The organism is Rhodobacter sp. NTK016B (assembly GCF_017303295.1).
GTDB lineage: Bacteria > Pseudomonadota > Alphaproteobacteria > Rhodobacterales > Rhodobacteraceae > Pararhodobacter.
On sequence record NZ_JAFKOK010000001.1, the window covers coordinates 391,345 to 448,197 of the forward strand.

Below are 56,853 nucleotides of genomic sequence, written 5' to 3' on the forward strand. Positions count from 1 at the left end.
CCGTCAGCGGTCGATCCGCAGCGCGCGGTCGAGCGACACGACACCACCACCCCGCGACAGGACCAGCAACAGACAGGCCGCCCAGGTGCCGTGCAGGACCCAGGCTTCGGGGAAGACGAACAGCTGGATCACCGCCACCATCACCAGAAGCCCGGCGGCGGCAAAGCGGCTGGCCAGTCCAAGGATCAACAGCACCGACAGGGTATGCTCGCCGAGCGTCGCCGCCACCGCCGCCCAGTCCGACGGGATCAGCGGCAGGTCGTAGACGTTTTCGAACAGGAAATAGGTCTGCTCGCGGATCGAGAACCCCTCGACCTTGGTGCGCGCCGATTGCCAGAAGACGATGCCGACAGCCAGCCGTGCCGCAAGCTGGGCAAGATCCAGCGGCAGCAGACGGGCCGCGAGCGCGTTGAGCGCGCGCAGACGCGGGCGGAGACCGGTTTCGCGGCCTGTGCGGGAAGCGTTGCTTGCAGTGTCGGTCATGGCCGGTCTCCGATTCGGGAAATGAGCTGATGGCGCAAAAGCAGCACCAGCAGCGGCGCAGGGTCGCGGGTTGCCGCCATGCCGAGGGGCTTGCCCTGCAGAAGCGCGTTGAGGATCGCGTGCGAGCCCGCGTCGAGCGGTTCTGTGACGATGGCGAAGTCCGGCCTGCGCGCGATCAGCGCGTGGTCGGGGCCGGACCCGGGCGGTGCGGGCGCCCGGCCCGGCTGGTTGGCCTGCCAGATCCGCAAAGCCGGATGGGCCGAGGCGAAGGCATGGACCGAGGGCGCCAGCGTCAGCACCAGCCGCGCGGGATCGCCCGTGCTCAGCGCGGCAGTATCGGCGACCGGCGCATCGGCGGCGTGATAGGCCTGCCCGCGCAGGGCTTCGAGCCGGGCGACATCGGGCAGATAGGGCAGCCCCGCGACGGGCGGGAAGCCCGACAGGAAGGCCGGGAAATCGCCGCCCCATTCCGACAGAACCGGCGTGACGGGCGGATGCGCGGCAGCGAAGACGCCCGCCATCGCGCTGAAGAATTCAGGCCCGACCAGCCGTTCGACCACCGGGAACCGGGCGGCCAGCGCCCGCGTCAGCCCGTGGCGGACATTGTTGCGATAGACCGCGAAGCGGCGCTCCAGCGCGTCGGCCGGGGCCAGCCCTTCGGGCGTGTCGGGCGACCAGAGCGCGGCGTGGAAAGCGGCCTCGGTGGCGGCGTGGTCAGGCGACGGCGACATGGCGCGCGCCCTCCATCACCCGGTCGGCGCGGCGCGCCTCGTCCGCGAGCACGGCAAAGGCGGGGACGTCGTTGTCCCATTCGATCAGCGTCGGCAGCGGCCCCGTGCGCGCGATCACCTCGGCATAAAGGGCCCAGACCGGGTCGGCCACGGGCCGCGAATGGCTGTCGATCAGCAGGGGGCCATCGGGCAAATCCTCGGCCTCGTGCCCGGCAAGATGGATCTCACCCACCGCCGCCAGCGGGAACTCAGCCAGATAGCCGCGCGGATCGCTGCGGTGATTGGTGGCCGAGACGAAGACGTTGTTGATATCCAGAAGCAGCCCGCAGCCGGTGCGCCGGACGATCTCGCGCAGGAAATCGGTTTCGGACCACGTGCTGGCGGCGAAAGTGACATAGGTCGCGGGGTTCTCCAGCAGCATTGGGCGGCCCAGAGCCGACTGCACCGCGTCGATATGCGCGCAGATCCGCGCCAGCGTCTCGTCCGTGTAGGGCAAGGGCAGAAGGTCGTTGAGCCACGCCGCCCCGTGCGAGGACCACGCCAGATGTTCCGAGAAACTCTCGGGCTGATAGCGGTCGACCAGCGCCTTCACCCGCGCCAGATGCGCGCGGTCCAGAGGCCCGGCGCCGCCGATCGACAGGCCCACGCCGTGCACCGACAGCGCATGATCCGCGCGCAGCCGCGTCAGCATCGCATGCGGCGCGCCGCCGGCGCCGAGGTAATTCTCGGCATGGATTTCGTAAAAACCGACGGGCGCCGTCAGCGCATCGGCGAAATGCTCGGCCTTGAAGCCCAACCCTGCGCGCCGGGGCAAGGTGATGTCAGGCCTATGAAAATCGGGATCGGGATGCATGGCAAATCCTCCGTCAGGCAGTCGCGGCCCCGGTCAATGCGATAACCGGGGCCGCGACGAGGGGTCAGCCCTCGTCCATCATCGTGTCGTCGGACATGTCGTCATGCATCATGTCGTCGCCCATCATGGCGGGCATGTAGGTGGCGACGATGGCGGGATCGAGGCTGGCGGGCAGATCGCGCGCGATACCGGGACCGTAGCCGCCTTCTTCGAGCATTTCGGCGCTGACGCCCATCCGGGCATGGCCCATCCCGTCCTCGGGCAGCATCATCTCGGCGCAGGTGCCCGCCGGAACTAGGGTCCAGGCATTGCCCTGATAATCAAGCGTCGAGGTGCCCGCGCAGCTGGTGCCGGGACCGGCTGCGCAATCGTTCTCTCCCGCCATCGACACGCCGTAGCAGCGCTCTTGTTCCTGCGCCTGCGCGGCGCCCGCGGCCATGCCCAGCGCGGCGGCGATCGAAGCGGCAAGAAGGGGGGCGGCATTGTGTTTGGTCTTGGTCATCGGAACTCTCCCGTTGGAACGGCCCGCACCATGCGGTCCTGATCGCCAAGACGCTTGACCCACCGCAAGCGTTACGCCCGCTCACGCAGCCGTGACATCGACGGAATTTTCGTCGAAATTGGCCGGGGGCGGTGTAACAACAGCCCCGCCGCCTGCGTAATGGAGCCTGAGTGAGACCGTCCGAGAGCCTGTCATGGGAAGCCCTGATGCACGCCGCCAATCGCGGCGATCAACAGGCCTATGCCCGGCTGCTGGGCGAGATCGCGCCCGTCGTGCGCGGCATCGTGCGGGCACGCGGCGGGGCGCTGGGGGCTGAGGGCTGCGAGGACGTGGTGCAGGAGGTTCTGCTGACGATCCATCTGAAGCGTCAGACATGGCGCGAGGATGCGCCGTTGCGTCCGTGGCTTTACGCGGTGACGCGCCACAAGGTGATCGACGCGCTGCGGGCGCGCGGCACGCGGGTCGAGATCCCGGTCGAGGACATGGCCGAGATCCTGCCCGCGCCCGAAGGCGCCGATCCGTTCGAGGCGCGCGACATGGCGCGGGTGCTCGACCAGCTCGAGCCGCGCGCGGCGCAGATCCTGCGGGCGATCGGCATCGACGGCGACAGCACCGCCGAGACGGGTGAGAAACTGGGCATGACCGAGGGGGCGGTCAGAGTGGCTTTGCACCGGGCCCTGAAATCGGTGGCCCGGCTGCGGGAAAGGATGATCGAATGAAGACCGACGCGCTGATCGCGGCGCTTGCCGCCGACACCACGCCGCGCCCCTCGCCGGGCGCGCGGATGATGCGCGTGCTGCCGCTGGCGGTTGCCTTGTCGCTGGCGGCGCTGTTGGCGGGTTGGCATGTTCGCCCCGATCTGGCCGCGACGCTGAGCTCGGTCGCCGTGTACAAGACGGCGGTGCCGGTGGCGCTGGCGCTGAGCGCGCTGTGGCTTGCGCGCGGCCTTGCCCGTCCGGAAGCACGGGCGCGCCGGGAATGGGCGTTGATCGGCGTGTTGATAGCGGCGCTGGCGCTGGCGCTGGTCTGGGGGCTGGCGGTGACGCCCGCGGCGCGCATTGCCGAGATCCTCGATACGCCCGATTACACGAATTGCCTGATCTCGGTCCCCACGCTGGCGGCGCTGCCGCTCGCTGCATCGCTCTGGGCGTTGCGCGCAGGCGCGCCGTTGCACCCGGCACGCGCAGGGGCGGCGGCAGGGCTGATCGCGGGCGGGGCCGGGGCGGCGATCTATTCGCTGCATTGCCCGCATGACCACCTGATGTATTTCTTCCCGGCTTATGGTGTGGCGATGGCGGCGGTGACGCTGGCGGGCGCCCTGATTGGCGCGCTGCTGCTGCGCTGGTGAGGAGTGGTGCGTGCAGAGCACGCACCCTACAGCGTCGGACAAGGGATGTCGGGCAAGCGCTGCTCCGTGGGATGGCGCTGCGACGGCGGATAGGGGCACTTTATAGGGCCAGATCCTCAAGACAGCGGTCCCGCGCGCGCGCCGGGCACAGGGCTTTGGCACGGGGCTTTGTCCTACCGCCACATAAAGCAGAGCCCGGCTGTAGGGTGCGTGCTCTGCACGCACCATGCGCCAGACCTCAATCCGGCAGCGGGATGTATTCCTGATCGTCCCCCGGCGGCAGGTCAAACTGGCCCTTGCCCCAGCGGCCCTGACGCCATTGTTCCTTGGCCTCCTCGATCCGCTCTTTCGACGAACTCACGAAGTTCCACCACAGATAGCGCGGCCCGTTCAGCGTATCGCCGCCCAGCACAAGCAGCCGTGCGCCCGCCGCGCCCGCCTGCAGGGTAATCGCGTCGCCCGGACGGAACACCGCCATCTGCCCCGCGCTGATCTCCTGCCCGGCAACATGCACCGAGCCCGACAGGACGTGCAGCCCCCGATCCTCGTGCCCGTCGGGCATCGGCAGCTTGGCCTCGGCCTCGAGCCGGACATCGGCATAGAACACATCGCCAAAGGTCGATACCGGCGCCTGCGCGCCCCAGGCATGGCCCAGGATCACCCGTGCGCGCTTGCCCTCGGCATCGAGCAACGGCAGCACTTCCTTGCCGTGATGTTCGAAGGCCGGTTCCATTTCTTCCCGGTCCTCGGGCAGCGCCAGCCATGTCTGCACGCCGAACAGATCGTGGCGGCCCTGACGGCCCTGGGCATCGGTGCGCTCGGAATGGGTAATGCCGCGCCCCGCGATCATCCAGTTGACCTCGCCCGGATTGATCCGCTGATCCGTCCCGAGGCTGTCTTTATGGATGAAATGGCCGTCCAGCAGATAGGTCACCGTGCCCAGCCCGATATGCGGATGCGGGCGCACATCGATGCCCTCTCCGGTGATGAATTCGGCCGGTCCCATCTGATCGAAGAACACGAAAGGCCCCACCATGCGCCGGGCCGCCGCCGGAAGCGCGCGCCTGACCTCGAACCCGCCCAGATCGCGCGTTCGCGGGATGATCACGGTTTCAATCGCGTCGGGATCCGTGGTCAACGGACCGGGGTCGAAGGTGGGGTTCCAGCTCATCGTTGAGGCTCCTCTCTCGGGTCGTCTCCCTAAGATGGTGTTCCCGGCTTCGGCGGCAACAGATGCAGACAAGACCTGCGCCGTTGCACAGAGCGGTATCAGCGTCGGAACAGGCCGTTGGGCTGCGCGGGTGGCAAGGGCGCGGCGCCACGGCGGCGGACCACCGGGATCACCACCTGTGCGCTGGGATGAGGTGGCACGCCCCCGAAACGGCGCCAGAAGATCCGCCCGCCGCGCAGCCGCCAGGTGCGCGAGCACAGCGCGACGCCCGCAAGGAAGCCGCCGACATGCGCCCAGAAGGCCACGCCGCCATCGGCGGGCGTGGTCATGCCGCCCGCGACCTGTACGACGAACCATGCCCCCAGAAGCGCCCAGGCCGGCACCGCGACCACGCGCAGGCCGACCACATACCAGACCACCATTTCGACCCGTGCGCGGGGGAACATCAGCAGATACCCCCCCATCACGCCCGCCACCGCGCCCGAGGCCCCTGCGATGGCCACCATGCTGGACGGTTCGGCCAGCACCTGCAGCGCGAAGGCGATGAGCCCGCAGGCGAGATAAAACAACCCGAAGCGCAAAGACCCCAGCTCGGCTTCCAGATTGTCGCCGAAGACGCGCAGGAACAGCATGTTGAGCGCCAGATGAAACCAGCCGCCATGTACGAACATCGCCGTAAACGGGGTCACAAGCCCCCTGCCGCTGAGAAACCGGTCCGGGATCAGGCCCCAATCGTGATAGATCCGCGCGATCGAGGCGTCCGTGCCGAGTGGATAGAACGCCGCAAAGACCAGCACATTGGCGATAATCACCGCCCAGGTCACATAGGGCACACACCCCGACGGGTTACGGTCACGAAACGGCAGCATGGCAAAGGGGATGCGCGACGCGCGCGCATCCGTCAAGCCGCCGATGCGTCAACAAGCAGTTGCGCGTTTCCGCCCGATGCCGTCGTGTCGATGCACAGATGCCGCTCGGTCAGGGCATGGGCCGCGTCGGGCATCGCTGTGATCAGCGGCAGGATCGCCCCTTTGCGCCGGGCCAGGGCCTGCGTATAGCCGCGCGCGGTGTCGTCATCGCCCCACCAGACAACGCCCGAGAATCCCTGCGCCGTCTCAAGCCACGCGGCCGGAACCGAGCCGCCCGCCTCGACCGCCGCGCCGCCCGCCGCACGGATCGCCGTCGCCTGCGCCGCTTCGGCTTGCGCCCCCGGCCCGAGGCACAGGACGGCCGCGCGCGAATGCAGGCTCAGCCGGTTGGATTCGCCCGTCGGTCCAGGCATGTCATGCACGGCAACCGGCTCTTGCGGGACCGGCGCGGCCAGCGCGCGTTCCAGCGCCTTCAGATCCGCCGCGCCCGTATCCGTGCCCATACCCGTGACCGTAGCGCCCGCCGGGGCCGCCAGTCGCGGCACATAATCCGGACCGCCCGCTTTCGGGCCGGTACCCGACAGCCCCTCGCCGCCGAAGGGCTGGCTGCCAACCACCGCGCCGATCTGGTTGCGGTTGACGTAGAGATTGCCCACGCGCATGGCCTCGACCACCTCCTGCACGCGGTTGTCGATCCGCGTGTGAAGCCCGAAGGTCAGCCCGTAGCCGCGCGCATTGACCGCCGCCATCACCTTTGGCAGATCGCGGCCCCTGAAGCGCGCGACATGCAGGACCGGGCCAAAGATCTCGCGCGGCAGATCGTCGATGCCGTTCACCTCGATCACCACCGGCGCCACGAAATGCCCCGAACCCGGCGCACGCAGCTCGTACAGGACGCGACCCGCCTTGCGCGCCTCGGCGACATAGGCGCGGATCTCGCGCGCGGCATCGGCGTCGATCACCGGGCCCACATCGGTGGACAGGTGCCACGGATCGCCCATCACCAGCGCCTCCATCGCGCCGCCCAGCATTTCCAGCATATGACCCGCCACGTCCTCTTGCACATAGAGGCAGCGCAGGGCCGAGCAGCGCTGGCCCGCCGACTGGAAGGCCGAGGCGACGATATCGCGCACCGCCTGTTCGGGCAGCGCTGTCGAATCCACCACCATCGCGTTCAGCCCGCCGGTTTCCGCGATCAGCGGCGCGCCGGGGGCCAGATTGTCGGCCATCGCCCGGCGGATCGCCTGCGCGGTGTCGGTCGAGCCGGTGAACACCACCCCGTCGACGCGCGGGTCCGAGGTCAGCGCGGCGCCCACCTCGGCGCCTTCGCCCGGCAGGAATTGCAGCACCTCGCGCGGCACGCCCGCTTCATGCATCAGCGCCACGGCATGGGCGGCGATCAGCGGCGTCTGCTCGGCGGGTTTCGCCAGCACCGCGTTGCCCGCAGCCATCGCCCCGGCGATCTGGCCGGTGAAGATGGCCAGCGGGAAGTTCCACGGCGAGATGCAGACGACACGTCCGCGCGGTGCCATGTCCGAGGTGATGCAGGCGGCATAGTAATGCAGGAAATCGACCGCCTCGCGGACCTCGCCCACGCAATCGAGATGGGTCTTGCCCGCCTCGCGCGCGAGCAGCGCGAAGAACCGACCGAAATCGCGCTCGTACAGCGTGGCTATGCGCACCAGCACTGCCGCGCGCTCTTCGGGCGAAGCGTCCCAGACCTTGGCGGCCCCCAAAGCGGCCTCGACGTCAGCACGGCTGGCCTGCGTCACGCGGCCCACCCGCTCGCCGGGCCGCGCCGGGTTCAGCGCATCGACCGCTGCGCCGCCCTGTGCGGGCACGGCGAGCAGCGGCGCGGCTTCGAAATGCTCGATCCCGAAGGGCTGGCGCGCGGCCTCGATCGCAGCGAGATCCGGCGCGGCGGTCAGGTCCCAGCCGCGTGAATTGGCGCGCTCGGGGCGGAACAGGTCGGGCCCGGTGGTCAGCGCGAAGGGTTTGTGCGCGGCCAGCGGATCGGGGACCACATCCTCGGGCGGCACGCTGTCATCGACGATGCGGTTGACAAAGGAACTGTTCGCGCCGTTCTCAAGCAGGCGCCGCACCAGATAGGCCAGCAGGTCGCGATGCGCCCCCACGGGCGCATAGATCCGGCAGCGCGTGCGTTCGGCTTCCAGCACGATGTCATGCAGGCTTTCGCCCATGCCGTGCAGGCGCTGGAACTCGAACGCGTCGCGCGGCAGGCCGTCAGCCATTTCCAGCACGGTGGCGACCGAATGCGCGTTATGGGTGGCGAATTGCGGATAGATGCGATCAGTCATGCCCAGAAGCTTGCGCGCATTCGCCATGTAGGAAATGTCGGTCGCGGTCTTGGCGGTGAAAACCGGGAAACCGGGCAGGCCCATCACCTGTGCGCGCTTGACCTCGGTATCCCAGTACGCGCCCTTGACCAGCCGCAGCATCAGGCGACGGTCGAGCCGCGTGGCCTCGGCATAGAGCCAGTCGATCATTGCGCCGGCGCGCGGCCCGTAGGCCTGCACGACGACGCCGAACCCGTCCCAGCCTTCGAGCGCCGGATCGGCCAGCACGGCGGCGATCACGTCGCGCGACAGGACCAGACGATCCTGTTCCTCGGCATCGATATTGAAGCCCATGCCGCGCTTGGCAGCCATGCGCGCCAGTTTCGTCACGCGCGGCACGAGGTCTTCCATCACCTGCTCGCGCTGCGCTTCCTCGTAGCGCGGATGCAGCGCCGACAGCTTGACCGAGATGCCCGGATTGGCCTTGACGTTCTGCCCCTTGCAGCCCTTGCCGATTGCCTCGATCGCGCGGGCATAGGCGTCGAGATAGCGCAGCGCGTCGGCCTCGGTGCGCGCGGCCTCGCCCAGCATGTCGTAGGAATAGGCGTAGCCCCGCGCCTCCATCCCCTGCGCGCGGTTCATCGCCGACTGGATCGTCTCGCCCAGCACGAACTGACGGCCCATCTCCTTCATCGCCCGGCCCACCGCGGTGCGGATCACCGGCTCGCCCAGACGCTTCACGGCGCCCCGCAAATGCCCGGCAATGCCCGGCTCGCGTTCGTCGAGAACCCGGCCCGTCAGCATCAGCGCCCAGGTCGAGGCATTGACCAGCGACGAGGCCGAATGTCCCAGATGCTTGCCCCAGTCCGAGGGCGCGATCTTGTCTTCGATCAGCGCATCCATGGTGGCCGCATCGGGGACGCGCAGCAGCGCCTCGGCCAGACACATCAGCGCGATCCCCTCTTCCGTCGACAGGCCGTATTCGGCAAGGAAGACCTCCATCAGGCCGGGCTTCGCGCCCTCACGGATCTCGCGCACCAGCGCCACGGCGCGGTCGTGAACCCGCGCGCGCGCCGCGTCGTCGAGCGCCATATCGGCGGCAAGACGGCTGACCAGCGTTTCTTCGTTGGATGGAATGGGGTCGAGAAGGGGATCCATGCTCATGGGACAACCTGCGTGAAATAAGGAAAAGGGCCAAGAGACGTTGGCCCCATAATATCGCGATTGCGGCTCGCGTTCTTCCCGAATACGGTCGCGCCGCAGGCAAATACGCCGATTTTCGGCAGAAAGGCGGGAACATGAACCGCGACGATCTCGACAGTTTCGACCACGCAATCCTGCGGCTGATGCAGCAGCAGGGACGGATCAGCGTCACGGAACTGGCCAATCGAATCAGCCTGTCGAAATCGCCCACGCAGGCGCGGCTGCGGCGGCTTGAGCGCGAGGGATTCATTACCGGTTATCAGGCGCGGCTGGATCATCATCGGCTGGGACAGGCGCATGTGGCCTTCGTCGAGGTGAAACTGTCCGATACCCGCGAGGCGGCGTTGACGGCCTTTAACAAGGCGGTGCTGCAAACGCCCGAGATCGAGGAATGCCACATGATCGCAGGGGCGTTCGACTATCTGCTGAAGGTGCGCTCGCAGGATATCCTCGATTATCGCCGGACGCTGGCCGAACGGATCTCGGCGCTGCCGCATGTCTCGTCGACCTCGACGCATGTCGCGATGGAATCGGTCAAGGAAGGCGGGCGCTGAGGGGCATCGAGCCCCTCGGCGCCCGGAGGGGACTCACGCGCCCCCTCCGGACCTCCCCCTCTGGACCTCCTCGGCGGATATTTGCGGATTAAAGATGCCGCTCAGCGATCAAAGCGGGCCGCGAGACGGTTGCGCGCTTCGGGCAAAGGTTTCGAGCCCAGCGCAGGCGCCAGCACGTCCCGCAGGAAATGGCCGGTGGTGCGCAGGCCCTGCGCCATCTGCGCGCGGTCCTCGGGCGCGGTGGCGTCGAGCAAAAGCGGCGGAAGCGGAAGCAGGCGGTCGGCGTAGTCGCCCGCACCTTCGCGCGTGACGGCCCGGCCGGTGCGGGGCGAGACATGGGTCAGCCCGTCCACCGCCCCCGTCACTGCACAGGCCGAGAAGTCGAGCCCGTAGCCCGTTTCCTCGAGCAGCGAACGTTCCCACAGAAGATAGGCGCCGAACCAGCGATCCCCCCCGGCCAGCCGGTCGAGCAGATGAGTGGTGAGCGCGTGCAGGCGCGGATGCGGATCGCGTTCGGGCAGCGCGAAGACCAGAAGCGCGCAGAGGGCGTTGAGCGCGGCGAGACGCTCGGCATCGGTCAGGATCGCCGCCGCCCGTTCGCGCGCGGGTTCGACGGTGAAATTGCCCAGATGATCGTCGAGCCGCGCGCGCCAGCTCAGCGCCAGCGTGTTGCCCGGCTGCAGGATCGGCGTCAGCTTGCGCGAGACGCCACCGCGCACGACGCCGCGATGCAGCCCTTGTTCGGCGGTGAAGACCTCGATGATCGCCGCGCTCTCGCCATGCAGGCGCGTGCCGAGCATAAGCCCTTCACCCGCCCAGTCCATTCACAGCGCCCGCCAGCCGATATCGCGGCGGCAGAAGCCCTGCGGCCAGTCGATTGCATCGACCATCGCATAGGCCCGCTGATGCGCCTCGGCCAACGTCGCGCCGCGCGCGGTGACGTTGAGCACACGACCGCCATTGGCCACCACCCGCCCGTGATCGCCCCTCGTGCCCGCATGGAAGACCATGTTGAAGCTGTCCTCGGGCAGCGCGTCGAGGCCCTTGATCTCGGTGCCTTTCTCATAGCTGCCGGGATAGCCCCCGGCGGCCATGACCACGGTCATCGCGTGATCCCCGGCCCAGTTGACGCGGGCCTCGGACAGACGCCCCTCGGCGCAGGCGAGCAGCAGGTCGAGCGCCTGCGCGCCCAGCCGCATCATCAGCACCTGACATTCCGGGTCGCCGAAGCGGACATTGTATTCCACGAGCCGCGCGCGCCCGTCCTTGATCATCAGACCGGCATAGAGCACGCCCTGATAGGGCGCGCCGCGCCTGGCCATCTCGGCCATGGTCGGGCGCACGATCTCGTCGAGCGCCTGCTGCGCGATGGCGTCGGTCAGAACCGGTGCGGGCGAATAGGCGCCCATGCCGCCGGTATTGGGGCCGGTATCGCCCTCGCCCACGCGTTTGTGGTCCTGTGCGGTGCCGATGGGCAGACAGGTCTCGCCATCGACGAGGACGAAGAACGAGGCTTCCTCGCCCTCCATGAATTCCTCGATCACCACTTCGGCGCCTGCGTCTCCGAAGGCCCCGCCAAAGATCTCGTCCAGACCGGCCAGCGCTTCATCGAGTGTCATCGCCACGATCACGCCCTTGCCCGCAGCCAGACCGTCGGCCTTGACGACAATGGGCGCGCCTTGCTCGCGTACATAGGCTTTCGCGGCCTCACGCTCGGTGAACCGCGCATAGCCCGCCGTGGGGGCATTCGCCGCATCGCAGATTTCCTTGGTGAAGGCTTTCGAGGCTTCGAGCCGCGCCGCCGCGCCCGAGGGGCCGAAACACAGGATGCCCGCATCGCGCAGCGCGTCTGCGACACCGGCAGCCAGCGGGGCTTCGGGGCCGATCACCACGAAATCGATGGCGTTTTCCTCGCAGAAGGTCACCACGGCCGAGCCATCCTCGGCATCGAGCGTCGCGCATTCGGCAATCGCGGCGATACCCGCATTGCCCGGCGCGGCGATCAGCTTGTCGCATTTCGGGTTCTGCTTGATCGCCCAGGCCAGCGCGTGTTCGCGCCCGCCGCCGCCGAGGATGAGGATGTTCATGCCGCCCGCCTGTTCCTGTCGCGCCCGTAAAGACTGAAAGTCAGCGCGCTTGTAAGCGGGTTGCTTGCCTGTCTCAAGGCGTTTGCGCTTAAGCGGACGCGCGGCCCTCGCCCGTCCCGCCTTCCGCCCGCCGCTATGGCGCGCTAGATTGCCCGCATGGATCTGATCGACGACGAAGAACCGACCCCGGGCGGTGCCTCAAACGCGCATGATTTCACCGTGTCCGAGCTGTCGGGCAAGGTGAAGCGCACGCTGGAAGACGAATTCGGCCGCATCCGGGTGCGTGGCGAGGTCGGACGCGTGGTTCTGGCGCGCACGGGTCACATGTACTTCGACCTGAAAGACGACCGTGCGGTGATCGCCTCGGTTTCGTGGAAGGGGCAGGTCGCGCGCATGGCGGTGCGGCCCGAGGAAGGGATGGAGGTCATCGCCACCGGGCGGCTGACCACCTATGCGCCGCAATCCAAGTACCAGCTTCAGGTCGAGAATGTCGAACCGGCGGGCGCGGGCGCGCTGATGGCAATGCTGGAAGCGCGCCGCAAGAAGCTGGCCGCCGAGGGGCTGTTCGATACCGGCCGCAAGCGCCCGGTTCCCTTTCTGCCGCAGGTGATCGGTGTCATCACCTCGCCCTCGGGGGCGGTGATCCGCGACATCCTGCACCGGCTGGCCGACCGTTTCCCGCGCCGGGTCATCGTCTGGCCGGTCGCCGTTCAGGGCGAGCGTTGCCCGGCGGATGTGGTCCGCGCCATCGAGGGATTCAACGCGCTCAAGCCCGGCGGCCCCGTGCCGCGCCCCGATGTGCTGATCGTCGCGCGCGGTGGGGGCTCGATCGAGGATCTGTGGGGTTTCAACGACGAGGCCGTGGTGCGCGCCGCCGCCGCATCGGATATTCCGCTGATCTCGGCTGTGGGGCACGAGACGGATACCACGCTGATCGACCATGCCGCCGATCTGCGCGCGCCCACGCCCACCGCGGCGGCGGAACTGGCGGTGCCGGTGCGCGCCGACCTGATGGCGCATGTGGCCAATCTGGGCGCGCGGCTGCACCGCGCGGGCACCCATGCCACCCAGCAGCGCGCGCAGCGCCTGCGCGACCTTGCGCGCGCCCTGCCCCGCCCGGATGCGCTGATCGCTACGCCGGTGCAGCGGCTCGACCGGGCCTCGGACCGGTTCGCGGGCTCTTTGCGGGCGCTTGCGCAGCGCAAGGCGCTTGAGCTCAACCGCGCGGGCGCGGGCTTGCGCCCCGGCGCGCTGCGCGCCAAGCTTGACCAACGCGGCGAGCGGCTGGAGCAATCCGCAAGCCGCCTTGCCCCCGCGCTGACGCAAAGCGTCGCGCGCAAATCCGAGCGGCTGACGACCCCGCGCTTTGCCCAGCGCGCGCGGGCTGCCGTGACCCGCCACGCCCGCGATGCCGCCGAGGCGCTGAAAGCGCTCGACCGGATGCACCGGTCGCTCAGCTACGAACAGACGCTGGCGCGGGGCTTTGCGGTAATCCGGGGGGCCGAGGGTGCGCCGTTGACCAGCGCCGAAACCGCCCGCGCACTGCCGCAGATCACCGTCGAGATGCGCGATGGCCGGTTCGAAGCCCTGCCGGTGGGCGATGCACCGAAGCCGAAGAAACCGCGCGCGCGGACGGCCGAGGCCGAGGCGCAGACGGGACGCCCGAAACCGCCGAGCCAGGGCTCGCTGTTCTGAGGCTGCGCCGGCGCGATCCCCCTCGCGCGGGCGCCCCTGATCCGCAAAATGCCCGAACTCTCAGCGCGAATGCCCATCGAAGCGGCACCGGGCCCTGCCCCGGGCGCGCGCCCCTTTACCCTTGTCGTCAAGACGTTACACTCGTCCCAAGCCGTTCAGGACCGGGAGAGACCCCATTCCCAAAGCCGCCGCCACCAGCCTGCGCACGCGCGTGTACACCCTGCTCGCGCAGATCTATCCCGATCACGATGCCGGCGCGCTCACCCGTGACGTGATCGCCGCTTTCTGGCCCGAGGGGCATCCCCGTCGCCAGCGTCCGCGCCGCCCGTCGAACAACCTGTGGTCCGAAGCCGACGCCATGGTCATCACCTATGGCAACACGATCTCGGATGGCAGCCACAAGCCGCTGGACCTGCTGCACGATTTCCTCGAACGGAATCTGAGCGGCGCGGTCAACGGCGTGCATATCCTGCCGTTCTTTCCCTATACCTCCGATGACGGCTTCGCGGTCACGGACTATTACAAGGTCGATGCCTCGCTGGGCGACTGGAGTGACATCCGCCGGATCGGCAAGGATTTCCACCTGATGTCGGACATGGTGCTGAACCATGTCAGCAGTCAGGGCACGTGGTTCAACGACTACCTGCAGGGCAAGGCGCCCTATGACCGGTTCTTCAAGGAAGCCTCGCCCGAGGACGATCTGTCCGACGTCGTCCGCCCCCGCACCACGCCCCTGCTGCGCGAGGTCGAGACCGCGACCGGCCCGCGCCATGTCTGGTGCACCTTCAGCCACGATCAGGTCGATCTGGATTTCCACAACCCCGAGGTGCTGCTGGAGATCCTCCGCATCCTGCGCTTCCATATCGATCAGGGCGTGCGCACGATCCGGCTGGATGCGGTGGCCTTCGTGTGGAAGGAAATCGGTTCGCCCTCGATCCACCTGCCGCAGACCCATGCGATCGTCAAACTGATGCGGGTGCTGGCCGATTTTGCGCAGGAGAAGGTCATCCTGCTGACCGAAACCAACGTCCCCAAGACCGAGAACCTGTCCTATTTCGGGCGCCGGGACGAAGCGCATATGGTCTATAACTTCCCGCTGCCGCCTCTGGTGCTGCATGCGCTTCTGTCGGGCAATGTGCGCTACCTGCGGCGCTGGCTGCGCTCAATGCCGCCCGCGCCGCTGGGTTGTGCGTATTTCAACTTCACCGCCTCGCATGACGGGATCGGGATGCGCCCGGTCGAAGGCATCCTGCCCGCCGAAGAGATCGCGCAGATCATCGACACGGTGGAAGAGGTCGGCGGCCTTGTGTCGATGCGCGCCCTCGCGGGTGGTGGGCAATCGGTCTACGAGATCAACTGCGCCTATTACGATGCGATGACCAAGACCTTCGGCGGCGAGACGGCGCTCAGGATCGAACGGTTCCTGTGTTCGCAAAGCATCGTCATGTCGCTTGAGGGGATGCCCGCTTTTTACCTGCATTCGATGATCGGCACGCCCAACGACCACGAGGCCGTGACCCGGCGCGGCATGAACCGGGCGATCAACCGCCACCGCTGGCATTATCCCGCGCTGCAAGACCGGCTGGCCGATCCCGAAAGCGATCAGGCGCGGGTGCTGGGCGAATTGACGCGGCGGCTGAAGATCCGCGCGCGGCAGGCCGCGTTTCATCCCAATGCCACGCAGTTGACGCTGCAGCTTGATGACCAGCTTCTGGGCGTCTGGCGTCAGTCGCTGGATCGGCGGCAATCCATCTTCGCGCTGCACAACGTCTCGGCCGAAGCGGTCGAGCTGGACGCCTATGCGCTCAACCTCATCGACGACGAGGAATGGTACGACCTGCTCTCGGGCGAGCCCATCGACGCCGATGGCATGATCCCGATGGCCCCCTATCAGGTCCGCTGGATCACCAACGACGCCGGTTGAGCCCGCTCAGACCGCGCGGTCCGGCTCGCTGTCGGCCATGTCGGCAGCGACGGCGGTGCGGAAATCGCTCAGGAATGCCGGATCGGCGGCGTGGACGAGGTTCCAGTTCGGAATGAAGGGCAGTTCCTGCGGGTTCTCCAGAAAGATCTGCCCGGCCTGAACGATGTTCTCGGCAAAAAGCTGGATCGAACGTTCCTCGGCCGGACGGTCGAAATCCAGCCCGTTCATCTGCGCGTCGTGCGAATAGGTTTCCAGCAAATCCAGCGCGCGGCGGTAATAAGTGGCCTTGAGCGTCCGGAAGATGTTGGGCGACAGCACCTTCCCGTCCGCCGCCAGCTTGCGGAAGATCGCCTTGCAGATATCCAGCGACATGCGGTTCAGCCCGGTCACCGAATCCGCCGCCGACAGGTCCTGATGCTTGTGATCGTAGACATCGGCGATTTCCACCTGACAGACCGCGCGCGGCCCCAGATTGCGCCAGGCTTCCGACAGAACCCCGATCTCCAGCCCCCAGTCCGAGGGCATCCGCAGATCGGGCAGCGACGCGGTGCGCATCGCGAATTCGCCCGATAGCGGATAGCGGAAGGCGCGCAGGTAATCGATATATTCGCTGTCCCCCAGCACTTTCTTCAGGGAAATCAGCAGCGGGCTGACAAGGTTGCGCGTGACCCGCCCGCCCAGACGGTTATTGCCGATGCGCGGGTAGAAGCCCTTGGACATCTGATAGGGAAAGGCCGGATGCGCCACCGGGAAGACCAGCCGCGACAGCATCTCGCGCTTGTAGGTGACGATGTCGCAATCATGGATCGCCATCACGGCGCTGTCGGCGCAGGCGATCAGATAGCCGATGCAGGTCCAGACATTGCGCCCCTTCCCCGGCTCGATCGGGCCCAGCCCGTGCGGCTCAAGCCGCTCCATCAGCGCCTTCATGCGCGGCCCGTCATTCCAGATCACGACGTGGTTTTGCGGCAGGCGGGCGAAGAATTGACGCGCATGGCGAAACTGCTCTTCGCTGGCGGCATCGAGGCCGATGATGATGCGGTGCAGGTATTTCACCTTAGACAGCTCATCGAGGATGTTCTGCAGCGCCGGACCTTCGAGTTCCGTGAACAGCGAGGGCAGGATCAGGCTGATCTTGCGTGTCTGCGCGAAAGTCGCCAGCCGGTACTCCAGCTCGTCGAGCGAGCGCGTGCGCAGGTTGTGAAACTGGGCGATATTGCCGTTCTGGTGAAAGTCAGCCATCCGCCGCTCCTGATAGTTCCGGCCGCGCCAGAAGCCTGGCCATGCCTTCGGTCCATCCCGCCGGACCCTCGGCGCGCGTGCGCAGGATCCGGCCCTTTTCTTTCCCCGGCCCGTCTTCCGCCGCCCGGTCTTCCCCCGGCAAAGGCGGCAGCCCCGGCCCGTGATCGTTGCGCACGACGATGCCGTAATCGGCGCGCGCCAGCATCTCGGCATCGTTGGGCGCATCGCCCAGAGCCACCGTCACCTCGGGCGCATAGCGGTCGATCAGAGCCTCCATCTGTGCGGCCTTGGTGCCGCCGAAACTGAGCGTCAGGAACCGCCCGCCGCGCCGCGCCTGAATGCCGTGTTCGGCCAACGCCGACAGGAACCCGTCAAGTTGTGCTTCGGTTCCCTGCCACAACCCCGGCTCGGAATGCGCACGTGTCCGGGCCTTTCTGGCCGCCCCGGGCGACAATCCGGTGACATCGGCGACGCCCGCGTCGTCCATGTCGCCGAAGCCCAGAAAGGGGGCGTTCAGCGTCTGCAGCACCGCGCGGATGCGCCGGTAATCGCGGTCGTCGAAGCTGCCGTCATACAAGGCGGCCCCGTTTTCGACGATGGCGGGGCAATCGCCCAGTCCCAGCCGATCCTGCCATTCTGCGATTTCGGCCCCGGTCTTGGACGAGGCCAGAACCACCACCGCCCCCATCGCCCTGAGCCGCGCCAGCATCGGCAGTGCAGGCGTGTAATCGTAGGTCTGATGGTCCAGCAGCGTGCCGTCCAGATCGGTGAATATCAGGAATCTCAAAGGGTCCACCGTGATTGTGCAGGCCAGCCTATCGCCGGGCGGCGGGCGCGGGAAGCGCAGAACGGCAAAGGGGCGCCTGCGTCACCGTTCCTGCCCGCGCCGCAGGCAGCTGCGCGATTGCGCGGCAGGCTTCCTTCCCCCCGCCCCTTGGATTAGGGTCGCGCCATGACAAACGCCTCTCCTGCCTTGACTTTCTCCGACGATCAGGCCGCCGCCTGGGATGCGCTGGCCGAGCTTCTGTCCAAGGCCGGGGTCGATCTGGCCGACGAAACCCTGATGCCCCCCGATCCCGATGGCGACGGCGCGGTGATGGCGGTGCTGGGCAAGGCGGGGTCGGGCAAAACCATGCTGCTGGCCCAGTTGACCAAGGCGCTGTCTGCGGCGGGTGTGGAAACCGTCAGCGGCGATTACGAGGGCAAGCGGCGCAAGGAACGGCGCACGCTGGCCATCCTTGCCCCCACCAACAAGGCGGCGTCCGTCCTGCGCAATCGCGGCGTGCCCGCGACGACGATCCACCGCATTCTCTATACCCCGGTCTATGACCCGGAATACGAGAAGATCGCCGAATGGCTGGAAGGCAACGCGTCGAAGCCCGAGATCGAAGATCTGACCGAAACCGCCCTCGACCGCGCCAAGGCGTTCTACGAGACGGTCAAGTCGATCCCCGGCGCGCTGGCCGCAGCCGGTCTGCGCGGATCGGATTTCATCAAGGGCTGGAAACGGCGCGAAGATCCGCTGGATATCGGTTTCGTCGACGAAAGCTCGATGCTGGATGCGCGGCAGATGGCAGATCTGCAGGAGATCTTCCAAACCCTCGTCCTGTTCGGTGATCCCGCGCAGCTGGCGCCAGTGGGCCAGTCGGGCGAAATGGTCTTCGACACGCTGCCCGCAAAACAGAAGCTGGAACTGCACCGCGTTCACCGGCAGGCCGATGACAACCCGATTCTGGACCTCGCCCATGCGCTGGCCGATCCCGATCTGAGTTTCGAGCAATTCGAGCGCATGATCGAAGACGCCGCGCAGCGCGATGACCGCGTCGTCTGGGCCGGGCGGGTCGAAAGCGCGCTGATGGCGCGTTCGCCGGTGCTGGTCTGGCGCAATGCCACGCGGATCCGGCTGATCCACGCCTTTCGCGCCGCCCATGGCGCGCCCGAGACCGAGCTGTTGCCGGGCGAGCCGTTGATCTGCGATGGGCTGGAACTGCCGCTCAAGCACCGCAAGCGCCGGATCGATCTGGAAGCGCGCGGGCTGATCAAGGGCGCGCAGTGCATCTATCTTGGCCCCGGCTCGAAACCCGGCTTCTCGCGCTTGCATGTGATGGGGGCCGAGGAACCGCGCCTGTCGGCGGCGTCGATCGTGAAGATCGAGCGCGAGGGCGAGGAAGAACCCTTCATCCCCTTCGCCGCGACGATGGGGGCTGCGTTCCTGCACGGGGCGGCGGTGACGATCCACAAGGCGCAGGGCAGCCAGTGGCGCGACGTGCAGGTTTTCGCACCCGATCTTTATGCGGCCGCGCGCGCGGGCCGCAACGAAGCCGGCATTCCGCTGTGGAAGCGGCTGGCCTATGTCGCCATCACCCGCGCCGAGCACCGGCTTCACTGGGTCGTGCGCAACCGGCTGGCGCGGCCCGACGGGCCCCTGCGAATCGATGACCTGGCCCAACCGGCGGCGCCCCTTACCCTGCAGGTCCAGGAACCGTAACCCCCTAAAGCAGTGTTCTGAAACCGACTTTTTTGGGCATTCATGTCGCTTTTGGGTTTCGGTAAGGTTAACGGACTTGTTACCCATGGGAAGAGCCGGCTGTGACATTCGACCGCAGTTGGCCCCAACCATGGCAAAAAGGAGGGACAACATGTTTTCAAGGATCATGGTCCCCGTGGACCTGACGCACCTTGAGCAACTGGAAAAGGCCCTGACCGTCAGCGAGGAACTCGCCCGGACCTATGGCGCCGAGATCGTCTACGTTTCGGTCACCGCCGAAATGCCCACGAAGATCGCCCACAATCCCAAAGAGTTCGCCCAAAAGCTTGAAGCTTTCTCGGCGGGCCGCCCGGGTAACAGCTCGACCAAGAGCTACGCGGCGCACGATCCGGCGATCGACATGGACAAGACGCTGCTCAAGGCAATCGACGATACCGGCGCCGACCTTGTGGTTATGGCGTCGCACAAGCCCGGCATCGCCGATTTTTTCTGGGGATCGCATGGCGGCTCGCTGGCCGCGCATACCAGCGTGTCGGTCTTCGTCGTTCGCTGACTTCCCCCGTCCAGCGCGCGCCAAAAGGCCCGCGTAACGACCCAAACGACCCGTCTCACGGACCCGTCTTCAATACAGGACGTTCCCTTGCAACAGGCCGCATCCCGTATGCGGCGTATGATACAAAACAACAGGAGATCATGCATGTCAGACAGTACTGACAGCGAAGCGATCCCGGCTCCCGAGGGACCTTCGGATATCATCGACACCGATTACGAGATCGGTCAGAACAACATTCAACCTTTCGGTCTGGACATCCACAACCCGGTCTTCCTGATCTCGGGACTGACGGTTGTGGCCTTCGTGATCGTCACGCTGGCCTTCCAGACGCAGGTCGAACCGGCTTTCTCGGCGATGCGGGGCTTTCTGACCTCGAAGCTCGACTGGTTCTTCCTGATTGCGGGCAACATCTTCGTGCTCGTCTGCCTTGGCCTTCTGGTCTCGCCGCTGGGCAAGGTCCGCATCGGCGGCGTCGATGCCACCCCCGATTACGGCTATATCGGCTGGTTCGCGATGCTCTTCGCCGCAGGCATGGGCATCGGCCTGATGTTCTTCGGGGTGCTCGAGCCTGTTTACTACTTCGGCACGCCGTGGGGCGATCAGCCGCTGGGCAATGACCTTGGCATCGTGGACGGCGTGCTTGCCGATCCCGCGACCGTCGAGGCTGCGCGCTCGATGGCGATGGCGTCGACCATGTACCACTGGGGCCTGCACCCGTGGGCAATGTATGCCGTGGTCGCACTGGCGCTGGCGCTCTTTGCCTTCAACAAGGGCCTGCCGCTGACCATGCGCTCGATCTTCTACCCGATCTTCGGCGAGCGGATCTGGGGCTGGCCGGGCCATATCATCGACATCCTCGCGGTTCTGGCCACGCTGTTCGGTCTGGCCACGTCGCTGGGCTTCGGTGCGCAACAGGCCTCGGCCGGTATCGGCTTCGTGTTCGGTGTCGACGGCATCAACGACACGGTCACCGTTTCGGTCTTCCTGATAGCCGGCATCACCGCGATCGCGCTGATCTCGGTGCTGCGCGGGCTCGACGGCGGCGTGAAGCTGCTGTCCGAGATCAACATGGGCCTTGCTGCCGTGCTGCTGCTCTTCGTGATCTTCGTCGGTCCGACGATGACGCTGGTCAGCCAGTTCTTCAGCAATATCGGCGCCTATTTCGCCGACCTGATCCCGCTGTCGAACCCGATCGGGCGTGAAGACGACGGCTTCCGTCAGGGCTGGACCGCGTTCTACTGGGCGTGGTGGATCAGCTGGTCGCCGTTCGTCGGTATGTTCATTGCCCGCGTCAGCCGCGGCCGCACCGTGCGTGAGTTCATCACCTGCGTGCTGCTGATCCCGACGGCGGTGTCGATGATCTGGATGACCACGTTCGGCGGCACCGCCATCGAACAGATCATCGAGCATGCGACGGACAGCGCCGTCTACGGCTATGTCATCGAGAACTACGTGCCCGAACTGTCGCTGTTCGGCATGCTCTCGGAACTGCCGCTGGCGCAGGTCACGTCGGTCATCGGCATCGTGCTGGTCATCGTGTTCTTCGTCACCTCGTCGGATTCCGGTTCGCTGGTGATCGACACGATCACCGCCGGCGGCAAGGTCGACGCCCCGGTCGCGCAGCGCGTGTTCTGGTGCGTGTTCGAAGGGCTGGTCGCGGCGGCACTGCTGATCGGTGGCGGCCTTGTGGCGCTACAGGCGATGGCGGTTTCCACGGGCTTCCCGTTCGCCATCGTGCTGCTGCTCGGGTGTTGGGCGCTGGTCAAGGGCCTGATGGCCGAGCCGCGCGGCTAACGCGCCGACACTGGCACCATGAAAAGACGGGGCGGCAGGATCACCTGCCGCCCCGTTTGCGTTCACGCCCCCAGCGCGTGGGCCAGTTCGTCAAAGGCTGCGCGGTTGGCGCAGAAGGTCAGCGTCGCGGTATCGACCGGCTCGTCGTGATCCTCGCGCGCCATGAAGCGATGACAGGTTCCCAGATCCGTGCAGCCGTTGCAGCGGCCCAGAACCTCGTGCCAGACGCGGCGATCGGCCATCAGTTCGGACGAGGTCAGGCCGAACAGCCGCGCCATCTCGGTCACGCGGGCGGGCACGTCATCAGGCAGCGCAGCCAGTTGCAGAGCCTCGGTCCGGGTCACGCCCATATCCGCCAGATCGGCATCGCTCATCGCCTTGATGTCGTGCAGGTCGCGGCTCAGCCGGAACATGCGCAGGAAACCCTCGATCATCGTTCTTCCTCCTTGATGGCCCTCCTTGGCCGTGACGCGATGCCCCACAGGTCTTTTGCCTGCCTGTTCTGCCTCGCCCGCAGCCTGCCCCGATGCGCCGCGCGATACCTTGATCTGGCGCAAATCCGGGGATAGCCCTTGGCGATGATCCGTGCCTTTCTCGCCCTGCCGGTGCCCGACGACATCCGCCTGCGCCTGTCCGCGCTGCAACACCGGCTGCCCCTGCCCCGGCCCGTGCCGCTTGAGAACTTTCACATCACGCTGGTCTTTCTCGACAAACAGCCCGAGCCACTGCTCGAAGATCTGCATCACGCGATCGAAACCATGCGCCTTGCGGCACCACTTTTGCGGCTCGACGGGCTGGGCAGTTTCGGTGGCAACGAGCCGGACGCCGTCCATGCCTGCGTCGCGCCCGATGCACGGATGAGCGCGCTGCACACCAAGCTCAGCCGCGCCGCGCGCGAGGCCGGGATCCCGGTCAAGGCGCGCAAATTCGTGCCCCACATCACGCTGGGCCGCCTGCGCAAGCACGAGGTCGGCCCCGAAACGCTGGCCCGAGCGATAGGCGCGCTGGGCGAGGTCACGTCACAGCCGTGGCTGGCCGAGACGCTGGTGCTCTACCGCTCGACCCTGCGCGCCGACGGGCCGGTCTACGATCCGCTGGCGGAATACCGGCTTGGGGGCTGAGCCACCCGCTTGCGCCCACCCCGCCGCCCGGCCTAACCTGCGGCCAATCACAGGAGTCCCCCATGAATTGCGTCTTCGTCCAGTTCCGCTGCACGCCCGGCAAGACCTACGAGGTCGCCACCGCGATCTACGACCGCGAGATCGTATCCGAGCTGTTCTCGACCTCGGGCGACTGGGACCTGATCGCCAAGATCTACATCCCCGGCGACGCCGATGTCGGCCATTACCTGAGCGAGAAGCTGTTCGATGTCCCCGACATCGTGCGCACGCTCACCACCATGACCTTCAAGGCGTTCTGAGCGATGCCGGTCATCGCCATCACCGGCGCCAGCGCCGGGATCGGGCGCGCGACGGCTGAACTGTTCCTGTCCAAAGGCTGGGAGGTCGCGCTGCTCGCCCGTCGCGCCGATGCGCTGGCCGAGGTTGCGGACGAGCATCAGACCGCCCTTCCCCTGCCCTGCGACGTCACCGACGAAGACGCGGTCGCGTCGGCCTTTGACGCCATCGCCCGGCGTTTCGGGCGGCTCGATGTGCTGTTCAACAATGCGGGCCGCATGTTGCCCGGCCAGCTGATCGACGAGATGTCAGTGGCCGACTGGCGCGGCATGGTCGACGTCAACCTGACCGGCATGTTCCTGTGCGCCCGCGCCGCTTTCGGCCAGATGCGGCGGCAGGACCCAATGGGCGGGCGGATCATCAACAACGGCTCGGTCAGCGCCCATGCGCCGCGTCCGGGCTCAGTCGCCTATACCGCGACCAAGCACGCGGTGACGGGACTGACCAAGACGCTGGCGCTGGATGGCCGCCCCTTCGACATCGCGGCGGGACAGATCGATATCGGCAATGTGCGCACCGAACTGGCCGCGCAGATCGCCAAGGGCATGCCGCAGGCCGACGGTTCGGTCCGCGCCGAGCCGATGATGGACCTGCCGCAGGTGGCCGAGGCCGTGCTGCACATGGCCAGCCAGCCCAAGGGCGCCAACATCCCCTTCCTGTCGATCATGGCCACCAACATGCCGTGGCTGGGCCGGGGCTGACCTCAGCGCCGGAATAAAACGACGACGGGCGGCGACCAAATCCGCCCGCGCCGGGAACCGGACGGCCCCGAGACGGGTTATCCCTTCACACAATTCCCCGGAGTGACCGCCATGAAACCGCTAATCCCGCTTCTCATCGTCGCCGCAGCGCTTCTGTCGGCCTGCGAAACCGTTCAGGGCGCCGGCCGCGACCTGCAATCCGCGGGCCACGCCGTCAGCAGCGGCGCGCAACAGGTCCAGAACGATCTGTAACAGGCGTTCCCGCGCTTTAAGCGATAACCAACCGACCCGCGCCGGCCCCCTTCGGGCCGGTGCTTGTCGTTCGGCACAGCCGTCAGGTTTTAGGATTGCCGGATCAGCCGGAACACGGCCGAGGCGCCCCAGCCCGCGATCAGCGCGATGACCAGCGCCAGAACGCCGTAGACGAAGGGCTGTTCATAGGCCAGCTCATACAGCCAACGCTCCAGCCCGTCCTTGCGCACGAAAATCGCCGTGCGGTACTGGCTGACCACCTGTCCGCTTTGAACCAGATACATCCGTGTCGTATAGGCGCCCTCGGTCAGATTGGCCGGAAGCCGGACATTGGCGCGAAACAGGATGCCTTCATCGACATGGACGAAGCGGTCCAGCGTCATGAAATGCGCCGAGCGTTCGCGGATCCGCAGAAGCGCCTCGGCGAACAGCAGCGCTTCGGGCGAGCCATCGCCCGCCTGCTCGGCGCGGATCGCCTGCCGGGGCGAAATGCGATAGGTCTGGTCTTCTTCGGGCGTCAGGATCTCTTCAAGAGGCGCGCTGGTCGCCACCGCGTAGAAGGACGGCACCGAGGCCAGCAGCACCGAATCCACGTTCATCCAGATGCCTGCGACCCGGTCCTTGCGCCAGACCTCGGTCCGCTGGCGGGGGCCTTCGATCACCACAACGACGTCGAAATCCTCAAGCCCCGCCGCTTCGGCCTCGGCCTCGGCCAGAACCTCGTCGGCACTGCGGCGGATGGCGCCGAAGATCAGGATCTCGGACCCCGAGAAATTCGCCGTCAGCGAGACCCGGTTCTGGCTGAGCGCACCGATGATTTCGCTCGCGCCCAGCGGCAGTGTGCCCAGCATCAACAACAATCCGGCCAGCAGCGCGCGTGCCATCACAGGCCCCCCGCGATGGTGATCGAATACAGCTCGTCCGGGCGGATCAGCAGGTCGAGCGCGACCTTGATACAGACCATCAGCACCAGAAGCGCCAGCAGGATGCGCAATTGCTCGGCCTTCAGCCGCAGCCCGATCTGCGTGCCCAGCTGCGCGCCGATCACACCGCCCATGATCAGGAATGTGGCCAGCATGATATCGACGCTGTGCCCGGTCACGGCATGCATGATCGTCGTGTAGGCGGTGGTAAAGATGATCTGGAACAGCGACGTGCCGACGACCACCTTGGTGGGCATCCCCAGCAGGTAGATCATCGCCGGCACCATGATGAAGCCGCCGCCCACACCCATCACGGCCGACAGTACGCCCACCGCCGCACCGACCAGAATCGGGGGAATGACGCTGATATACAGGCCCGAGACGCGGAATTTCATCTTGAAGGGCAGCGCGTGCACCCATGTGTGCTGGTGCAGCTTTCGCCGCTTCGCGCCAGCCTTCTTGGTGCGGTACCACGCGCGCAGGCTTTCTTGCAGCATCAGCGCGCCGACCACGCCCAGAAACAGCACGTAGCTGAGCTGCACGGCCAGATCGACCTGCCCCAGAGCGCTGAGCCAGCGAAACAGGATGATCCCGAGCGACGATCCGATGAGACCGCCAGCCAGCAACACGCTTCCCATCTTCAGATCGACGGTCTTGCGCCGCAGATGCGCCAGCACGCCGGAGATGGACGAGGCCACGACCTGATTCGCTCCGGTTGCGACGGCCACGGCGGGCGGGATGCCGATGAAGAACAACAGGGGGGTGATCAGAAAGCCGCCGCCCACCCCGAACATGCCCGACAGCATGCCCACGCCCGCGCCAACCCCCAGAAGGGTAAAGAGGTTCGTCGAGACCTCGGCAATGGGCAGGTAGATCAACATGGCTTTGAATAGGATAAAGCCCCTGTCCTTAACAGGGGCTTTTCCATGAAATTTAGGTATCGCGAATACAAATCTGTTATACCCCCCGCCCGCTGCATGATGTGCGGGCGGGAGAAGGACGCTCAGCGCTCCTTGACGTAGGGTTCGCCGCCGGCGCGAGGCGGGATCGCCTTGCCGACGAAACCGGCCAGAATGATCACCGTCAGGATATAGGGCAGCGCCGTCATGAACTGGTTGGGAAGCGTGATGAAGCCCAGATCCAGGTTCGGCCAGCGGTTCGCGATCGCCTCGAGCGCGCCGAACAGCAGCACCGCGAACAGCGCCTGCCAGGGCCGCCACTTGGCGAAGATCAGCGCCGCCAGCGCGATATAGCCCCGGCCTGCCGACATCTCGCGCACGAAACCCGCCGCAAGCGAGGTCGACAGATAGGACCCGCCGATACCGCACAGAACGCCCGCGATCAGGATGGCGTAATAGCGCAGCCGCACGACCGAGATGCCCGCGGTATCGACCGCCGCCGGGTTTTCTCCGACCGCGCGCATCCGCAGCCCGAAGCGCGAGCGGTAAAGCACCCACCACGTCGCCGGCACCGCCAGCAGACCCACGAAGACGAGGATCGAGTTGCCCGACAGGATCTGGCTGTAGAGCGGCCCCAGCACCGGTACATCCGCCACCGCATCGGCGAAAGGCAGTTGCAGCGGCGGGAAGCGCCCCTCGCCCATCAGCGACGGCGTGCGCCCGCCCTGCCGGAACCAGCTTTGCGCGATGACGACGCTCATCCCCGAGGCAAGGAAGTTGATCGCCACGCCCGAGATCAGCTGATTGCCCCGGAAGGTGATCGACGCGATGCCGTGGATGAGCGAGAACACGACCGAGGCCGCGATCCCCGCCAACAGGCCCAGCCATGCCGAGCCGGTAACAAAAGCGATTGCAGCCGAGAAGAAGGCCGCGATCAGCAGTTTCCCTTCCAGACCGATATCGACGATGCCCGCGCGCTCGGAAAACAGCCCGGCGAGACAGGCGAACAGCAGGGGCGTCGCCAGCCGCAGCGTCGATTCAAGGATCTGGACGATGGTTGCAAGATCCATGTCAGCTCCTCCGCCGCATGCGCAGGAAGATCGCTTCCAGCGGTTGTCGGACCATGTTGTCCAAGGCCCCCGTGAACATGATGACCAGCGCCTGAATGACGATGATCATCTCGCGCGGAATGGTGGTCTCGATCGCCAGCTCGCCGCCGCCCTGATACAGGAAGCCGAACAACAGCGCCGGTGCGATGATACCGATCGGATGCGACCGGCCCATCAGCGCCACGGCGATGCCGATGAAGCCCGCGCCCTCGACCGCGTTCAGAACCAGCCGCTGCGGCCCGCCCATGACCGAGTTGACGGCCATCGTACCCGACAGCGCGCCCGAGATCAGCATCGCGACCATGATGATCTTGACGCCCGAGATCCCGGCGTAATGCGCCGCCGGTTCCGACTGCCCGAACGCCCGGATCTCGAAGCCAAGCCGGGTGCGCCACATCAGCATATAGGCCAGCCCGCAGAACACGAGCGCCACGAACAGCATGATATTCGCCGGGCCCGAGCGCGAGAATTCGATCCCCACAAGGCCAAGAATGTCATGCAGACGCGGCAGCCGCAGCACGTCGTCGAACCGCGCCGTGGCCGGGTCCATCGCGGTCGGCGGGCGCAGAACATGGCTGAGCATGTAGTTCATCACCGAGGCGGCGATGAAATTGAACATGATCGTGGTGATGACGATATGGCTGCCCCGCTTGGCCTGCAGAAAGGCCGGGATCGCCGCCCAGAGCGCGCCGAACGCGGCCGAGGCGAGGATCGCGGCGATCATCGCCGTCCACCAGTTGGGCCACGGGATGAACAGACAGACCAGAGCGACGCCAAGGCCGCCGATCAGCGCCTGCCCCTCGCCCCCGATATTGAACAGCCGCGCCTGAAAGGCGATCGCCACGGCAAGGCCGGTCAGCAGGAAATTCGTCGTATAGTAAAGCGTGTAGCCCCAGCCATAGGTTGAGCCCAGCGAGCCGCGCACCATGATGACCAGCGCCTCGACCGGGTCTTCGCCGATGGCAAGGATCACCAGCGCCGAGATCGCGAAAGCGATCAGCAGCGAGAACAGCGGGACGAGCAGGACGTCGGCCCATTTCGGCATCCGTGTCGAACTCATGCCGCATCTCCCGTCACGCCGGCCATCAACAGGCCAAGCTCTTGCCTGTCGGTATTCTCGGGCGCCCGCTCACCCATGATCCGGCCATCGAACATCACCGCGATGCGGTCGGACAGGCCGAAGATCTCGTCCAGCTCGACCGAAACGAGCAGGATCGCCTTGCCCTGATCGCGCAACGCAATGAGCTGTTTGTGGATGAACTCGATGGCGCCGATATCGACGCCGCGCGTGGGCTGGCCCACCAGAAGCAGATCTGGATTGCGCTCGATCTCGCGCGCCAGAACGATCTTCTGCTGGTTGCCGCCCGAAAAGCTCTCGGCGGTCAGCATAGGATTGGGCGGACGCACGTCGAAACGCTCGATCTTGCCCTTCGCGTCCTCAAGGATCGCGTGGTTGTCCATCAACAGCGCGTTCTTCTGGTATTCGGGCCGGTGGTGATGGCCAAAGGCGATGTTTTCCCACGCCATGAAATCCAGAATGAGCCCGCAGCGATGGCGGTCCTCATGCACATGACCAACCGAATCCTCGCGCCGCGTGCGCGCATCGTCGTGCCTGAGCGACAGGTCAAGCGACTTACCCAGAAGCGAGACCTCGCCCGTGCCGGGGATCATGCCCGCCAGCACTTCCAGAAGCTCGGACTGACCGTTCCCGGCGACCCCCGCAATGCCAAGGATCTCGCCACGGCGGATGTCCAGATCGATGCCGCGCAGCTTTTCGACGCCGTGCTTGTCCACGACTTTCAGGTTGCGCGCCGACAGGACGACCTCGCCGGGCTGCGCCGGGGCCTTTTTCACGTCGAGCAGAACCTTGCGCCCGACCATCAGCTCGGCCAGCTCGGTCGGGCTGGTTTCGGCGGTCTTGACCGTCGCCACCATTTCGCCGCGCCGCATCACGCTGACCTCGTCGGTCACATCCATGATCTCGCGCAGCTTGTGGGTGATCAGGATGATCGTCTTGCCCTGTTCCTTCAGGCCGTGAAGGATGCGGAACAGGTGATCGGCCTCGGCGGGCGTCAGCACACCCGTCGGCTCATCGAGGATCAGGATGTTGGCCTCGCGGTACAGCGCCTTGAGAATCTCGACACGCTGCTGGTTGCCCACCCCCAGATCCTCGATCACCGCATCGGGATCGACGCTGAGCTCGTAATCCTCGGCAAGCTGCGTCAGCAATTTGCGCGCGCGGGCCTTGGACGGCTTGAGCAGCGCATTGCCTTCGGCGCCGAGAATGACATTCTCGAGCACGGTAAAGGTCTCGACCAGCTTGAAATGCTGGAAGACCATGCCGATGCCGGCGCTGATCGCGTCCTGGCTGTCAGAAATCTGCGTCGGCTTGCCGTCGATCAGGATCTCGCCGGAATCAGCTTTGTAAAAGCCGTACAGGATCGACATCAGCGTCGATTTCCCGGCGCCGTTCTCACCGATGATGCCGTGAATGGTGCCCTTGCGCACCCGGATGTTGATGTCCTTATTCGCCTGGACCGGGCCGAAGGCCTTCGAGATCCCGCGAAGCTCGATGGCGGGGGCAGCATCCGCTACCCCCGCCATGCCGGTGCCGGTCACGTCAGCGACCATCCTGAATCAGCCTTACTCGACCGAGACAGGGCAGGTGTTGTCCGACATGTAGTCGTGCACAACCGTCTCGCCCGACGCGATCGCGGCGGTGGCCGCGTCCAGCGCTTCCTGCATGTCGGCGGTCACCAGATCGGCGTTGTTGTCGTCGAGCGCGTAACCCACGCCACCCGCAGCCAGATCCATCACCACCAGACCGGTTTCCAGATCTTCCCCGGCGGTGAACGCGTCATAGACGGCGTTGTCGACGCGCTTGACCATCGAGGTCAGAACCTGACCCGGATGCAGGTGGTTCTGGTTCGAGTCGACGCCGATCGACAGGATGCCCGCATCGGCGGCGGTCTGCAGCACGCCCACGCCGGTACCGCCAGCCGCGGCGAAGACCACGTCCGAGCCCTGGCTGATCTGCGACGAGGTGATCTCACCGCCGCGCACCGGATCGTTCCACGCGGCGGGGGTGGTGCCGGTGTAGTTGACGATCACGTTGGCTTCCGGGTTCGCCGCGACGACGCCCTGCGCATAGCCACAGGCAAAGCGGCGGATGAGCGGGATGTCCATACCGCCGACGAAGCTGACGGTGCCCGTTTCCGAGGCCATGGCGGCCATCATGCCGACCAGATACGAGCCTTCCTGCTCGGTGAAGATCACCGAGCGGACGTTGGGCAGATCAACCACGCCGTCGATGATGACGAAGTTGGTGTCGGGGTAATCGGCGGCCACGGTTTCCAGCGGCGTCGCCATCGAGAAGCCGGTCATCACGACCGGGTTGTAGCCGGCTTCGGCGAAACGGCGGATCGCCTGTTCGCGCTGCGCTTCCGACTGCATCTCGATGTCGCGATACTCGCCGCCGGTTTCGTCGGCCCAGCGCTGCGCACCACCGAAGGCGGCTTCGTTGAACGAGCGGTCGAACTTGCCGCCGAGATCGTAGATCAGCGCCGGATCGGCCCAGGCGACACCTGCCGTCAGCGCCAGGGTGGCAGTGGCGCCAAGAAATGTGCGGGTCAGTTTCATATGATTTGTTCTCCCAGTTGGGTCGTCATGCCGCGGTAGCGGTCCGTCTATCGGCTGATCCGTCCGATCGCGGCGGATCAATCCGGTCAGGGGTCAAGTTAGGTCCACGTCCTTGCAGCCCGTCAAGCGAATTTTACCAAACGGACAAGTCAGGGAATCGTCTGGTAAGCTCAAGGTTAAATCTCAGGCGAAGGACTTGCAAAGGATCAATGCCGCGACGCTCTGGCCAGTTGGCGCGACGTAATAGCCGGGCCTGCGCCCTTGCGCCGTCCAGCCACAGGCGCCGTAGAGAGCGCGCGCGGGGGCGTTGTCCTCGGCCACTTCGAGAAACGCGCTTTCGGCGCCGCGCGCACGGGCCTCGGCATCGAAGGTCTCGAGCCGGGCGCGCGCCAGTCCCTGCCGGCGCCGGTCGGGATCGGTGGCGAGGGTCAGCAGCTCGGCCTCGCCTGCAACGACGCGGCCCAACGCGAAGCTGTGGCCCCCGGGATCGGCGGTCAGGAAAACAAACGGGCTGTCGAGAAGCGCCGCGAAGCCGCTCGCGTGCCACGGCGCGGGTGTGGTGAAGGCGCGGGCATGAAGGGCGGCAAGCTGATCGGGTGTCATGGCGCCGGGCTTACCGCGTCGCGCGGGCGGCGCCTAGAGGGGCGCGCGGATAAAGGCAACGGGGGAGCGGTTTCACCCTCGTCCGGCACGCCTCCGGCGCGCAGCCCTCGTGCGACCGGGCGCGGCGCTGCGCGCCGCGCAAAGCGCCTGCGGGGATCGGCGCGCTCAGTCCAGAAGCGCCGGCGGTCGTTCCGAAGGCGGAGCCGCGTCGGGCGCGCGGAGATAGGCGGGTGCGGGCCGGGGCTGCGGCGTATCCATCCGCGCGGCCGCGATCCGGGCAATCGCCACGGCGAGCGGATGCGCGGGGGGCGTTCCACCCTCGCCGATGTAAAACGCGGGTGGGCTGTCCGATTGTACAGGTGTGGCCTCGGGCGTCTCGCGGATCCAGACGGCGCCGCGCATCGCCGGAAGCACGACCGGCAGGTCCGGCCCGTCGAGCGCCAGCGCGGTGAAGCGGTCGACGCCGATGGCCGGGATACCGAGCCCCAGCGCCAAGCCCCGGGCTGCCGACGTAGTGATGCGGATGCCGGTAAAGTTACCCGGCCCGGTGCCAGCGCCCAGCGCGTCGAGATCGGCCCAGCCAAGGCCCGCCTCATTCAGCAGCGTTTCGAGAAATCCTATCAGCGCCTCGCCCTGCCCCTTGGGCAGCGCCTGCTCGGCCTGAGCGCGCACTTGCCCGCCCTGCAGAACCGCGCCGCTCAGCCAGGGGCCGGACGTATCGAAGGCGATGATCGCAACCCCCGCCCGGTCTTTGTCAGACGGCAACCGGACGAACCTCGGTCACTTCGGGGATGTAGTGGCGCAGAAGGTTCTCGATACCCATCTTGAGCGTCATCGTCGACGAGGGGCAGCCCGCGCAGGCGCCCTTCATGTGCAGATAGACGATGCCCCGGTCGAAACCGTGGAAGGTGATATCGCCGCCATCCTGCGCCACGGCGGGACGCACGCGGGTATCGAGCAACTCTTTGATCTGGCCGACAACTTCGCCATCCGGGCCGTCTTGCGTGGCATGGGCGGCTTCGGTTTCACCTTCGATCGCCGGGCGGCCCGACTGGAAATGCTCAAGGATCGCGCCCAGCACCGAGGGCTTCACATGCGACCAGTCGGCGCCGGCATCCTTGGTGACGGTGACAAAATCGGCGCCCAGAAAGACGGCCGTCACGCCCGGCGCGGCGAAGATCGCCTGCGCCAGCGGCGAGGATGCGGCGCTGGCGGCATCGGGGAAATCGGCCGTGCCCTGACCGAGCACGTCTTGTCCGGGCAGGAATTTCAGCGTGGCGGGGTTCGGGGTGGATTCGGTCTGGATGAACATGGCGGGCCTCCGTTTCACCGGGGATATGCGTATGACCGAACTGCAAGTCAAGGAACAGCCCATGGCCGACACGATGGGACGAAGCATGCGCTGCCCCATGCCCAGGCCCCTCGCACAGGGTATCCTTGACGGCCAACCACAGGGCCAGCCGCAATTCCCCGCCTGGCGGCTGCCCGATACCGCCCTAATACAGCCCCCGCGCGGCCAGGATCAGCGAGATATGATAGTCGGTCAGCGGCTCTTCGAACATCACCCCGCAGGTATCGTCGAAATGCCAGCGCACTTCAGCGCTCAGGCTCAGGCCCGCCGCGTGGATGGCAACCCAGTCGCTGATCCGCAGCATCCGGTCGGGCACCCCCAGAAGCCGGGCACCGCCCGGCGAGACATTTCCCAACGTGGCATCGAACGCGCCCATGGGGGCCCGGACCTGGACGAAGGCCCGCGTCGACAGCCGCAGCGCGCGATTCGGCATCTTCGTTCTCCCGATGGCTTTTTCTTCAGTTTCCGATCAAGAGGTTGCCGTGCCGTTAACAGCGCTCTTGATTGGTCCGAACCGATCCCCATTTAGGATCTGAGGCCCGCAAGAGGAACGCGCCGCAAAGGGCGTTCCGCGACAGCCGGGCGCTTTGATATGGAGAGTGCGATGAACCTTGAAAAGTTCACGGAACGGGCGCGTGGATTCCTCCAGGCCGCCAACACGATAGCCGCGCGCGAACAGCATCAGCGGCTGACCCCCGAACATCTGCTGAAGGCCCTGATGGACGACGATCAGGGCATGGCGTCAAACCTCATCCGCCGCGCCGGGGGCAATCCCGAACGCGTCGTGCAGGCGACCGATCTCGCGGTCGGCAAGCATGCCAAAATTTCCGGCGATGCGGGTCAGGTCTACACCGACAGCGCGCTGGTGCGCGTCCTCGACGAGGCCGAGAAACTCGCGCACAAAGCGGGCGACAGCTATGTGCCCGTCGAACGCCTGCTGATGGCGCTGGCGATGGTGAAATCGCCCGCCAAGGAAGCGCTCGATACCGGTGCCGTGACCGCGCAGGCCCTGAATGCCGCGATCAACGATATCCGCAAGGGCCGCACCGCCGACAGCGCGAATGCCGAAGACAGTTTCGAGGCGCTGAAGAAATACGCCCGCGACCTGACCCAGGCCGCGCGAGACGGTAAGATCGACCCGATCATCGGCCGCGACGAAGAAATTCGCCGCGCCATGCAGGTGCTCAGCCGCCGCTCGAAGAACAACCCGGTTCTGATCGGGGAACCCGGCGTCGGTAAAACGGCGATTGCCGAGGGCTTGGCGCTGCGCATCGTCAACGGCGACGTGCCGGAATCTTTGCGCGACAAGACACTGATGGCGCTGGACATGGGCTCGCTGATTGCGGGTGCGAAGTATCGCGGCGAGTTCGAGGAACGTCTGAAGGGTGTCCTGAACGAGATCACCGCCGCGGCGGGCGAAATCGTGCTGTTCATCGACGAGATGCACACGCTTGTGGGCGCGGGCAAATCCGAAGGCGCGATGGATGCCGCGAACCTGATCAAACCGGCGCTGGCGCGGGGCGAGCTGCATTGCATCGGCGCGACCACGCTCGATGAATACCGCAAGCATGTCGAAAAGGACGCCGCTCTGGCCCGCCGGTTCCAGCCGGTTTTCGTGGCCGAACCCACGGTCGAGGACACGATCTCGATCCTGCGCGGCATCAAGGAAAAGTACGAACTGCACCACGGCGTGCGGATCTCGGACTCGGCGCTGGTTGCGGCGGCGACGCTGTCGCATCGCTACATCACCGACCGCTTCCTGCCCGACAAGGCTATCGACCTTGTGGACGAGGCTGCCTCGCGCCTGCGGATGCAGATCGACAGCAAGCCCGAAGAGCTGGACGCGCTGGACCGCGACATCCTGCAAAAGCAGATCGAGGTCGAAGCCCTGCGCAAGGAAGACGACGCGGCCAGCCGCGAGCGTCTGGGCAAGCTGGAAGCCGAACTCGCCGATTTGCAGCAGAAATCGGCCGAGATGACGTCGACCTGGCAGGCCGAACGCGATGCGCTCGAAGCCGCGCGGGGGCTCAAGGAGCAGCTGGAGAAATCCCGGCTCGATCTTGATCACGCCAAGCGGGTGGGCGATTTCGCCAAGGCGGGCGAGCTGCAATACGGCACGATCCCCGAGCTGGAGCGCGCGCTGGCCGAAGCCGAGGCGCGTGAGGCCGAGAAGCTGGTGGGCGACGCCGTGCGCCCTGACGAGATCGCCGAGGTGGTCGAACGCTGGACCGGCATTCCGACGACCAAGATGCTGGAAGGCGAGCGTGAGAAGCTTCTGCGCATGGAAGACGGTCTGCACAAGCGGGTCATCGGCCAGCACCACGCCGTTCACGCGGTGGCGAATGCCGTCCGCCGGGCGCGCGCGGGGCTGAACGATGAAAACCGCCCGCTGGGGTCGTTCCTGTTCCTCGGCCCGACCGGGGTGGGCAAGACCGAGCTGACCAAGGCGGTGGCCGAGTTCCTGTTCGATGACGATCAGGCGATGGTGCGGATCGACATGTCGGAATACATGGAGAAACACTCTGTCGCCCGCCTGATCGGCGCGCCTCCGGGCTATGTCGGCTATGACGAAGGCGGCGCCCTGACCGAAGCCGTGCGGCGCCGGCCCTATCAGGTCGTGCTGTTCGACGAGGTGGAAAAGGCCCATCCGGACGTGTTCAACGTGCTGTTGCAGGTTCTCGACGACGGTGTCCTGACCGACAGTCAGGGCCGCACGGTGGACTTCAAGCAGACGCTGATCATCCTGACCTCGAATCTGGGGTCGCAGGCGCTCAGCACGCTGCCCGATGGCACCGACGCCTCCGAGGCCAAGGCCCATGTGATGGACGCCGTGCGCGCGCATTTCCGGCCCGAGTTCCTGAACCGGCTGGATGAGACGGTGATCTTCGACCGCCTCAAGCGCGAGGATATGGACGGCATCGTCCGCATCCAGCTCAAGCGCCTGCTGAAACGTCTGGAATCGCGCAAAATCACGCTGACGCTGGACGATGCGGCGATGACGTGGCTGGCCGACAAGGGCTACGACCCGGTCTATGGCGCCCGGCCACTGAAGCGCGTGATCCAGCGTCATCTGCAGGATCCGCTGGCCGAGATGCTGCTGGGCGGCACCGTCTTGGACGGCGCGGAGGTCCCGGTCTCGGCCGGTCCGGCCGGGCTGATCATCAACGGCGAGAGTTTTGCCGATGATGACGAGCCGCGCATGAAGGTCGTTCACTGATCCCGCGATCACAGGGGCGCCGGGAAACCGGCGCCCTTTTCCGTGGTGGCTCGGCTGCGGTGCCCCGCACCGGGATTTCCGGCGCCCTCGGGTTCCGCAAGGTCAACCGAAAAACCGCCTTGCGCGCCCTCCCCTGCGGCCCACGCAACCCCACCTTCCCGGCCAGCAAGGTGATGACGATGCTCTGAAAACGGCATCGCGCGATGCCGGGTGTCGCCTGTCGCCATGCATGTTAGACACGATGCCAGCGTAGTGTGTCGGTATCAGGAGTTGTGGAATGGATAGGCTCGCAGCCGATCGGATGTTCATTGCGGTCATGGAGACCGGAAGTTTCGCCGCCGCCGCGCGCAAGCTGGGCACCAGCTCGGGTCAGGCGTCGAAACTTGTCTCCGCTCTTGAGGCCGAGCTGGGCACAAGGCTGATGAACCGCACCACCCGCGCGCTGGCGCCGACCGAGCTGGGCCAAACCTATTTCGCGCAGATCCGCAACATCGTCGGCGATCTCGACGCGCTGGACCAGACGCTACGCGACGCGGGCGAAGCGCCGCGCGGGAAGCTGCGGCTCTCGGCGCCGCTCTCGCTGGGCACGATGCAATTGTCCCGGGCGCTCAACGACTTCGCGCTGGCCTATCCGGGGATCGAGATGGATGTCTCGTTCACCGACCGCTATGTCAGTCTGGTGGATGAAGGCTTCGACGCCGCGATCCGCGTGGGCACGCCCGCCGATTCCTCGCTGATCGCGCGCAAGCTGGGGCGGGTGCGGGTGATCACGCTGGCCAGCCCCGATTACCTTGCCCGGCATGGTCCGGTCGAAAGCCCCGACGCGCTGGCGCGGCACGAATGCATCCTCGACACAAATCTGCGCGAGCCGACGCATTGGCGCTTCACCGACCGCAGCGTGATCGTTTCGGGGCGGCTGCGCTATTCCAACGGGCTGGCCTGCCTTCTGGCCGCCGAACAGGGGCTGGGCATCGCCCGCGTGCCGGGATTCGCCGCGCTTCCCAGCATCGCCGCCGGTCGCGTCCGACCGCTGCTGACCGATTATGAACCTGCGCCGCTCGGTGTCTTCGCGATGTATCCCACCGGACGCCACCTGCCCCGCAAGGTGCGGCTGCTGATCGACTATCTGGGCGACGATTTCAGCCGGCATGACCCGATGCTGCCGGTGCCGAACGCCGTGGGGGCGTGATAGCTTCCAAAATGGAAGGAATGACTTGCCTTTCGGTCGGATTACAATCCGATCAAGGCCATGCCATCTGAGGGTCACAAGGCGCAACGACGCCGCAACCAGACTTTGGAGACCCTTTCGATGACTGCCACGACCGCGACCAACGCCTCCGCCACCCGGCTCGACAATGCCGAACTCGCCGCCCTGATCCTGCGGGTGTCGATGGGCGTTCTGTTCATCCTGCACGGCTGGATGAAGTACTCGGTGTTCACCCCCGCCGGCACCGCGCAATATTTCGCGGCGATCGGCCTGCCTGCCTTCCTTGGCTATGTTACCATCGCGGCCGAGATCGTCGGCGGCGCTGCGCTGATCGCGGGCCTGTGGACCCGCTGGGTGTCGCTCGCCTTCATTCCGCTGATGATCGGCGCGGGGTATTTCGGCCATGGCGCCAACGGCTTCTTCTTCTCGAACGAAGGCGGCGGCTGGGAATACACGGCGTTCTGGACCGTCGCGCTGGTGGTGCAGGCGCTGCTGGGCGGCGGCGCCTGGGCGCTGCGCCGCAGCTGAGCGCAAGATCCGAGGGCGGCGCCCCCGCCGCCCTCTCCGTCAACAGGAGCCTGATGATGACCCGTCTTCCCACCTATTTCATCTCGCATGGCGGCGGCCCGTGGCCGTGGATCCCGCAGATGCGCGCGCAGTTCCACAATCTCGAGGCCAGCCTCAAGCAGATGGTCGCCGAGCTGCCCGAAAAGCCCAAGGCCGTGTTGTCGATTTCCGGGCATTGGGAAGGCGACAGCTTCGCCGTGATGGCCAATCCGAAGCCGCCGATGGTCTACGATTATTACGGCTTCCCCAAGGAAACCTACGAGATCACCTATCCCGCCCCCGGCGCGCCCGAACTGGCGCAACGGACGATGGCGTTGCTTAAGGACGCGGGCCTGCCCACCCGGCTGGATACCGAGCAGGGCTTCGACCACGGCACCTTCGCGCCACTCTACGTCATGTACCCGCAAGCCGACATGCCGGTATATCAGGTGTCGCTGCGCAAGACTTATTCGCCCGAAGAGCATTTCGCGATGGGTCGCGCGCTGGCACCGCTGCGCGACGAAGGCGTGATGATCGTGGGTTCGGGGCTGAGCTTTCACAACCTGCGGCTCTTTGGCCCGGGTGCCAAAGTCCCGTCCGAGGCGTTCGATGCTTGGCTGGGCCAGACGCTGGCCGGCGCGCCCGAGGCCCGGACCGAGGCGCTGTTGCACTGGGAAGACGCCCCCCATGCGCGCACCTGCCACGCGCAGGAAGACCATTTCGTGCCGCTTTTCGCGGCGCTGGGTGCGGCTGAGGGCGAGCCCGCCACGCGGATCTACCACGATGTCGACCTGATGGGCGGTGTCACCGCGTCGAGCTATCGCTTCGGCTGACCGGCCCCGGCCCCTGCTGCAGACACAAACGGCCACCGGAACCCCGGTGGCCGTTTTTCTGTACTGCTGCGCCGGTTATTGGGCGCCGACGATCTCGCGGATCTGCGCGCGCAGAGTCTCGACCCGCTCGCCCGCCGCGTCGCTTGCCTCGCGCGCGTCGGTGATCTCGGTGTCGATCGTGTCGACCCGCGCGCGGCGCTCGCGGTTGGCCTGACTGTCGTCGCCCAGTTGCACGATCAGGCTGACCAAGCGCTGCTGTTCGCGCTCGAGCGCCTGAACCTCGCCCGCCAGCCGACGCTGCGCGTTCTCATTATCGAGCACCTCGCGCCGCAATTCGGCGATCCGGCCCAGCGTCTCGCGCACCTCGTCGCTGACCGCGCGGCCTTCCCAATAGGCGAGCGTGGCCACGTCCATGTCCAGCACGCCGACCCGCCGGGTGCGCGGCTGACGCTCGGTCACGACAAGCTGCGCGCGCTCGCCTGCCGGGACCTCGACCACCCAGCGCCAGGCATCGGGGCGCTCTTCGGGGCCCGTGGCGCTGCTGACGCGCCAACCCGCGCGGCGCGGATGGTCGATGGTGACCTCGCGCGCGTCATCGGCTGCGCCTTCGATCCGGTAGGTCACGCGGCGCTCCAGATCCTCGGACACGTGCAGCATCCCACCCGCGATCCGCATCTCGCGCACGGCCTCGGTGCTGGTGGTTTCCTCGCGCACCTCGACCGCCGTGTCGCGGGCGAAATCGACGATTTCGGTCGCGCCGGGCGCCAGTTCGGGGATCATCGCGTCGCCGGCATGGCCGCGCCCGTCCTCGTAAAGCGTCAGAACCCCGGCAGGTAGCCGCAGCGGCAGCGGGTTTTCCAAGGACAGCGCGATCACCGGGTGACGATCCCCCTGCCCGCCGCGATACAGGACCAGCCGCGCATCGGGCAGGTCTTCGGACAGGAAGGGCACGCTCATCATCTGTCCCGCCGCCAGCGTCACCGGCGTATCCAGCGTGAAGCGGCTGAAACTGTCCCCGTCATCGGCACTGACCGAAACCGACGCCGCGCTTTCGGCCATGTCGGCCATCGTGGCCCCCCCGCCTGCTTGCGCCATCTCGGCGATGGCGCCCCGGAATTGCGGCGCTGCGGCGACCATCGGCGCGGGCGGCGGGATGTCGCCCGCCTGTTCGCGATGGGCATAGGTGCGCGCATAGAGCCGCGCTTCGATGGCGCGCACCGATCCGGTCGCCAGCGTCAGCTGGATATCGTCCCAGTCGATGCCGGTGGTGTTTTCGACCACCGCCCAGCCGATCAGCCGGATGCCGTCCTCGGTATCGACGGCGCGCCATGCGGTGCGCCAGAGCGGCGCGTCCTGCAGATAGACCAGCCCCACATCGCGCGGCGTGCGGTCGTCGCTGTCGAGCGACAGCTCAACCCGTCGCGGATTGGCCGAGGCCCGCCACGCCCTCAGCGCATCGGTCAGCGTCGCCTGATCGGCGGCATCGGCAAAGCGCACGCCCAGCGCGTCGTCCATCTCGAAACTGTGCAGCGTGCCGTCCTCGGCCTGAAGGTTCAGCACATGGACGGTGCCGTGCTCGCCCTCGCGCCCGGTCACGCCCATATTGAGGCCCTGCCACTGCTCGCCGCGCCGCTCGACCAGCAGGGGCGCCCCCACCATCGTGCCGAACAGCCGCGCCGGATCGGTCACGTCATCGGGGGTGAAGGGGAAATGCGCGAAGGCATCCTCGAAACTGCCCGGCCCGGTCATCGTGACGAAGGGCACGGCGCCGGTGGGGTCGAGCACCCAGAGGCTCTTGAGGAAATCGTCGATATCGTCGCGCGCCACGGACAGGGTGATCGGCTCGCGACCGAGCTGCCCCTCGGCCTCGATCATGGCGAGCCCCGCAGTCGACAGGGTCACGGCATTGATCGCGGTCTCGGCCTGCAGCGGCATCGCCAGAGCAAGACCGCTCAGCGACAGCACCACGGTATTGCGCAGGCGACGGCGAAGGCGGGTATGGGGCATTTGAAATAGCATAAGGAAAACTCCGGGCGGACGATGATCGTCGCGCCAGAGTGCCCAATTGGCGGCCACAGGCCAAGGGGGAGAGCGATCACCACTGCGCCAGCAGAGCGTGTGCGGCGCGTGACAACAGACGGGCCCGGCACGATCGCCGGGCCCGTCCGGGGAGTTACTTGAACTTCTTGATTTCGCCCGACTTCAGACGTGCGCGGTAGCCGTTCAGCTCACGCTTGACGACCGGCATCAGGAAATACAGGCCGATGATGTTCACGACGCCCATCGCGAACAAAGCCGCGTCCGAGAAATCCAGCACCGCGCCAAGGCTCGACGCCGCGCCGACGATCACGAAGAAGCAGAACAACAGCTTGAAGACCAGTTCCTTGCCCTTGCCTTCGCCGAACAGGTAGGTCCACGCCTTGAGGCCGTAATAGCTCCACGAGATCATTGTCGAGAAGGCGAACAGGAAGACCGCGACGGCCAGCACATAGCCGAACCAGCCGAAGACCGAGCTGAACGCCGCCGCCGTCAGGGCCACGCCCGACGTGTCGCCGACCGTGGCGATCCCGCCGCTGTCGTTCAGGATGTAGAGACCGGTCTCAGGGTTCACCATCAACTGCCCGGTGATGATGATGACCAGCGAGGTCATCGTGCAGATCACCACGGTGTCGATGAACGGCTCGAGCAGCGACACGAAGCCTTCGGTGATCGGCTCTTTGGTGCGCACCGCCGAGTGGGCGATGGCTGCCGAGCCGATGCCCGCCTCGTTCGAGAAGGCTGCGCGGCGGAAGCCCTGGATCAGCGCGCCGATGATGCCGCCCGTCACACCCAGCCCGGTGAACGCGCCCGCGACGATCTCGCGGAAAGCCTCGCCCACCATGTCGAGATTCATCGCAATGATGACCAGCGCCGACAGCACGTAGAGCACGCCCATGAACGGCACGACCTTTTCGGTCACCTGCGCGATCGACTTCAGGCCGCCGATGATGACGGCGAAGACCACGCCCGCCAGAATCACGCCGGTGATCCAGCCGGGATAATCCCCCACCACGCCGGAAATCGCCGCATGCGCCTGATTGGCCTGGAACATGTTGCCCCCGCCCATCGCGCCCAGCACGCAGAAGATCGCGAACATCACTGCCATGAACTTGCCCAGCGGCAGGCCACGTTCCTTGAACCCTTTGTCGAGGTAGTACATCGGGCCGCCCGACACGCTGCCATCGGGATATTCGTTGCGGTACTTAACGCCCAGCGTGCATTCGGTGAACTTCGTGGCCATGCCCAGCAGACCCGCAAGGATCATCCAGAACGTGGCCCCGGCCCCACCGATGCTGACCGCCACCGCGACACCCGCGATATTGCCCAGCCCCACGGTGCCCGACAAAGCGGTCGCCAGCGCCTGAAAGTGGCTGACCTCGCCTGCGTCGTTGGGATCGGAATAATCGCCCTTCACAAGCTGGATGGAATGCTTGAAGGCGCGGAACTGGATGAAGCCGAAATACAGCGAGAACACCGCCGCGGCTATGACCAGCCAGCCGACGATCCAAGGCACAGTCGTGCCCGGCACATTGGCGAAGATCAGCGCCACGAACCAGCCAGTCGAGGCGGCGAAAATATCGTTGATGGTGTCGCCGATGGTTGCGGCGGCTTCGTCCTGCGCCATCGCCATGGCGGGAAAAGCGGTGAGAAAGACGCCCAGAGCGGCGCGTTGACTAAATCGTTGCATGGGATACTCCGCTGGCTCAGGGCACAATGGTGACGGGGACGGTGGCGATCTGCGCCAGCGTGCCGGTGACCGAACCGAACAGCCGCGCGCCCAGCCCCGACGAACCGATCCGCCCGATGACGATCTGCGAGGCATTGCTCGCCTTGGCGATCTCGACCAGCGTTTCGGCGACATGGCCGAAGCGGATATCGCTCGAGACGGACAAGCCCGCCGCTTGCAGCTTGGCCACGACCGGGCTGACCAGCGCCTGTTCGGCGCGCGTCATCTCTTCCTTTCGCCGCTTGTGTCGCTCTTCGATCTCTTCCTTGGTGAGAAAGCTGTAGGGCGACCATTCCAGCACATGCGCCACGATCAGCGCCGCGCCGCTGCTTTCCGCAAAGGTCTGGGCCAACGTGACGGCGCGTTCTCCGGCACCGGATCCGTCGTAGGCCACGACGATCGGGGGTGTTGTCATGTTCTCTCTCCACTGTTGCGCCCGTTGACACCGGGCTTCGACAACCCTAGGCCGAGCAGAGCGGAATTTTCTCCGCAAACCCGGCCAGAGCTGAGGCCTTTGCGACAATTCTGTGGCAAATTGTCGCGCATTTGGGAGATTCTTCCAACAACGCGTATTTCCCGACCGCTCGCTGCACCGCGGCATCCCGCGCCCGGACCCGCGTTTCGCGGCTTCAGGCCCCGAAACGGCTGCGTCACAACGGCGCTGAGGCGCGCAATGCTTGCCCTGAAGGCGTGGGGCGCCTAAACGCGAAGTCCTTACACGACGACGGACAGGGCGGGATAAATGAGCGACGCATCGCAAACCCAACAGCGCGAAAGCTCGCGCCGGATCGCCGCGCTGGCCGGGCTCTGGCCCTTCCTGAGCGCCTATAAGGGCCTGCTCGCGGGGGCGCTGGTCGCGCTGGTGCTGACCGCCTCGGTCTCATTGACGCTGCCGCTGGCGGTGCGGCGGGTGGTCGACGGCTTCGGACAGGGCGCGCTGGAACTGCTCAACCAGTATTTCGGCGCGGCGCTGGGACTGGCGGCGTTGCTCGCGCTGGGTACGGGCCTGCGCTATTACATGGTCACGCGGTTGGGCGAACGCGTCGTCGCCGATATCCGCAAGGCGCTGTTTGCCCGCGTGATCGGCATGTCGCCCGCCTTTTTCGAGAAGATCATGTCGGGCGAGGTGCTGTCGCGCATCACCACCGACACCACGCTGATCCAGTCGATCGTCGGCTCGTCGGTGTCGATCGCGCTCAGGAACCTGCTGATGCTGGTGGGCGGTCTGGCCATGCTGGCGCTGACCTCGCCCAAGCTCACGGGCCTTGTGCTGCTGCTGGTGCCGGCGGTGATCGTCCCCATCGTAGTGCTGGGCCGCCGCCTGCGCCGTCTGTCGCGGGAAAATCAGGACTGGATCGCGCAATCCTCGGGCAACGCGTCGGAGGCTCTGGGCGCGGCGCAGACGGTGCAGGCCTTCACGCACGAAACCCGCTCGATCGCCACGTTCGACCGCGTGACCGAAAAAAGCTTCGACGTCGCCATGGTGCGCATCCTGACCCGCGCGGCGATGACCGTGGTGATCATCGCGCTGGTCTTCTCGGGCATTGTCGGCGTGTTGTGGATCGGCGCCATCGACGTGCGCGAGGGCACTATGACCATCGGCGAGCTGGTGCAGTTCGTCATCTACTCGGTGCTGGTCGCGGGCTCGGTCGGCGCGCTGTCGGAAATCTGGGGCGAGTTGCAGCGCGCGGCGGGCGCGACCGAGCGGCTGGTCGAACTGATGGACACCATCGACACGATTCAGGACCCCGAAACGCCGACGACGCTGTCCGCCCCGGTGCGCGGCGCGGTGGCCTTCGAGAATGTGCGCTTCCACTATCCGTCGCGGCCCACGCAATCGGCGCTCGACGGGATCTCGCTTAGCGTGGCGCCTGGCGAGACCGTGGCGCTGGTCGGCCCCTCGGGCGCGGGGAAATCGACGATCATCCAGCTTCTGATGCGCTTCTACGATCCGCAACAGGGCCGCGTGACACTGGACGGCACCGATCTGCGCGACCTCAGCCGCACCCAGCTTCGGGGTTCCATGGCGCTGGTGCCGCAGGACCCTGTAATTTTCGCCACCACCGCGCGCGAGAATATCCGCTTCGGCCGCCCCGAAGCCACCGATGACGAGATCGACGAGGCCGCGAAGGCCGCCGCCGCGCATGACTTCATCACCGCGCTGCCCGAGGGCTACGAGACCCAGCTGGGCGAACGCGGCGTAATGCTGTCGGGCGGGCAGAAACAGCGCATCGCCATCGCCCGCGCGATCCTGCGCGACGCGCCGGTGCTTCTGCTGGACGAGGCGACCTCGGCGCTGGACGCGGAAAGCGAGCGGCTGGTGCAGCAGGCGGTGGAGCGTCTGAGCGCGGGCCGCACCACGCTGGTCGTGGCGCACCGTCTGGCCACCGTGCGCAAGGCCGACCGCATCGTCGTGTTCGAAGGCGGCCATATCGTCGCCAGCGGCACCCATGACGCGCTGGTGGCGGAAGGCGGACTCTATGCCCGGCTGGCGCGGCTGCAATTCACCGATGGCGGATTCGGCGCGGCCGATATGGCGGCGACGGATCAGGGGTAAGGCTCGGCGGGAAACGGTGGGGGGGTGTCTGCCCCCCTCTTGGCCTGCGGCCAATTCACCCCCCGAGGATATTTCCGGATTAAAGATGGGGGGCGTTCGCGTCGGGCAGGCGCGGCGCCCGGCACCGGCGGTTTTGGTGCCTCAGGCGCGCGTGGGGCCGCTCAACCCTGCTGGTCCCAGTCGCGCATCCGGGCGACGTAGCGCGCAAGGGTGTCGATCTCGAGATTGATCGCGTCGCCGGTCTTCACATCGCCCCAGGTCGTGACCTCTTGCGTATGCGGGATCAGGTTGACGCCGAAATCCCGGCCCGCGACATCGTTGACCGTCAGCGAGGTGCCGTTCAGCGCAACCGACCCTTTGGGCGCGATGAAACGCGCCAAGGCTTCGGGCGCGCGGAAGGTCACGCGGGTGCTGTCGCCTTCGGTCTCCATCGCGATGACCTCGGCCACGCCATCGACATGGCCAGAGACGATATGCCCGCCCAGCTCGTCGCCCACTTTCAGCGCGCGTTCGAGGTTGATGCGCTTGCCCTCGCCCCACGAATTGCGCCCGATCGCGGTCTTGGCGACGGTCTCGGCCGAGATATCGACATCGAACCAGTTCTGCGGCTCGGCGCCCAGCGCCACCACCGTCAGGCAGACCCCGTCGCAGGCGATCGAGGCGCCGATATCAATGCTGTCGACATCGTAGCGGGTCGCGATCCGCGCGCGCAGGTCGCCGCGCTGCTCAAGGGCGACGACGCGCCCGATATCGGTGATAATGCCTGTGAACATAAGCCCGTCCCGTGATTGCCCAGGCCATCATTCGGCCATCTTCGCGCTTTATAGACGTGGCTATCTCTGGCATCATTTCAACACAAGGGGAACACCCCGGGGAAAACCCCATGCCCGCAACGGGCGACAGGCACGCAGGCAGACCATGGTACCGATGACAGGCGACGGACGCCGATTCCTCATGTTGCAGGGCCCGCATGGCCCGTTCTTCCGCGAGCTGGGCGCTTTGCTGCGCAGCGCGGGGGCCGAGGTCTGGCGGATCGGTTTCAACCGCGGCGACGAGGCCTATTGGGGCAAGCAGGGCTTCATCCCCTATCTGGGCGCGCAGGAAGACTGGCCCGCCCGCATCGGCGCCGAGCTGGACCGCCTGCGCATCACCGACCTGATCCTGTATGGCGATACCCGGTTCATTCATGCCGAGGCGGTGCGCCATGCCCGCGCGCGCGGGATCGAGGTGCATATCTTCGAGGAAGGCTATCTGCGTCCGTGGTGGGTAACCTATGAGCGCGGCGGCTCGAACGGGAATTCGCGGCTGATGACGCTGTCGGTGCCCGAGATGCGCCGCGCGCTGGAGGCGTTCGAGACGGATCTGATCGACGCGCCCGCGCATTGGGGCGACATGCGTCAGCACGTCTTCTACGGCGTCGCCTATCACGCGCGCATCCTGCTGGCCAATCGCCGCTACAAGGGCTTCCGCCCGCACCGCGCGCAGAACGTGGTACAAGAATTCTGGCTGCATCTGAAGCGGCTGATGGCGATGCCGCTGCATGCGGTCGAGCGCCGTCTTGCCACGCGGCGCGTACGGGTTGGCGGCTTTCCCTATCATCTGGCGTTGCTGCAGCTCGAGCATGACAGCAATTTCCAGCAGCATTCGCCCTTTTCGACGATGACCGAGTTTCTTGAGGTCGCGATCCGGGGCTTTGCCGAGGGCGCGCCACCGCATCACCATCTGGTCTTCAAGGCCCATCCGCTGGAGGACGGGCGTACGCTTTTGAAAAGCGATATTGCCCGCCTTGCCCGCGACGCGGGGGTCGAGGGGCGGATACATTTCATCCGCGGCGGCAAGCTGGCGCAGCTTCTCAACCATGCGCGCAGCGCGGTGACGACGAATTCGACGGCGGCCCAGCAGGTGCTGTGGCGTGGCATGCCGCTGAAGGTGTTCGGCGGAGCGGTCTATGACAAGCCGGAATTCGTCTCGACCCAGCCGCTGGCCGAGTTCTTCGCCCAGCCCACGCGGCCCGATCTGCGCGCCTATCGCGATTACCGGCGCTTTCTGCTGGAGACCTCGCAGCTGCCGGGCGGGTTCTATTCGGCGGCGGGGCGGCGGCAATTGCTGCGGCAGGTGGTCGACATGATCCTGTCGCCCGAAGACCCGTATAGCGCTGTCTTGTCGGGACGTGCGGCACCTAGGCAACACTTGCGGCTGGTCCCGTGAGACCGGGTGCGCCCTGTCCGGGTGGCTGAAACCGCTACCAGATAGGCGTGATCTGCCCCCAGGCGGCGCTTTATCTTGTCGCTTGGCCGCAAGCCCGCCTGCACCGGCCGCCCAAAGTCAGACCTATGCAAGCGGTCTTGGCGTCGAAAAACGACCCGAAGGCCGGGCAACCGCCCCTGCTGCGCATATCCCCGCTTGGATTTTTTCGCCGTAATGCGTATAGTTGCACAAAAAACTTGAGGCAAATCCATACAAGGAGCCCGAGCAGTGATTGTCAGACCTTCCCGCCGCGCCATGACGCTGGCGCTTGGCGTGTTCGTGGCGAGCGTCGGTGCCTGCACCATGCCCCGTCCCGGCCCCAATAGTAACGAGATTTTTTCGGGTTCCGTGCTGCGCGAAGGGAACGCCTATGTCGTGGCCGTGGGCGACCGGGTGAACCGGGCGCTCGACACGCCGATGGCGATGGGCTTCTCGTCCTCTCTGCGCAACGCGGCCCTTCTGGGCGGCGACACGATCCGCACCGGCGACACTGTCGCGGTCACCGTCTTTGAAAACGTTCCCGAAGGGCTGCTGACCTCGTCCGAGACGCCGGGCGCGCAGCTGACCGAGCTGCAGGTCGATTCCGAAGGCTTCATCTACGTCCCCTTCGCCGGACGCGTCCGCGCCGCCGGCAGCTCGCCCGAAGCCTTGCGCTCGGCCATTGCCAACCAGCTTGACCAGCAGACGCCCGATCCGCAGGTCTATGTCAGCCGCACCGGCGGCGACGGGGCCAGCGTCAGCGTGGTGGGCGCCGTGGGGGCGCAGGGCGTGTATCCGATCACCCGTCCCAACCGCCGCCTGACGGCGATGCTGGCCAGCGCGGGCGGCGTCGATATCCCCACCCAGACTGCGATGATCACCGTGTCGCGTGGGTCGATCACCGACCGGATCTGGCTGGACGACCTGTTCGAGCATCCCGAGCTGGACATCGCCATGCGCGGCGGCGACCGGATCTATGTCGAGGCCGATCAGCGCCGCTATACCGTGCTGGGCGCGACCGGCGATCAGGCTTTGATCACCTTCGACCGGCGTGAACTGACCGCGATTGAGGCGCTGGCACAGGTCGGCGGGCTGGATCCAACCCGCGCCGATCCGACGGGCGTCTTCGTGTTCCGCGACGAACCCGTGGAAGTGGCCCAGCGCATCCTGAACCAGACCGGCCTCGTGGGTGATCAGCGCTTTGTCTATGTGCTGGATCTGACCGCGCCCAACGGCATGTTCATGGCCCGCGATTTCCAGATCCGCGACGGCGACACGATCTATGTGACCGAAGCGTCGTCTGTGGCGTGGAACCGGCAGATCTCGGTCATCTCGGGCGCCCTGAGCGCGACGGGCTCGGCCTCGGCCACACTGACGCGGATCCGGGCGGCCGGCGAGTAAAAGCGGGCGGCGCGTCCCCATGGCCGACGCCCCTCCGCGCCGCCTGATCGCCACGAGCCTCGGCTTTCTGGGCCCCCGTGCCCAGTCGCGCCGGGTACGGCGCATCCTTGAACTGGCCCTTGCGCGCCCGGCTCCCGGCTGGCCGGGACCGGGCGACGCGGTTCTGGCCTGGGGCCACAGCCCGCGCGCCTATCGGGCAGAATGGCTGGCGCGGCGCAGCGGCGCTCCTGTCCTGCGGATCGAGGATGCGTGGCTGCGCTCAATCCATCCCGGCCGCGTCGCGGGCGAACCGCCGATGGGCCTGCTGATCGACCGGCTGGGGATGCCTTATGACCCCGCGCAACCTTCGGAACTGGAACAGCTTCTGGCCACGCATCCGCTGGATGACGGTGCGCTGATCGCCAACGCACGCGATTGCCTGGCGCGGCTGCAGGCGCTGCATCTGTCGAAATACAATGCCCATGATCCCGACCTGACGCCGCCTCCGCCCGGCTATGTGCTGATCGTCGATCAGGTGCGCGATGATGCGGCACTGTTGCAGGGTGGACTTGGCGGGTCTGACGGCGCGGCAAAGCGGTTTCGCGACATGCTGCTGGCGGCGCGGATCGAACATCCGCACGCGCCGATCCTGATCCGCGCCCATCCCGAGACGGCGGCCGGGGCGCGCAACGGCTATTACTCTGCCGCCGATACCGATGCGCAGATCGCCTTTGTCGACGGGCCGCATTCGCCGTGGTCGCTGCTGGAAGGCGCGATCGCGGTCTATACCGTGTCGTCGCAACTGGGATTCGAAGCGATCATGGCGGGCCATCGGCCGCGCGTTTTCGGCCAGCCGTTCTATGCTGGCTGGGGGCTGAGCGAGGACGAGCACCCCCTGCCCCGGCGCCAGCGCGTGCTGACGCGGCTGCAGATCTTTGCCATCGCCATGCTGGTCTATCCCGCGTGGTACGATCCGCTGCGTGACCGGCTTTGCGATCTGGACGAGGTGATCGACCAACTCGAAGCAAGGGTCACGGCGTTCCGGCAGGATCGCGCGGGACATGTTGCGGCGGGTATCCGGCGGTGGAAACGGGGCGCGATCCAGCGCTTTTTCGGGCGCACGCGGCCTGTCCGCTTTGCCGAGGACGGTGCGACGCTGGCCTGGGCATCGAAAGTGGACCCGGATTTTGCCGGTTTGCGGGTCGAGGACGGTTTCCTGCGCTCGAAAGGCCTTGGCGCCGAACTGGTGCCGCCGCTGTCGCTCGCCGTGGACGATCTGGGCATCTATTACGATCCGACGCGCGAGAGCAGGCTTGAGCAACTTGTCGCAACGCCGCTCCGCGACGATCAGCTGCGACGCGCGCGCGATCTGCGCCATGCCGTGCTACAAGCCGGGGTGACGAAATACAACCTGACCGGCACGCCGCGCGATCTGGACGCGCCGCTGGCGGCCCTGAAGGCGGCACGACCGGGGGCTGCGGTGATTCTGGTGCCCGGACAGGTCGAGGACGACGCCTCCATCCGGCTCGGCGCGGGCGAGATCCGCACCAACCGCGCCCTGCTCGAGGCCGCACGCGCCGCCGAACCCGACGCGATCGTGCTCTATAAACCGCATCCCGATGTCGAGGCGGGGCTGCGACCGGGCGCGGTGGCAGAGGCGGCCGATCTGGCCGATCTGGTGCTGGACGGCGTCGATGCGCAGGCGGCCCTGAGACTGGCCGACCGGGTCTGGACGATGACCTCGGGGCTGGGGTTCGAGGCGCTCTTGCGCGGCATCCCTGTCACCGTGCTGGGCGCGCCGTTCTACGCGGGCTGGGGGCTGACCGATGATCGCGGCCCGGTGCCAGAACGGCGGTTGGCCGTGCAGCCGCGCCCGACGCTTGAGCACCTCATCCATGCCGCGCTGATCGCCTATCCGCGCTATCTCGACCCGGTCACGGGGCAGCTTTGCCCACCAGAGCTGGCGGTCGAGCGGCTGGCCACGGGTCGGACAGGCAAAAACGGACACGCCCTGCGGCTTCTGTCGAAGCTGCAGGGCGTGCTGGCAAGTTACGCGTGGATCTGGCGCTAAGCGCTCAGAACGATTCGCGGGGGATAACGACAAGGCCCATCATCTGCGCAGCCTGAAGCGTCAGGATCCCGCTGTCGAGCCCCAGAGGCGCCTGAAAACGGCGCACCGCTTCCGAGGTCGCATCGTCCCACTGACCGCTGATCGGCCCGGCATAATGCCCACGCGCGGTCAGAGCCCGCTGCAGCGTGGCGACGGTATCGTCGTCGATCTGTTCGGGGCACGGCACGGCGAAGAGACGGTCCTCGGCCGGTTGCACCACGCGTTCGCGCGGCTGCAAACCCTCGGCGCCGTCAACGGTGACGAATTCGACCTGCGTGACGGCAGGAATGCGGTCGGTGGACCAGCAGCCGCTGGATTCGCCCAACATGGGCGCTTCGCTGACGGGAGCGGGTTCGGCCCGGCTGGCCTGCGCGTCGGGCGCGGCCGTCTGGCAGGCGGAGAGGAGGGCCGAGACGATAACCAGAGTGGAAGCGAGTCGGAGCATGATATTCCCAGAGCGCGATTCGCGCATTGTTTCTGTCTTGAGGGATAATCTGGCGCTCAAACGCGGCATTTTCCGGGCACGGAAACGGCCAAGGCCGGGCGGCAGCGGCACCATTTCGCGGCAGAGCGCCTATCCGCGCGCCGCCGGACGGGGGCTGGATTTCACCTGTGGAACACTGGTTTGCCTGCGGCTCTGGCCTCTGGTCAAAGGGGCCACACTTTCGTATGTCCGATGCGAGTGAGAGAGACGCGAGGCAAAGATGGTCAAGATCACCTATATCGAATTTGACGGTACCGAGCATGTCATCGACGTGCCCGAAGGGCTGACGGTGATGGAGGGCGCACGTGATAACGGCGTCAAAGGCATCGAGGCCGATTGCGGCGGCGCCTGCGCCTGCTCGACCTGCCACGTCTATGTCGACGAAGCCTGGGTCGAAAAGCTTCCGGCGCGCGACCCGATGGAAGAAGACATGCTCGACTTCGCCTACGAGCCCGACCCCGAGAAATCGCGCCTGACCTGCCAGATCAAGGTTACGCCCGCCCTCGACGGTCTGGTCGTTCGCCTGCCCGAACGGCAGATCTGATCGCATGGCCGCCAGCGTCAAACGCCAGGTCTGGTTCTGGGGCGTGCTTGCCGCGCTTCTGATCTTGGCGTTGTGGGGGCTGGCGAACACGATCCTGCCCTATATCCTGGGCACGGCGCTGGCCTATTTCCTGGACCCGCTGGCCGACCGGCTGGAAAAGCTGGGGATGAGCCGCGTTCTGGCGACGGTGACGATCTCGGTTCTGGTGGTGCTGGTCTTCGTGCTGGGGATCGTGCTGGTCGTGCCGCTGCTGATCGAACAGGGGCAGGCGCTGAGCGACTCGCTGCCGGGCCTGATCGAGCGCGGCAGCAACCTGCTGGTCGAGCGGTTTCCGTCGATCCTCGACGACAATTCGACCCTGCGGCAATCCCTGCGGGGTCTGGCCGAAGCGGTACAGGCGCGCTCGGGCGAACTGGCCAACGCGGTGCTGGGATCGGCGGTCTCGCTTCTCAACATCGCGCTTCTGATCGTCATCGTGCCTGTCGTGGCGTTCTACATGCTGCTCGACTGGGACAAGGCGGTGGCCAAGGTCGATGAGTTGCTGCCGCGCCAGCACGCGCCCAAGATCCGCACCATCGCCGCCGAGATCGACCGCACCGTCGCCTCGTTCATCCGGGGCATGGGGACGGTCTGCCTGCTGATGGGCGCCTTTTATGCCACCGGGCTGATGCTGGTCGGGCTGCAATTCGGGCTGGTGATCGGCGCCTTTGCCGGGCTGATTACCTTCATTCCCTATGTCGGCGCGATCCTTGGCGGCGTTCTGGCGCTGGGGTTCGGGCTGGTGCAGTTCTGGGGGGATTGGGTGCAGCTGGGGCTGGTCGGGGCGGTTTTCGCCGCCGGCCAGATGATCGAGGGCAACGTGCTGACGCCGAAGCTGGTGGGCAGCTCGGTGGGCCTGCACCCGGTCTGGCTGATCCTTGCGCTCAGCGTGTTCGGCGCGCTGTTCGGCTTTGTGGGGATGCTGGTCGCGGTGCCCGTCTCGGCAGCCCTTGGTGTCGTCGCACGGCACATGGCGGGGGCCTACAAGGACAGCGCCCTTTATCGTGGCGATCCGCCAATGTCAGATGCTGACCCTTATCGGCCCGGGACCCCGGATGACAGAGCGTAAGCGCGCCGAGCAACTGCCGCTGGTCCTGCCCAGCGCGGAATCGATGGGCCGCGATGACTTTCTCGAAGCGCCCTCGAATGCCGTGGCCCTGGCCGCGGTCGAGGCCGAGCGCGGCCTGCCCAACGGGCTGACCGTTCTGGTGGGGCCTCCCGGCTCGGGCAAGACGCATCTGGCGCATATCTGGGCCGCGCGGACCGGCGCACTGTGGCAGCCTGCCGAAACGCTGACGGCGCGGCTCGAACAGCTGGTTCAGCCCGGCGCCCCCGACCGGATCGTCATCGACGATGCTCATTTGCTGGCGGGGGGAGACGGCGAAGAGGCGCTGTTTCACCTGATCAATCACCTGCGCGGACGCGGCGAGCTGTTGCTGAGCGCGCCGATGCCGGTGCGCGACTGGGGATTGCGCCTGCCCGACCTGACGTCGCGTCTGTCAGCGGCGGCGCATCAGTCGCTGGGCGAGCCCGAGGATGCGCTTCTGGCTGCCGTGCTGGTCAAGCTCTTCACCGACCGGCAGGTGCGCATCGACCCCGGCCTGATCGACTATATCCTGCCACGCATGGAGCGTTCTCTCGATGCGGCGCGGTCGCTGGTGGCCGAGGTGGACCTGCGCGCCTTGCAACTGAAGAAGAAGATCACCGCCGGCATGGTGCGCGAGGCTCTGAGCAAAGACCTCGACAATGATCCGGATGCCGACGCATCATGCCGGGTATCACCAAACCGTCGCAATTGACCGCTACAGACCGCGCATGACCACTTCGGATTTCCTTCACGGCCCGTTCCCCGACCCGATCGACCCGCCTGAGGGGTTCGATCCGGAAGGCCCGTCGCGTTTCTTCAACCGCGAATTGTCCTGGATCGCCTTCAATTGGCGCGTGCTGGAAGAGGCGTCGAACCCCAAGGTTCCGCTGCTCGAACGGGTGCGGTTCCTGTCGATTTCGGCCACCAATCTGGACGAATTCTATACCGTCCGCGTGGCCGGCCTGCGCGAACTGCACCGGGCGGGGAATACCAACCCCTCGACCGACGGCAAGACGCCCTATGAACAACTGACCCAGATCAACGATCAGGCGCGGCGCCTGATGCAGACGCAGCAGGAAACCTATCAGGAACTGCGCGGCCTTCTGGAAGCCGAGAACATGTTCATCCTCGAACGCAGCGCCCTGACCGAGGCCGACCGCGCGTTTCTGGATGAATATTTCCTCGCCAATGTCTTTCCCATGCTGTCGCCGCTGGCTATCGACCCGGCGCATCCCTTCCCCTTCATTCCCAACACGGGCTTCTGTCTGGCGCTGACGATCCGGCGCAAGGCCGACGGGCTGAAACGCAGCGCATTGCTGCCCGTGCCGCAGCAGATCGACCGCTTCATCCGCCTGCCTGCCGAGGGGCTCGCCTTTCGCTTCCTGCCGCTGGAAGAGCTGTTGCTCGACCAGCTCGAATCGCTGTTTCCAGGTTACGAGGCGCTCAACCATTGCGGCTTCCGCGTGCTGCGCGATTCGGACATGGAGGTCGAGGAGGAAGCCGAGGATCTGGTCCGCGAATTCGAAGTCGCGCTCAAGCGCCGACGCCGCGGCGAAGTCGTGCGCATGAAGCTGACAGGCGGCGCCGAGCCGTCGGTGCGCAAGCTGATCATGGAAGAGCTGAACGTCGCCGCCGACGAGGTGGTCGAGGTCGACGGCCTTCTGGGCATGGCCGATATCAAGGAACTGGTCATCGACGAGCGGCGCGACCTGCAATGGGCGCCCTTCAGCCCGCGCATCCCCGAGCGCGTGCAGGACCATAACGGCGACATGTTCGCGGCGATCCGCCAGAAGGACATGCTGCTGCACCATCCCTACGAGACCTTCGACACAGTGGTGCGCTTTCTCAAGCAGGCGGCGAACGATCCCGATGTGCTGGCGATCAAGCAGACGCTTTACCGCACCTCGCGCGACAGCCCGATCGTCGACGCCTTGTGCGAGGCCGCCGAGGCCGGAAAATCCGTCACCGCCTTTGTCGAGCTGAAAGCGCGCTTCGACGAAGCCGCCAATATCCGCCAGTCGCGCAGGCTGGAACGCGCGGGCGCGCATGTCGTCTACGGGTTCATCCAGTACAAGACGCACGCCAAGATCTCGGCTGTGGTTCGGCGCGAAGGCGACAAGCTGGTCACCTATACCCATTGGGGCACCGGGAACTATCACCCGATCACCGCACGGATCTATACCGACCTGAGCCTTTTCACCTGCGAAGAGCCGCTGGGGCGCGACGCGGCGCGGGTGTTCAACTACCTGTCGGGCTATGCCCAGCCCAACGCGCTGGAAAATCTGGCGATTTCGCCGATCTCGCTGAAGGACCGGCTGATCGAGCTGATCGCGCGCGAAGCCGATCACGCGCGCGCCGGGCGTCCGGCGCAGATCTGGGCGAAAATGAACTCGATCGTCGATTCCGACGTGATCGACGCGCTGTATGCCGCCGGTCAGGCGGGCGTGAAGATCAGCCTGATCGTGCGCGGGATCTGCGGGCTGCGGCCCGGCATTCGCGGCTTTTCCGAGAATATCCGTGTCAAATCCATCGTCGGGCGGTTCCTCGAGCATTCGCGCATCGTCTGTTTCGGCTCGGGCAATGGCCTGCCGTCGGAACCCGTTCGGGTCTTCATGTCCTCGGCCGACTGGATGGGGCGCAACCTGATGCGGCGCGTCGAGACTTTGGTTGAGATCAAGAACCCCACCGTGCGCGCGCAGATCGTGCGCCAGATCATGGCCGCCAATCTCTATGACGAGGCGCAGACATGGGTTCTCGACGGGATGGGCACCTTTACCCGCGCCAATTCGGACGATCCCGACAAGCCGATGTTCAGCTGCCATAAGTTCTTCATGGAAAACCCGTCTCTTTCGGGCCGGGGTTCGGCCGGGGCGACGGATGTGCCGGAATTGACGCATACCGATATCTGAACGCCCCGTTGCGACCGGCGCTGCCATCGAAACGCCACGCTTGGCGGCAACAAGCCGCCAAGACGTTGACCTTTCGCGGTTGCGAAGACTAGATGACACCTGCCCGACGATGATCGAGGAGACGGCCATGCCCGCCGACCGCGAAACCATGCTCCCTGATGGCAAAGCCGCCCCCGAAGCGGCCCCTCCCGCGAGCGATCCCGAAACCGGGGCGCAGTCAGGAACCGAGAGGGCACCGGTAAAGACGGCGGCAGCAACCCCCAAGACCGATACCTCTGACACGACCGGCGTGCCGCCCGCACTGACCCCCGTGCGCGGCTATTTCGGCGGCACACCGCTTTTCGACGACGACCAGATGCGCGCGCTCGACCGGGTGGGTGTCATCGACGTGGGTTCGAACTCGATCCGCATGGTGGTGTTCGACGGCGCCGCCCGCTCGCCTGCCTATTTCTTCAACGAAAAGGTTCTGTGCGGGCTCGGGCGCGATCTGGCACAGACCGGGCGGCTGTATCCCGAGGGCCGCGCCCGGGCCCTCGCCGCGATCAAGCGCTTCGGCTGCCTTGCGCGGGACATGAACCTGACCAGCCTGACCATGGTCGCCACCGCCGCCGTGCGCGAGGCCGAGGATGGCGAGAGCTTCAAGGAAGAGGTCGAGACCGAGACCGGCATCGAGATGCTGATCATCCCCGGCACCGAGGAAGCGCGGCTGTCGGCACAGGGCGTGCTTCTGGGCTGGCCCGGCGCGCGGGGTCTGGTCTGCGATATCGGCGGCTCGTCTATGGAACTGGCCGAGGTCGGCGACAACAGCGTCGGGCGCCGCGTCAGCTCGACGCTGGGCCCGTTCAGGCTGCAGCAGATCAAGGGCGGCAAGAAGGGCCTGAAGACCCACATCACCGAGACGCTCAAAGAGCTGCGCGAACAGGTCGGCAGCGACCACAAGGCGCTGTATCTGGTGGGCGGCTCATGGCGGGCGCTGGCGCGGCTCGACATGGAGCGGCGCGGCTATCCGCTGACCGTGCTGCACGAATACGAGATGACGCCCAAGTCGATCCGCAAGACCATCGACTGGCTGGAAACGCAGGATCTCAAGACGCTGCGCAACCGGACCGGAATTTCGCCCGAGCGGATCACGCTGGTGCCGCTGGCAACGGTGGTGCTGCGCCAGATCCTGAACGTGTTCCGCCCGCGCGACATCTACATTTCCAGCTATGGCATCCGCG

51 protein-coding genes and 1 pseudogene (1 of these 52 only partly in view) are annotated in these 56,853 nt (G+C 66.4%); 25 read left to right on the forward strand and 27 right to left on the reverse strand.

Going from position 1 to position 56,853, the window contains the following annotated elements; genetic code table 11:
- Window positions 1-3: 3 nt before the first annotated feature.
- The 4 genes and pseudogenes from JI664_RS01950 to JI664_RS23860 form a co-directional block, all read right to left on the reverse strand.
- Window positions 4-483, reverse strand: a complete 480-nt coding sequence (locus tag JI664_RS01950) for a DoxX family protein (protein WP_207012009.1) — start codon at window positions 481-483, stop codon at window positions 4-6.
- Window positions 480-1,214, reverse strand: a complete 735-nt coding sequence (locus JI664_RS01955) for a DNA-binding domain-containing protein (RefSeq protein WP_207012010.1) — start codon at window positions 1,212-1,214, stop codon at window positions 480-482. Before JI664_RS01955 ends, JI664_RS01950 begins: the two co-directional genes overlap by 4 nt.
- Complete coding sequence (locus JI664_RS01960; RefSeq protein WP_207012011.1) at window positions 1,198-2,067, reverse strand: DUF692 domain-containing protein; 870 nt, start codon at window positions 2,065-2,067, stop codon at window positions 1,198-1,200. The genes JI664_RS01955 and JI664_RS01960 overlap by 17 nt, the downstream gene beginning before the upstream one ends.
- A gap of 166 nt (window positions 2,068-2,233) precedes the next feature.
- Window positions 2,234-2,569: pseudogene (locus JI664_RS23860) on the reverse strand (DUF2282 domain-containing protein); the annotation flags it as partial.
- A gap of 170 nt (window positions 2,570-2,739) precedes the next feature.
- Between JI664_RS23860 and JI664_RS01970 the strand changes: the two are divergent.
- Both JI664_RS01970 and JI664_RS01975 read left to right on the forward strand, forming a co-directional pair.
- Window positions 2,740-3,288, forward strand: coding sequence for a sigma-70 family RNA polymerase sigma factor (locus JI664_RS01970; protein WP_349768667.1), 549 nt, complete (start codon window positions 2,740-2,742; stop codon window positions 3,286-3,288).
- Window positions 3,285-3,917, forward strand: coding sequence for an NrsF family protein (locus JI664_RS01975; protein ID WP_207012013.1), 633 nt, complete (start codon window positions 3,285-3,287; stop codon window positions 3,915-3,917). Before JI664_RS01970 ends, JI664_RS01975 begins: the two co-directional genes overlap by 4 nt.
- Before the next feature lie 238 nt (window positions 3,918-4,155).
- On the opposite strand, the gene JI664_RS01980 is transcribed toward JI664_RS01975, so the two are convergent.
- The 3 genes from JI664_RS01980 to putA all read right to left on the reverse strand — a co-directional run bounded on the left by JI664_RS01980 (window position 4,156) and on the right by putA (window position 9,418).
- On the reverse strand, window positions 4,156-5,088 hold the full coding sequence (locus tag JI664_RS01980) for a pirin family protein (protein ID WP_207012014.1): 933 nt from the start codon (window positions 5,086-5,088) through the stop codon (window positions 4,156-4,158).
- Between the two features lie 98 nt (window positions 5,089-5,186).
- The gene (locus JI664_RS01985) at window positions 5,187-5,993 is read right to left on the reverse strand and encodes a rhomboid family intramembrane serine protease (protein ID WP_349768668.1); all 807 of its coding nucleotides are present in this window, start codon (window positions 5,991-5,993) and stop codon (window positions 5,187-5,189) included.
- Window positions 5,990-9,418 carry a bifunctional proline dehydrogenase/L-glutamate gamma-semialdehyde dehydrogenase PutA gene (gene putA / locus JI664_RS01990; protein WP_207012015.1) on the reverse strand — a complete coding sequence of 1,143 codons (3,429 nt, stop codon included), beginning with the start codon at window positions 9,416-9,418 and terminating at the stop codon, window positions 5,990-5,992. Before putA ends, JI664_RS01985 begins: the two co-directional genes overlap by 4 nt.
- A gap of 134 nt (window positions 9,419-9,552) precedes the next feature.
- On the opposite strand from putA, the gene JI664_RS01995 reads away from it, so the two are divergent.
- Window positions 9,553-10,011, forward strand: coding sequence for an Lrp/AsnC family transcriptional regulator (locus tag JI664_RS01995; protein WP_207012016.1), 459 nt, complete (start codon window positions 9,553-9,555; stop codon window positions 10,009-10,011).
- 101 nt (window positions 10,012-10,112) lie between these two features.
- Here the strand turns inward: JI664_RS01995 and recO are convergent, their stop codons facing one another.
- Window positions 10,113-10,835 (reverse strand): DNA repair protein RecO, encoded by a 723-nt coding sequence (gene recO / locus JI664_RS02000; RefSeq protein WP_207012017.1) that lies wholly within the window; start codon window positions 10,833-10,835, stop codon window positions 10,113-10,115.
- Window positions 10,836-12,098, reverse strand: a complete 1,263-nt coding sequence (gene purD / locus JI664_RS02005; RefSeq protein ID WP_207012018.1) for a phosphoribosylamine--glycine ligase — start codon at window positions 12,096-12,098, stop codon at window positions 10,836-10,838.
- Between the two features lie 156 nt (window positions 12,099-12,254).
- On the opposite strand from purD, the gene xseA reads away from it, so the two are divergent.
- Together xseA and JI664_RS02015 are read left to right on the forward strand one after the other, a co-directional pair.
- The gene (xseA, locus tag JI664_RS02010) at window positions 12,255-13,793 is read left to right on the forward strand and encodes an exodeoxyribonuclease VII large subunit (RefSeq protein ID WP_207012019.1); all 1,539 of its coding nucleotides are present in this window, start codon (window positions 12,255-12,257) and stop codon (window positions 13,791-13,793) included.
- 211 nt (window positions 13,794-14,004) lie between these two features.
- Window positions 14,005-15,717: a sugar phosphorylase gene (locus JI664_RS02015; RefSeq protein WP_349768669.1), complete on the forward strand. Its 1,713-nt coding sequence runs from the start codon at window positions 14,005-14,007 to the stop codon at window positions 15,715-15,717.
- 6 nt (window positions 15,718-15,723) lie between these two features.
- On the opposite strand, the gene JI664_RS02020 is transcribed toward JI664_RS02015, so the two are convergent.
- Both JI664_RS02020 and JI664_RS02025 read right to left on the reverse strand, forming a co-directional pair.
- A complete protein-coding gene (locus tag JI664_RS02020; protein ID WP_207012020.1) occupies window positions 15,724-16,959 on the reverse strand; it encodes a glycosyl transferase in 1,236 nt (411 codons plus the stop codon).
- Entirely contained in the window at window positions 16,952-17,755 is an 804-nt protein-coding gene (locus tag JI664_RS02025) for an HAD-IIB family hydrolase (protein ID WP_349768670.1), read from the reverse strand. Before JI664_RS02025 ends, JI664_RS02020 begins: the two co-directional genes overlap by 8 nt.
- 156 nt (window positions 17,756-17,911) lie before the next feature.
- On the opposite strand from JI664_RS02025, the gene JI664_RS02030 reads away from it, so the two are divergent.
- The 3 genes from JI664_RS02030 (at window position 17,912) to JI664_RS02040 (ending at window position 21,794) form a co-directional block, all read left to right on the forward strand.
- Window positions 17,912-19,447: an ATP-dependent DNA helicase gene (locus tag JI664_RS02030; protein WP_207012022.1), complete on the forward strand. Its 1,536-nt coding sequence runs from the start codon at window positions 17,912-17,914 to the stop codon at window positions 19,445-19,447.
- A 151-nt stretch (window positions 19,448-19,598) separates the two neighbouring features.
- A complete protein-coding gene (locus JI664_RS02035) occupies window positions 19,599-20,000 on the forward strand; it encodes a universal stress protein (protein WP_207012023.1) in 402 nt (133 codons plus the stop codon).
- A 144-nt stretch (window positions 20,001-20,144) separates the two neighbouring features.
- Window positions 20,145-21,794 carry a BCCT family transporter gene (locus JI664_RS02040; RefSeq protein WP_207012024.1) on the forward strand — a complete coding sequence of 550 codons (1,650 nt, stop codon included), beginning with the start codon at window positions 20,145-20,147 and terminating at the stop codon, window positions 21,792-21,794.
- A gap of 62 nt (window positions 21,795-21,856) precedes the next feature.
- Here JI664_RS02040 and JI664_RS02045 read toward each other — a convergent pair whose 3' ends face one another.
- Window positions 21,857-22,228 carry a DUF6455 family protein gene (locus JI664_RS02045; protein WP_207012025.1) on the reverse strand — a complete coding sequence of 124 codons (372 nt, stop codon included), beginning with the start codon at window positions 22,226-22,228 and terminating at the stop codon, window positions 21,857-21,859.
- Window positions 22,229-22,372: 144 nt separating this feature from the next.
- Between JI664_RS02045 and thpR the strand changes: the two genes are divergently transcribed.
- The 4 genes from thpR (at window position 22,373) to JI664_RS02065 (ending at window position 24,204) form a co-directional block, all read left to right on the forward strand.
- Complete coding sequence (gene thpR, locus JI664_RS02050; protein WP_286173787.1) at window positions 22,373-22,915, forward strand: RNA 2',3'-cyclic phosphodiesterase; 543 nt, start codon at window positions 22,373-22,375, stop codon at window positions 22,913-22,915.
- A 62-nt stretch (window positions 22,916-22,977) separates the two neighbouring features.
- Entirely contained in the window at window positions 22,978-23,214 is a 237-nt protein-coding gene (locus JI664_RS02055) for an Lrp/AsnC ligand binding domain-containing protein (protein WP_207012027.1), read from the forward strand.
- Window positions 23,215-23,217: 3 nt separating this feature from the next.
- A complete protein-coding gene (locus tag JI664_RS02060; protein ID WP_207012028.1) occupies window positions 23,218-23,952 on the forward strand; it encodes an SDR family oxidoreductase in 735 nt (244 codons plus the stop codon).
- A gap of 111 nt (window positions 23,953-24,063) precedes the next feature.
- On the forward strand, window positions 24,064-24,204 hold the full coding sequence (locus JI664_RS02065) for an entericidin A/B family lipoprotein (RefSeq protein ID WP_207012029.1): 141 nt from the start codon (window positions 24,064-24,066) through the stop codon (window positions 24,202-24,204).
- 89 nt (window positions 24,205-24,293) lie between these two features.
- On the opposite strand, the gene JI664_RS02070 is transcribed toward JI664_RS02065, so the two are convergent.
- From JI664_RS02070 to JI664_RS02115, 10 genes are all read right to left on the reverse strand, one after another.
- Complete coding sequence (locus tag JI664_RS02070; protein WP_207012030.1) at window positions 24,294-25,088, reverse strand: TIGR02186 family protein; 795 nt, start codon at window positions 25,086-25,088, stop codon at window positions 24,294-24,296.
- Window positions 25,088-26,008, reverse strand: a complete 921-nt coding sequence (locus JI664_RS02075) for a sulfite exporter TauE/SafE family protein (RefSeq protein ID WP_207012031.1) — start codon at window positions 26,006-26,008, stop codon at window positions 25,088-25,090. Before JI664_RS02075 ends, JI664_RS02070 begins: the two co-directional genes overlap by 1 nt.
- A gap of 122 nt (window positions 26,009-26,130) precedes the next feature.
- Window positions 26,131-27,096, reverse strand: a complete 966-nt coding sequence (locus JI664_RS02080) for an ABC transporter permease (RefSeq protein WP_207012032.1) — start codon at window positions 27,094-27,096, stop codon at window positions 26,131-26,133.
- A 1-nt stretch (window position 27,097) separates the two neighbouring features.
- Window positions 27,098-28,195: an ABC transporter permease gene (locus tag JI664_RS02085; protein ID WP_286173762.1), complete on the reverse strand. Its 1,098-nt coding sequence runs from the start codon at window positions 28,193-28,195 to the stop codon at window positions 27,098-27,100.
- Complete coding sequence (locus JI664_RS02090) at window positions 28,192-29,766, reverse strand: ABC transporter ATP-binding protein (RefSeq protein ID WP_286173763.1); 1,575 nt, start codon at window positions 29,764-29,766, stop codon at window positions 28,192-28,194. The genes JI664_RS02085 and JI664_RS02090 overlap by 4 nt, the downstream gene beginning before the upstream one ends.
- 12 nt (window positions 29,767-29,778) lie before the next feature.
- Complete coding sequence (locus JI664_RS02095; protein ID WP_207012033.1) at window positions 29,779-30,774, reverse strand: BMP family lipoprotein; 996 nt, start codon at window positions 30,772-30,774, stop codon at window positions 29,779-29,781.
- 183 nt (window positions 30,775-30,957) lie between these two features.
- Entirely contained in the window at window positions 30,958-31,377 is a 420-nt protein-coding gene (locus tag JI664_RS02100) for a GNAT family N-acetyltransferase (RefSeq protein ID WP_207012034.1), read from the reverse strand.
- A 165-nt stretch (window positions 31,378-31,542) separates the two neighbouring features.
- Entirely contained in the window at window positions 31,543-32,142 is a 600-nt protein-coding gene (tsaB, locus tag JI664_RS02105; protein ID WP_207012035.1) for a tRNA (adenosine(37)-N6)-threonylcarbamoyltransferase complex dimerization subunit type 1 TsaB, read from the reverse strand.
- A complete protein-coding gene (locus JI664_RS02110) occupies window positions 32,132-32,689 on the reverse strand; it encodes a NifU family protein (protein ID WP_207012036.1) in 558 nt (185 codons plus the stop codon). The genes tsaB and JI664_RS02110 overlap by 11 nt, the downstream gene beginning before the upstream one ends.
- Before the next feature lie 184 nt (window positions 32,690-32,873).
- A complete protein-coding gene (locus JI664_RS02115; protein WP_207012037.1) occupies window positions 32,874-33,161 on the reverse strand; it encodes a PilZ domain-containing protein in 288 nt (95 codons plus the stop codon).
- Between the two features lie 171 nt (window positions 33,162-33,332).
- On the opposite strand from JI664_RS02115, the gene clpB reads away from it, so the two are divergent.
- The 4 genes from clpB to JI664_RS02135 all read left to right on the forward strand — a co-directional run bounded on the left by clpB (window position 33,333) and on the right by JI664_RS02135 (window position 38,531).
- Entirely contained in the window at window positions 33,333-35,945 is a 2,613-nt protein-coding gene (gene clpB / locus JI664_RS02120) for an ATP-dependent chaperone ClpB (RefSeq protein WP_207012038.1), read from the forward strand.
- A gap of 277 nt (window positions 35,946-36,222) precedes the next feature.
- A complete protein-coding gene (locus JI664_RS02125) occupies window positions 36,223-37,134 on the forward strand; it encodes a LysR family transcriptional regulator (RefSeq protein ID WP_207012039.1) in 912 nt (303 codons plus the stop codon).
- A gap of 120 nt (window positions 37,135-37,254) precedes the next feature.
- Window positions 37,255-37,680, forward strand: a complete 426-nt coding sequence (locus JI664_RS02130; RefSeq protein WP_207012040.1) for a DoxX family protein — start codon at window positions 37,255-37,257, stop codon at window positions 37,678-37,680.
- Window positions 37,681-37,736: 56 nt separating this feature from the next.
- Window positions 37,737-38,531 carry a DODA-type extradiol aromatic ring-opening family dioxygenase gene (locus JI664_RS02135; RefSeq protein ID WP_207012041.1) on the forward strand — a complete coding sequence of 265 codons (795 nt, stop codon included), beginning with the start codon at window positions 37,737-37,739 and terminating at the stop codon, window positions 38,529-38,531.
- Window positions 38,532-38,606: 75 nt separating this feature from the next.
- On the opposite strand, the gene JI664_RS02140 is transcribed toward JI664_RS02135, so the two are convergent.
- The 3 genes from JI664_RS02140 to JI664_RS02150 all read right to left on the reverse strand — a co-directional run bounded on the left by JI664_RS02140 (window position 38,607) and on the right by JI664_RS02150 (window position 42,712).
- Window positions 38,607-40,538, reverse strand: a complete 1,932-nt coding sequence (locus JI664_RS02140; RefSeq protein WP_207012042.1) for a hypothetical protein — start codon at window positions 40,536-40,538, stop codon at window positions 38,607-38,609.
- A 166-nt stretch (window positions 40,539-40,704) separates the two neighbouring features.
- Entirely contained in the window at window positions 40,705-42,201 is a 1,497-nt protein-coding gene (locus JI664_RS02145; RefSeq protein ID WP_414707706.1) for an alanine/glycine:cation symporter family protein, read from the reverse strand.
- 73 nt (window positions 42,202-42,274) lie between these two features.
- On the reverse strand, window positions 42,275-42,712 hold the full coding sequence (locus JI664_RS02150) for a universal stress protein (RefSeq protein WP_207012044.1): 438 nt from the start codon (window positions 42,710-42,712) through the stop codon (window positions 42,275-42,277).
- Window positions 42,713-43,039: 327 nt separating this feature from the next.
- Here JI664_RS02150 and JI664_RS02155 point away from each other — a divergent pair, with 327 nt between their 5' ends.
- Window positions 43,040-44,854, forward strand: a complete 1,815-nt coding sequence (locus JI664_RS02155) for an ABC transporter transmembrane domain-containing protein (RefSeq protein WP_207012045.1) — start codon at window positions 43,040-43,042, stop codon at window positions 44,852-44,854.
- A 161-nt stretch (window positions 44,855-45,015) separates the two neighbouring features.
- On the opposite strand, the gene JI664_RS02160 is transcribed toward JI664_RS02155, so the two are convergent.
- Entirely contained in the window at window positions 45,016-45,627 is a 612-nt protein-coding gene (locus JI664_RS02160; protein WP_207012046.1) for a riboflavin synthase, read from the reverse strand.
- Between the two features lie 145 nt (window positions 45,628-45,772).
- On the opposite strand from JI664_RS02160, the gene JI664_RS02165 reads away from it, so the two are divergent.
- The 3 genes from JI664_RS02165 (at window position 45,773) to JI664_RS02175 (ending at window position 50,531) form a co-directional block, all read left to right on the forward strand.
- Window positions 45,773-47,062, forward strand: coding sequence for a capsule biosynthesis protein (locus JI664_RS02165; protein ID WP_207012047.1), 1,290 nt, complete (start codon window positions 45,773-45,775; stop codon window positions 47,060-47,062).
- Window positions 47,063-47,329: 267 nt separating this feature from the next.
- Window positions 47,330-48,481, forward strand: coding sequence for a polysaccharide biosynthesis/export family protein (locus JI664_RS02170; protein ID WP_349768671.1), 1,152 nt, complete (start codon window positions 47,330-47,332; stop codon window positions 48,479-48,481).
- A 19-nt stretch (window positions 48,482-48,500) separates the two neighbouring features.
- Complete coding sequence (locus JI664_RS02175) at window positions 48,501-50,531, forward strand: capsular polysaccharide biosynthesis protein (protein WP_207012048.1); 2,031 nt, start codon at window positions 48,501-48,503, stop codon at window positions 50,529-50,531.
- A 4-nt stretch (window positions 50,532-50,535) separates the two neighbouring features.
- On the opposite strand, the gene JI664_RS02180 is transcribed toward JI664_RS02175, so the two are convergent.
- On the reverse strand, window positions 50,536-51,015 hold the full coding sequence (locus tag JI664_RS02180; RefSeq protein ID WP_207012049.1) for a peptidoglycan-binding domain-containing protein: 480 nt from the start codon (window positions 51,013-51,015) through the stop codon (window positions 50,536-50,538).
- A 259-nt stretch (window positions 51,016-51,274) separates the two neighbouring features.
- Here JI664_RS02180 and JI664_RS02185 point away from each other — a divergent pair, with 259 nt between their 5' ends.
- From JI664_RS02185 to JI664_RS02205, 5 genes are all read left to right on the forward strand, one after another.
- Window positions 51,275-51,598 (forward strand): 2Fe-2S iron-sulfur cluster-binding protein, encoded by a 324-nt coding sequence (locus tag JI664_RS02185; protein WP_207012050.1) that lies wholly within the window; start codon window positions 51,275-51,277, stop codon window positions 51,596-51,598.
- 4 nt (window positions 51,599-51,602) lie between these two features.
- Entirely contained in the window at window positions 51,603-52,706 is a 1,104-nt protein-coding gene (locus JI664_RS02190; RefSeq protein ID WP_207012051.1) for an AI-2E family transporter, read from the forward strand.
- Window positions 52,693-53,436: a chromosomal replication initiator DnaA gene (locus JI664_RS02195; protein WP_286173767.1), complete on the forward strand. Its 744-nt coding sequence runs from the start codon at window positions 52,693-52,695 to the stop codon at window positions 53,434-53,436. Before JI664_RS02190 ends, JI664_RS02195 begins: the two co-directional genes overlap by 14 nt.
- 16 nt (window positions 53,437-53,452) lie before the next feature.
- Window positions 53,453-55,633: an RNA degradosome polyphosphate kinase gene (locus JI664_RS02200; protein WP_207012052.1), complete on the forward strand. Its 2,181-nt coding sequence runs from the start codon at window positions 53,453-53,455 to the stop codon at window positions 55,631-55,633.
- A gap of 355 nt (window positions 55,634-55,988) precedes the next feature.
- Window positions 55,989-56,853 carry the 5' portion of a Ppx/GppA family phosphatase gene (locus tag JI664_RS02205; RefSeq protein WP_207012109.1) on the forward strand. Its footprint extends 698 nt past the window's final position, so 865 of the gene's 1,563 nt are visible here — the first part of the coding sequence; its start codon is at window positions 55,989-55,991; its stop codon lies beyond the right edge, outside the window.

What these genes read in the sequence shown, in the direction of transcription:
- JI664_RS02130 (WP_207012040.1), top strand. Translation starts at nt 37,255, where the DNA reads ATGACTGCCACGACCGCGACCAACGCCTCCGCCACCCGGCTCGACAAT.
- JI664_RS02180 (WP_207012049.1), bottom strand. Translation starts at nt 51,015, where the DNA reads ATGCTCCGACTCGCTTCCACTCTGGTTATCGTCTCGGCCCTCCTCTCC.
- JI664_RS02020 (WP_207012020.1), bottom strand. Translation starts at nt 16,959, where the DNA reads ATGGCTGACTTTCACCAGAACGGCAATATCGCCCAGTTTCACAACCTG.
- putA (WP_207012015.1), bottom strand. Translation starts at nt 9,418, where the DNA reads ATGAGCATGGATCCCCTTCTCGACCCCATTCCATCCAACGAAGAAACG.
- JI664_RS02045 (WP_207012025.1), bottom strand. Translation starts at nt 22,228, where the DNA reads ATGATCGAGGGTTTCCTGCGCATGTTCCGGCTGAGCCGCGACCTGCAC.
- JI664_RS02095 (WP_207012033.1), bottom strand. Translation starts at nt 30,774, where the DNA reads ATGAAACTGACCCGCACATTTCTTGGCGCCACTGCCACCCTGGCGCTG.
- JI664_RS02040 (WP_207012024.1), top strand. Translation starts at nt 20,145, where the DNA reads ATGTCAGACAGTACTGACAGCGAAGCGATCCCGGCTCCCGAGGGACCT.
- recO (WP_207012017.1), bottom strand. Translation starts at nt 10,835, where the DNA reads ATGGACTGGGCGGGTGAAGGGCTTATGCTCGGCACGCGCCTGCATGGC.
- JI664_RS02075 (WP_207012031.1), bottom strand. Translation starts at nt 26,008, where the DNA reads ATGTTGATCTACCTGCCCATTGCCGAGGTCTCGACGAACCTCTTTACC.
- JI664_RS02085 (WP_286173762.1), bottom strand. Translation starts at nt 28,195, where the DNA reads ATGAGTTCGACACGGATGCCGAAATGGGCCGACGTCCTGCTCGTCCCG.
- purD (WP_207012018.1), bottom strand. Translation starts at nt 12,098, where the DNA reads ATGAACATCCTCATCCTCGGCGGCGGCGGGCGCGAACACGCGCTGGCC.
- JI664_RS02185 (WP_207012050.1), top strand. Translation starts at nt 51,275, where the DNA reads ATGGTCAAGATCACCTATATCGAATTTGACGGTACCGAGCATGTCATC.
- JI664_RS02140 (WP_207012042.1), bottom strand. Translation starts at nt 40,538, where the DNA reads ATGCCCCATACCCGCCTTCGCCGTCGCCTGCGCAATACCGTGGTGCTG.
- JI664_RS01975 (WP_207012013.1), top strand. Translation starts at nt 3,285, where the DNA reads ATGAAGACCGACGCGCTGATCGCGGCGCTTGCCGCCGACACCACGCCG.
- JI664_RS02060 (WP_207012028.1), top strand. Translation starts at nt 23,218, where the DNA reads ATGCCGGTCATCGCCATCACCGGCGCCAGCGCCGGGATCGGGCGCGCG.
- JI664_RS01950 (WP_207012009.1), bottom strand. Translation starts at nt 483, where the DNA reads ATGACCGACACTGCAAGCAACGCTTCCCGCACAGGCCGCGAAACCGGT.
- JI664_RS02155 (WP_207012045.1), top strand. Translation starts at nt 43,040, where the DNA reads ATGAGCGACGCATCGCAAACCCAACAGCGCGAAAGCTCGCGCCGGATC.
- JI664_RS02145 (WP_414707706.1), bottom strand. Translation starts at nt 42,201, where the DNA reads ATGGCGATGGCGCAGGACGAAGCCGCCGCAACCATCGGCGACACCATC.
- JI664_RS02030 (WP_207012022.1), top strand. Translation starts at nt 17,912, where the DNA reads ATGACAAACGCCTCTCCTGCCTTGACTTTCTCCGACGATCAGGCCGCC.
- xseA (WP_207012019.1), top strand. Translation starts at nt 12,255, where the DNA reads ATGGATCTGATCGACGACGAAGAACCGACCCCGGGCGGTGCCTCAAAC.
- JI664_RS02195 (WP_286173767.1), top strand. Translation starts at nt 52,693, where the DNA reads ATGACAGAGCGTAAGCGCGCCGAGCAACTGCCGCTGGTCCTGCCCAGC.
- JI664_RS02200 (WP_207012052.1), top strand. Translation starts at nt 53,453, where the DNA reads ATGACCACTTCGGATTTCCTTCACGGCCCGTTCCCCGACCCGATCGAC.
- JI664_RS02110 (WP_207012036.1), bottom strand. Translation starts at nt 32,689, where the DNA reads ATGTTCATCCAGACCGAATCCACCCCGAACCCCGCCACGCTGAAATTC.
- JI664_RS01960 (WP_207012011.1), bottom strand. Translation starts at nt 2,067, where the DNA reads ATGCATCCCGATCCCGATTTTCATAGGCCTGACATCACCTTGCCCCGG.
- thpR (WP_286173787.1), top strand. Translation starts at nt 22,373, where the DNA reads ATGATCCGTGCCTTTCTCGCCCTGCCGGTGCCCGACGACATCCGCCTG.
- JI664_RS01995 (WP_207012016.1), top strand. Translation starts at nt 9,553, where the DNA reads ATGAACCGCGACGATCTCGACAGTTTCGACCACGCAATCCTGCGGCTG.
- JI664_RS02070 (WP_207012030.1), bottom strand. Translation starts at nt 25,088, where the DNA reads ATGGCACGCGCGCTGCTGGCCGGATTGTTGTTGATGCTGGGCACACTG.
- JI664_RS01955 (WP_207012010.1), bottom strand. Translation starts at nt 1,214, where the DNA reads ATGTCGCCGTCGCCTGACCACGCCGCCACCGAGGCCGCTTTCCACGCC.
- JI664_RS02100 (WP_207012034.1), bottom strand. Translation starts at nt 31,377, where the DNA reads ATGACACCCGATCAGCTTGCCGCCCTTCATGCCCGCGCCTTCACCACA.
- JI664_RS02065 (WP_207012029.1), top strand. Translation starts at nt 24,064, where the DNA reads ATGAAACCGCTAATCCCGCTTCTCATCGTCGCCGCAGCGCTTCTGTCG.
- JI664_RS02165 (WP_207012047.1), top strand. Translation starts at nt 45,773, where the DNA reads ATGGTACCGATGACAGGCGACGGACGCCGATTCCTCATGTTGCAGGGC.
- JI664_RS01980 (WP_207012014.1), bottom strand. Translation starts at nt 5,088, where the DNA reads ATGAGCTGGAACCCCACCTTCGACCCCGGTCCGTTGACCACGGATCCC.
- JI664_RS02090 (WP_286173763.1), bottom strand. Translation starts at nt 29,766, where the DNA reads ATGGTCGCTGACGTGACCGGCACCGGCATGGCGGGGGTAGCGGATGCT.
- JI664_RS02150 (WP_207012044.1), bottom strand. Translation starts at nt 42,712, where the DNA reads ATGACAACACCCCCGATCGTCGTGGCCTACGACGGATCCGGTGCCGGA.
- JI664_RS02160 (WP_207012046.1), bottom strand. Translation starts at nt 45,627, where the DNA reads ATGTTCACAGGCATTATCACCGATATCGGGCGCGTCGTCGCCCTTGAG.
- JI664_RS02055 (WP_207012027.1), top strand. Translation starts at nt 22,978, where the DNA reads ATGAATTGCGTCTTCGTCCAGTTCCGCTGCACGCCCGGCAAGACCTAC.
- JI664_RS02135 (WP_207012041.1), top strand. Translation starts at nt 37,737, where the DNA reads ATGACCCGTCTTCCCACCTATTTCATCTCGCATGGCGGCGGCCCGTGG.
- JI664_RS02115 (WP_207012037.1), bottom strand. Translation starts at nt 33,161, where the DNA reads ATGCCGAATCGCGCGCTGCGGCTGTCGACGCGGGCCTTCGTCCAGGTC.
- JI664_RS02035 (WP_207012023.1), top strand. Translation starts at nt 19,599, where the DNA reads ATGTTTTCAAGGATCATGGTCCCCGTGGACCTGACGCACCTTGAGCAA.
- JI664_RS02190 (WP_207012051.1), top strand. Translation starts at nt 51,603, where the DNA reads ATGGCCGCCAGCGTCAAACGCCAGGTCTGGTTCTGGGGCGTGCTTGCC.
- JI664_RS02175 (WP_207012048.1), top strand. Translation starts at nt 48,501, where the DNA reads ATGGCCGACGCCCCTCCGCGCCGCCTGATCGCCACGAGCCTCGGCTTT.
- JI664_RS02080 (WP_207012032.1), bottom strand. Translation starts at nt 27,096, where the DNA reads ATGGATCTTGCAACCATCGTCCAGATCCTTGAATCGACGCTGCGGCTG.
- clpB (WP_207012038.1), top strand. Translation starts at nt 33,333, where the DNA reads ATGAACCTTGAAAAGTTCACGGAACGGGCGCGTGGATTCCTCCAGGCC.
- JI664_RS02125 (WP_207012039.1), top strand. Translation starts at nt 36,223, where the DNA reads ATGGATAGGCTCGCAGCCGATCGGATGTTCATTGCGGTCATGGAGACC.